Here is a 57,671-nt window from a genome sequence, read left to right as displayed (position 1 = left end):
GCGCATATCGAGCGCCTGCAGCAGCGGACGGCGTTTCTCAATGCACACGCCTTCACGGAGCTTCACTATCGCAATGGACTCGGCACGGATCTGCGCATTGCCCTGCCCGAGGGGCATATCTGGATGGGCGGTGCGGAGCGCTCGGCGGCGGGGACACTCTTTGCGGCAAACATACCGACGGAGGAAGTATATACAATGCCGAAGCGCACGGGTGTCAACGGCACTGTATTTGCATCGAAGCCGCTCCACTACAACGGCAACCTGATCGAGGATTTCAGCCTCACGTTCCGTGACGGGAAGGTTGTCGATTATCGTGCGCAACGGGGGCATGAACATCTAAAGGAGCTCTTGGAAACGGATGAGGGAGCTTCCTATCTGGGTGAAGTGGCACTGGTGCCGCATGATTCGCCGATCTCGCAGAGCGGGATTCTCTTCTACAATACGCTGTTCGATGAGAACGCCTCCTGCCACCTTGCACTTGGGAAGGCATATCCAACCTGCATTGAGAACGGCGAAAACATGACAGAAGACGAACTGCGTCAATACGATGTAAATCACTCCCTCGTGCATGAGGACTTTATGATCGGCACAGCTGATCTTACAGTCGTCGGTCGAAAACGCTCCGGTGAGACGGTCACGATCATGGAGCACGGCAACTTTGCCTTTTGATTTTGTGAGATGGAGCATATGCAGAGATATTTTCGCTACAGTACACTTTTCTTTATGAGTCTCTTCTTCGTTCTCGCGAGCCTCTCATATGGAGAGGCGGCGGGGAAAATCACGACGGAGGACTTTTCCTATCAGGGGATTGCGCTGGGGGATTCCGAGGAAGCGCTGCGCAGCAAATGGGGCGCGCCCGATGACGAGAATGTGCTCGCCGTCTGGGGGATTCCGCTCAGGACGCTCACCTACGGAGACCTTGTTGTGTCCACCTCGGCGGTGAACGGCAAGATTGTGGACATCAATTTGATCGGCGAGAAATATCGTCTGCGCAAGGATGTGCACTACGGCTCGACGAGCAGCTATCTTGTGAAGGTCTATGGAAAGGCACAGCGCCAATTTCTGGACGGCTACACCTGCTATATCTTCTCCCACCCGACACAGGCGCATACGCGTCTGATCCTGAATCTGGATGCGGAGAACAAGGCGCTGCTCTCGGCGCGCATAACCATGCTCCCCATCAGCGAGGAGGAAGCCGATGCGTTGGCGCTCTCGGATGATGAATCCCTTACGGAGTTCGATCAGAACCATGCGTTCATTGCCTCCAAGGAGATCGACGTGTCGGAGCTGCCGAACAATGATCGTGTGAAGCTCGGAGGATATGTCAAATGACACATGATCTGCACATGCGCGTACTCGGGCACCGCGTCATGCGCTATGCCGGAATTACGCTCGGCTGCCTGATCGCAAGCTGTGCAATCAACCTCTTCCTGATTCCGGCGCATCTCCTCACGGGCGGTGCGACGGGTATCGCGATGATCGTCTACTACCTCTTCGGGCTGCCGATCGGACTGCAGACCTTCCTTTATAATATCCCGCTGCTCTTCATGGCGTGGAAGCTGATGGGAAAGGCATATACGATCGACATCATCATCGGCACGGCGATCTTCTCCTTCTTTCTCGACTTTACACGGCCGCTCAATGCTTACGCGCCTGTGACCGACATGATGCTCACAACCGTCTACGGCGGTGTGTTTGCGGGGCTCGGTTACGGTCTTGTCTTCCGTATGAACGGCAGCACGGGCGGCTTCGACATCCTTGCCGCCATCGTGCGGAAATACTATGATCTGCATATGGGCGGCGTCCTATTCTCGATGAACTGCCTCATCATGCTCATTGCAGCGTTCCTGTTCGGCATGGCACCCGCGATGTTTACGCTCATCTATATGTTCATCAATGCGACGGTTGTGGATAAGATCGTCGCGGGCTTCAACCACCGCAAGGCGGTGCTCATCATCTCGGATAAGCACAGGGAGATTGCAGAGAGCATCATCGACCAAATGCATCGCGGCGTCACGTTCCTGCATGGACAGGGAGCATACACGCGCCGTGAGCGTAACGTCGTCTTCGTTGCAGTCGGTACGACGCAGGTCGGCAAGCTGAAGTTTATCGTGCACAATGTCGATCCCCATGCCTTCGTCATCATCATGTCTGCAAACGAGGTTATGGGCCGCGGCTTCGGGCGCATCAATCAGAACGATGCCTCGGCATCGGATAATAATTATGAGGACGAGAAGGAGAGGAGATGATATTTATATGGAAGTAACTTATTTGCTGAACAGCGGATTTCTTGTCCGCGTGGACGATGTGCTGCTGGTCTTCGACGCATTTGACGATCCTGCAGGCGTGCTGCCGCAGGCCTTGGAACACGAACGCTACGAGCGGCTGTACTTCTTCGCCTCTCATGCGCATTTTGACCACTTCAATCCGAATATCACACGCTTTTCTGCCAAGGCGACGCGTTATCTCTTGAGCAAGGATATTCGTGCCCACGGGGGCGCTGCACTCATGCCGCCGGAACTGACGAGCTGGATCGGCGTCTATGATACGTGGAAGGACGACCGTATTGCAGTCACATCCTTTTCCTCGACGGACGAGGGGACATCTTTCCTCGTCGAGGTGAATGGAAAGGCGCTCTTCCACGCCGGTGACTTCAACTGGTGGGATTGGACGGGGGACACGAGCGAGAACCGAAAACTCGCAGAGAATGCATTTCGCAAGCAGATGAAGCGCCTTGCAGGCCGCTCCTTCGACCTTGCCTTCTTCCCCATGGACGGGCGTCTCGGTCCCTCGATGGAGCGCGGTGCAAAGGTATTCTGCGCCGAGACGCATCCGAAGGCGCTCGTCACGATGCACTCCGTCGGCTATCCTGCGTGGCAGCCATCTGCGGATTTTTTCGAGGAGGGGCGTGGGATTCCCGTCTGGTCACCGCAGACGGCGGGCGAGCGGCATTCTTTTTGAAATATGTATTGAAATATAGGAGGGCTTTCGGTAGAATGGGGAAGAAATTTTATCTCTTGACACTCGGCATTGCCGTCGCGGTCATCGCTGTATTGTTTGCGGCGCACAGCGGGAGTGCAGGGATGTCATTCAATATGCTTTTGGATCAGAATAAAGGAGAGAACAGAGCTGTGGCAAATCGCATTGCAGAATTTACGACAAACAAGGGGACCTTCGAGGTGGAGCTCTTCGAGGACAAGGCACCCATTACAACGAAGAACTTCATCGACCTCGTGGAAAAGGGCTTCTATGACGGACTGATCTTCCACCGTGTCATTGACGGCTTTATGATTCAGGGCGGCGATCCGAAGGGCAACGGGACGGGCGGCCCCGGCTACACGATTCCCGATGAGTTCGATCCCGCGCTGAAGCATGACGACGAGGGTATTCTCTCGATGGCAAATGCAGGTCCGAATACGGGCGGCAGTCAGTTCTTCATCACGCTTGCCGCAACGCCGTGGCTCGACAACCATCATGCTGTCTTCGGCAAGGTCGTCGAGGGCATGGACGTCGTGCGCGACATCGGCCACACGCAGACCGGTTATGGCGATCGTCCCGTGCACGATGTCGTGATTGAGAAGATTACGATCAAAGACGCGAAATGAACTACGCATATCTTTTATTGTGTGCGGATGACAGCATCTATGCAGGTTGGACGAACGACCTGCAGAAGCGTCTGCACGCACACAATGAAGGGCATGGTGCGAAGTACACGCGCGGGCGCAGACCTGTCCGCCTCGCCTACGCCGAGGCATTTGCCACGAAAGAGGAAGCGCAGAGCAGGGAGTGTCAGTTCAAGAAGCTGCGCCGAACGGAGCGCCTCTCGCTCATTCGTGCAGGACAGGACGATGCGCAGACAAGAGCGCTGATCGAAGCGGTCAATACAGGAAAACTATAATAAAGGGGATTATTTCATGACAGAGAAGAAGGTCATGCTGACCGAGGACGGCTACAACAAGCTCGTTGAAAAGCTCAACTATCTCAAGAGCGTCCGTCGCATCGAGGTCGCCGAACGCCTCAAGGCGGCGATTGCCCTCGGCGATCTCTCCGAGAACTCGGAATACGATGACGCAAAGAATGAGCAGGCATTTCTCGAGGGCGAGATTCAGGAGCTCGAGACGAAGATCCGCAACTCCGACATCATCCAGGCGGGCGACGGCAAGACTGTTACGATGGGCAGCCGCGTGACTGTGAAGGATCTGGAATTCGATGAGGAGGAGACCTTCCTCATCGTCGGCTCGACGGAGGCGGATCCCGACGAGGGGAAGATCTCGAACGAGTCTCCGCTCGGCATGGCGCTGCTTGGGCAGAACATCGACCATGTGGTCAGTGTCAATGCACCGGCGGGCATCATTCAGTACAAGATCATGGACATTAAGAAGTAAGAGGGGCAAGGATGGCTGAAGAAAGAGAAAATCAGGCGACAGAGCAGGATCTCAATGAGATGATGCGCGTCCGCCGTGAAAAGATGGACGCATTCCGCGCGATGGGGGTTGCTCCATTTGGTCATCGCTTCGAGGTTACGGACTATGCTGCCGATCTCAAGGAGCGCTATGACTATCTGGCAGAGGACGAAGAGGGGAAGGAAGTTCGCATTGCGGGACGTCTGATGGCGATACGCGGACATGGCAAGGCTTCCTTCTCGACCCTCAATGACCGCACGGGGAACATACAGGTGTATTTCAAGATGGATGTCCTCGGCGAACGCAAGTACAAAGAGGAGTTCAAGCGTCTTGACATCGGCGACATCATTGGGATTCGCGGCGTGGTCTTCAAGACGCGGCGCGGTGAGATTACCGTGCGCGTCGAGGACTTTGACCTACTCTCGAAGTCGCTGCGCCCCCTGCCCGAGAAGTTCCACGGCCTCAAGGACGTGGATACGCGCTATCGTCAGCGCTATCTCGATCTCATGGTCAATCATGAGGTGCGTGAGACCTTCCGCAAGCGCACGAAGATCATCCAGTGCATCCGCCGCTATCTGGACGAGCGGGACTATCTCGAAGTTGAGACGCCCGTACTCTCAACGCTCGCGGGCGGCGCTGCGGCACGTCCCTTCATCACGCATCACAACGCTCTCGACATCGACCTCTATCTCCGCATCGCAACCGAACTGAGTCTCAAGCGGCTCATTGTCGGGGGGCTCGACCGCGTCTATGAGATGGGGCGGATCTTCCGCAACGAGGGCATGGACGTACGGCACAATCCGGAGTTCACCTCCATCGAGATCTATCAGGCATTTGCCGACCACCGCGACCTCATGGCAATCACGGAGGGGATTGTTCGTCAGGCGGCAGAGGATGTGCTCGGCACCACGCAGATCACGTATCAGGGCATCGATATCGACCTGAACAACGTCCGCACGATTAGCATGAACGATGCAGTCCGCGAGGCGACGGGGAAGGACTTCCTCTCCTGTGAGACCGTCGAGGAGGCGCGTGCAATGGCGCGTGAGATTGGCGTTCCCTTCGAGGAGCGGCACGGCATTGGCGGCATTCTCAACGCCGCATTTGAGGAAAAGGTGGAGGAGTCGCTGATGCAGCCGACCTTCATCACGGGGCATCCGACCGAGATCTCGCCGCTGGCAAAGCGCAATGCCGACGATCCGCGCATCACGGATCGCTTCGAGTTCTTTGTCTACGGCCGCGAACTCGCGAACGGCTTCACGGAGCTGAACGATCCGATCGATCAGGAGCAGCGCTTCATGGAGCAGCTCGAGCAGCGTGAGGCAGGGGATGCCGAGGCGCATGTCATGGATCGGGATTTCATCACAGCACTCGAGTACGGACTCCCGCCGACAGGCGGACTCGGCATCGGTGTCGACCGCCTCGTCATGCTTCTGACGGACAGCGCATCGATCCGCGATGTCCTGCTCTTCCCGACGATGAAGCCGCTCGCAGAATAATTTGCAAAACACCTTGACAAGCGAGCGCATCATCGCATATACTTGTCAAGGTTCATGGGTAGGTGGCCGAGTGGTTAAAGGCAACAGACTGTAAATCTGTCATCTTCGGATTACGATGGTTCGAATCCATCCCTGCCCACCACCGGCGGCATAGCTCAGTTGGCTAGAGCATGCGGTTCATACCCGCAGTGTCCGGAGTTCAAATCTCTGTGCCGCCACCATATGACAATCGAACTCAGTCGATGAAAATAATCGGCTGAGTTTTTTCGTGTGTACGAGAGAATTCGGGAGAAATGTATGCTTGGTGAAAAGAATGTCTTTTTCCACGAAAGTTTGAATAATTCTCCTAAATAAGTAATTGATTTTTCTGAACGAGAATGTTATAATGATTCCATAGTTATGAACTATTGGTATACCCTGTTCCGAATCGTGTCACTTATTGCTAGGGATGGGTGACAGGAGAGTTTTTAAGGAGGAAATACTATGAAGGTAACTGTTGTTGGTGCAGGTAACGTAGGCGCAACCGTAGCAAACGTCGTCGCGCTCAAGAAGTTTGCACAGGAAGTCGTCCTCATCGATATCAAAGAGGGCGTCTCCGAGGGCAAGGCGATGGACATGATGCAGTGCTCGCATGCCCTGAACTTTGACACAACGGTCAAGGGCGTTACGAACGACTATGCTGCTACGGCGAACTCCGACGTTGTGGTTGTTACCTCCGGTCTGCCGCGTAAGCCGGGCATGACACGCGAGGAACTCGTCGGCGTCAACGCAAAGATCGTCAAGAGCGTCGTGGAGCAGGCGCTCAAGCACTCCCCGAACGCAATCTTCATCATCATTTCCAACCCGATGGATGCGATGACCTATCTCGCGCTGAAGTCGACGGGACTGCCGCGTAACCGCGTCATCGGCATGGGCGGCATGCTCGACAGCAGCCGTTTCCGTTACTATCTCTCCGAGGCGCTCAACGCCGCAGGACATCCCGCAACCCCGAGCGATGTGGACGGCATGGTCATTGGCGGACACAATGACAAGACGATGGTTCCTCTCGTCAGCATTGCAACGCTCCGCGGTATCCCTGTGACCCAGCTCCTCTCGAAGGAAGTGCTCGCAGACGTCGTCCAGAAGACGAAGGTCGGCGGCGCAACGCTGACGGGTCTCCTCGGTACGTCCGCATGGTATGCACCGGGTGCATCGGCAGCAACGCTCGTCGAGGCGATCGCGCTGGATGCGAAGAAGGTCATCCCCTGCTGTGTCTACCTCGAGGGCGAGTACGGCGAGAAGGAACTCTGCGTCGGTGTTCCCATCGTGCTCGGCAAGGGCGGCTTTGAGAAGGTCGTCGATGTCAAGCTCGAGGGCGAGGAGAAGGCGAAGTTCGAGGAGAGCGTCCAGGCAGCACGCGAGGTCAACGCACAGCTCGGCGATGCGCTGAAGTAAATCGCTTTTGAACAAATCCATAAAAGGTCTTTGCAGCCGGTCTGCAAAGACCTTTTTCCTATGAAAGGCTTGTTTCTGCACAAATACGATATTGCCCCTTGACATTCCCTGTATATTTCCACTATAATAGCTATGCGCTCATGGAGCGTATATGACTCACTAGCTCAACTGGCAGAGCAACTGACTCTTAATCAGTAGGTTCACGGTTCGATTCCGTGGTGGGTCACCATGTGTATTTCATCCGCTTGGCGGTTTTTGGAAAAGCAGGTTGGTACGCCAACCTGCTTTTCGTGTATAGGAGGCGTTCTTGTGAATATCCTGATACTGAATGACGACGGCATTGCGGCGGAGGGGATACGGACGCTCGCGCGTCATCTGGCGCAGCGTCATACTGTGACCGTTGCCGCACCGATGCATCAGCAGAGCGGGACATCTCACGCACTGACGATCGGGCGTGCAATCGAGGTGCGCGCCGATGAGCGCTTCGATTGCACGCATGACATTCGGGCATGGGCGATCGATGGGACGCCGACGGACTGCGCAAAGCTCTATCTGGACGCGATTGCGGAGGAAACGGCGGACGTCGTGCTCTCCGGGATCAACCACGGCTCGAACCTCGGCACCGATGTGATCTACTCGGGCACGGTTGGCGCCGCTTTCGAGGGGCTTTTTCACGGCATTCCGTCCTTTGCACTCTCCTTGGTCGAGGGGAGCAGCATTTCCTATGCGGAAGCGGCGGCATATTTTGAAGGCTTTATGGAAGATGTGCTGGCAGTGATGGAGAAGCCGTTTTTGCTGAACATCAATTTTCCGAAGGAACTTGCGGACGGACAGCCTCATTTCGTCTTCTGCAGGCAGGGTGGGCGTGACTATATCAATGCGTTCGAGCGCATTGAGGAGAACGGACGCGTGCACTACCGGGTGGCAGGCGAGGTGTCCGATACGGATAAGGGCGCGGGCACGGACATCTATGCCGTGGAGCACGGGCTGATCTCCGTGACGCCCGTCGGCATGGATATGACGGACTATCCGTTGCTTGAGGAATGCGGCAGGCTTATCGAGACGCGCTGACTGCCCGTTGATAATCACTATAAAGAGAGGGGATTCCGTCTTCTCCTCTTTTTTTTTGCGCCCATTTGCGGTATAATAGCGAACGTGAATAGGATTCATATTTCGGAGGTGTCTCTTTGCTGTACCCCGTGAATCTCGATCTAAGCGGTCGGCTCATCATTGTTGTGGGCGGCGGCACAGTGGCCGAGCGCAAGGTCGCGGGGCTGCTCGCTGCGGACGCCTGCGTCTCTGTGCGCGTGATTGCACCGCAGATGACAGAGCGACTGCATGCGTTCGCAGCAGATGAGCGCATTGATTGGAGAAATGAACGATATATACGTGGTTCCTTGGAAGGGGCATTCCTCGTCTATGCGGCGACGGATTCTCCCGCGATCAATGCGGAGATTGCCGCCGAGGCAAAGGCATGCGGAAGCCTCGTGAATGTCATCGACGATCCGCATGCCTCGTCGTTCCAGGTTCCCTCAATGCTGCGGCGCGGGGATTTCCTGCTGACGGCATCGACGGGTGGTGGGAGTCCCGCGCTTGCGCGGGCGATACGGATGGAGCTTGAGCAATTCTATCCGCCCTCGTTTGGCATGTGGTTGGAGCGTGCTGCGATTCTGCGCGCAAAGTTGCAGGAGGAGCTTCCGACGAGCAGTGCGCGCACGGAGTTCTGGCGGACGGCACTGCATCCCGATATTTTGAACATGATTCGCTGTGGAGAGTTAGAGAAAGCAGAGGTTGAGTTACGGCATGCAGCTCTTGACATTGGGGCTAAATCATCGCACGGCTCCGGTAGACGTGCGTGAGCGTGTATCATTTTCCCGTGAGGAACTGCGTTCGGGACTTCTGAGTCTGGGCGAATACGACGGTCTGAGCGGACTGGTCGTCCTGTCGACGTGTAACCGAACGGAGCTCTATGCTTCCGTGGACGATCATGAGCGCGGCGGACAGGCGTTGCGGCAGTTCCTCAACGATCTGGCGCAGGGTGGGGATGATCTGGACGAGTATCTCTACAACTACGCAGATGAAGAGGCGATTCGGCATCTGTTCCGAGTCGCCTCGAGCCTTGATTCGCTCGTGCTCGGCGAGGGGCAGATCCTCTCGCAGGTCAAGGAGGCCTATGCGATTGCCCGCGAGGCAGGTGCGACGAGCACTGTGCTGAACCTGCTCTTTCACCGCGCCATTGCAGCGGGCAAGCGCGTGCGGACGGAGACGCGCATTGCGTATCGCTCCGTATCCGTGAGCTATGCGGCGGTGGAGCTGGCGGCCGCCTCTCTCGGCGGCCTTGGCGGCTGTGCCGCGCTGATCTTCGGCGCGGGCAAGATGGCGGAGCTGACGGCAGAGCATCTGCGCGCACACGGCATTGAGCTGATTTACGTTGCGAACCGCCACATTGAGCGCGCCGAAAAGCTTGCAGAGCGGATCGGTGGGGAGGCAATTCCCTTCGATCGCGCGATGGAATATGCGACCTGCGTCGACGTGGTGGTCACCTCGACGGGCGCGCCGCACTATGTCATCAAGGCGTGGGAGGCACGCCGCCTGATGGCACGGCGGCAGGGGCGCAAGATCTTTCTCATCGACATTGCCGTTCCGCGCGATGTCGATCCCGATGTTGCGGGCATCAAGGGCATCGAGCTCTATAATATCGACGCACTCGAAGCCGTGGTGGACGAACATCTCAGTGAGCGTCAGGCAGAGGCGGTCAAGGCGGAGAAAATCGTGGAGGAGGAGGTTGACTCACTTCTCGAACGCTTCAAATATCTGTCCTTCCAGCCGCTCATGGCACTCCTCTCGGGACGCTGTGAACGCATCCGTGAGCGCGAGATCAAGCGCGTGAGTGCGAAGCTGCCCGAGCTTTCGGAGGAGGAGGGGCGGCAGGTGGAGCATATGAGCCGCATGATTGTCCGAAAGATTCTGCGCATTCCCATGATGAAGCTGCGCGCGTCTGCCGGAACAGCGGATGAGGCGTTCTACATCGAGGCGATGCGCGCCCTCTTTAAATTGGATGCGATAGGAGAGACGGGAACAAGTGAACAGCGGCACAATCACTATCGGTACGCGGGCAAGTAAGCTGGCGCTGTGGCAGGCGGAATACATTGCGGAGGAGCTTGAAAAGCGGCATCCTGACTGCCGCGTCGAACTCAAAAAGATGACGACAAAGGGCGACCGCATTCTCGATGCACCGCTCGCAAAGATCGGCGGCAAGGGACTCTTTACGAAGGAGCTTGAGCAGGCAATGCTCGCGGGGGAAATCGATCTCGCGGTGCACAGCCTCAAGGATATGCCAACGGAGGTTCCAGAGGGACTCATGATCGGCGCGATTACGGCACGTCTGGATGCGGGCGACGCATTTGTCAGCGTGCGCTACAAGGCAATTGAGGAGCTGCCACAGGGGGCGCGGGTCGGCACATCGAGCCTTCGCCGGCGGGCACAGCTGCTCGCTGTGCGCCCCGATCTCACGATCCTCGATCTGCGCGGCAACGTCAATACGCGTCTGGCGAAGCTGGATGCAGGTGAGTTCGATGCCATCGTACTTGCTGCGGCAGGGCTGAAACGCCTCGGGTTGGGTGAGCGCATCCGTACGATCCTGCCGCGTGCGATGATCCTCCCTGCTGTCGGGCAGGGTGCGCTTGCAATCGAGTGCCGTGCAGATGATCTGCAGGTTCGGGAGCTCATTGACTTCCTGTGCGACCCCCATATGACGGCGGCGGCGACGGCAGAACGTGCCTTCCTGCGGCGCGTCGAGGGCGGCTGTCAGATTCCCGTTGGTGTCTACGCCGAGGTCGGTGAGGGCAATATGCTCCACGTCGAGGCGATGATTGCATCGGTGGACGGCATGCGCGTCTGCCGTTCGCGCACGATGGGGGCGACAGACGCGGCGGAGAAGCTGGGCATTGCTCTGGCGGAGGAGCTGCTCGATGTTGGCGGTCGGGATATTTTGAAAGAGATAGGTATTACGGTATGAGCGGAAAAGTATTTCTTGTCGGCGCGGGTCCGGGCGATCCGCGCCTTTTGACGGTTGGTGCAATGAACTGCCTGAGAGAAGCGGATGTTGTGGTCTATGACCATCTGGCAGATGAGAGCATTCTTGCCCATGTGCCACATGGGGCAGAGCGCATCTACGTCGGGAAGCAGTCCTGCAAGCACACGATGCGGCAGGAGGATATCAATGTCCTGCTCGCAGATAAGGCGCAGGAGGGTAAGACGGTCGTTCGTCTCAAGGGCGGTGACCCGTTTGTGTTCGGGCGCGGCGGCGAGGAGGCTCTCGTGCTTTTGGAACGCGGCGTGCCCTTTGAAGTGCTGCCGGGTGTGACCTCGGCAATCAGCGTACCTGCCTATGCGGGGATTCCCGTGACGCATCGCGGCGTTGCCGTCTCCTTTGCCGTCATCACAGGGCATGAAGATCCGACAAAATCCGAGTCGCGGATTCACTGGAAACATCTTGCAACGGGCGTTGATACACTCGTCTTTCTGATGGGGGTTGCCAATCTTCCCGTCATCACGAAGAATCTCATCGACAACGGCCGTCCTGCCGACACCCCTGCGGCAATCATTCGCTGGGGGACGCGTGCGGATCAGGAGACCTATGTTACGACGGTTGGAGAGGCCGCCGAAATGGTGCGGCGCGACGGCATCCGTCCGCCCGCTATCTTCATCGTAGGCGATGTTGTAAAACTTCGTGAACAGCTGCGCTGGTTCGATCGTGCGGATATACGCCCCCTCCACGGCAAGCGCATCCTCGTCACACGCGCGCGTGCACAGGCGTCTGCGCTGACGGAGAAGCTGACGGCGCTCGGCGCTTCCTGCATCGAGGCGCCTGTGATCCGTATTGCCGCGCCCGCCGATGACTATGCCGCGCTCGATCATGCAATCAGTGAACTGCATTCCTATCATTGGGTGATCTTTACAAGCGTCAATGGTGTGGAGCATTTCTTTGCACGGCTTGCACATGCCGAAAAGGATACGCGTGCGCTCGGCTATGCGAAGGTTGCCGCCATCGGTTCTGCGACGGCAGAGGCGCTGCGCGCCTATGGCATTCACGCAGACCTCGTGCCCCAAGAATTCCGTGCGGAGGCTGTTGTGGAGGCGCTGAAGGACATCCTGCCGCCGCGTGCCCGCATCCTTCTGCCGCGCGCGCAGGAGGCGCGCGACGTGCTGCCGGAGTCGCTGCGCACATACGGGGCGATGGTCGATGTTGTCGCTGCCTATGAGACTATACCGGAGCTGGACGGCGGGGCAGAGCTTGCCGCGCGTCTGACAAATGGAGAGATTGATTTCGTTACGTTTACCAGCTCGTCCACGGTGAAGAATCTTGTGCAGCAGCTCGGCAATATCACGCCCCTGCAGCAGGTGAAGATTGCCTGCATCGGCCCTGTTACAGCGGATACAGCGCGGAATTTTGCGCTCGAACCTGACATTGTGGCAGAGACCTATACGATTGACGGGTTGGTGAATGCGATAAAGGAGTATGTGCAATGAATCTGACTCAGCGCCCACGGCGGCTGCGCATCTCATCTGCGATGCGCGATTTGGTGCGTGAGACCGAGCTCTTGCCGCGCGATTTTGTCTATCCGATTTTTGTCGTGCCGGGGGAGCAGATCAAGGAAGAGATTCCGAGTATGCCCGGATGCTATCACTACTCTGTGGATCAGGTCGCAGGGCTCGCGCGTGAGATTGCGGCATGCGGCATTCCTGCGGTCGAGGTGTTCGGTCTGCCCGCATATAAGGATGAAATTGGATCGAGCGCATGGGATATCACGAGTCCCGTGCAGCGTGCGATTGCTGCAATCAAGGATGCGGTGCCGGAGCTGCTCGTGGTTGGAGATGTCTGTCTCTGCCAGTATACGAGTCACGGACACTGCGGTGAGCTGCACGATCACTATGTAGACAATGACGCAACTTTGCCCCACCTTGTCAAGACGGCAGTCAGTCATGCACGCGCCGGCGCGGATATCGTCGCACCCTCGGATATGATGGATGGGCGCGTCGCGGCAATCCGCGCGGGACTCGATGCCGAGGGCTATGTCAATACGAGCATCATGAGCTACGCCGTGAAATACGCCTCCGGCTACTACGGACCCTTCCGCGATGCGGCGGACAGTGCGCCCGCCTTCGGCGATCGGCGGCAGTATCAGATGGATCCCGCGAACGTGCGCGAGGCGCTGAAGGAAGCTGCGCTCGATGTGGCGGAGGGTGCAGACATCATCATGGTGAAGCCCGCGCTTGCCTATCTCGATGTCGTGCGTCAGGTGTATGAAAGTACAGACCGCCCGATTGCGGTCTACAATGTGAGCGGTGAGTATGCAATGGTGAAGGCGGCTGCTGCAAACGGATGGATTGATGAGCAGCGCATTGTCCTCGAGACGCTGACCAGCATGAAGCGCGCGGGGGCAAAGATCATCATCACCTATCATGCGATGGATGCCGCCGCGTGGCTCAGTGCATAAGGAGAAATTTATGCGGAATACGGAACAATCAAAAGCCGCCTTTGCCGAGGCGAAAGAGTATATGCCGGGCGGGGTGAACAGCCCCGTGCGCTCCTTTGCAAATGTGGGCGGGAATCCGCTCTTTATCGCACGCGCAGAGGGTTCTCATATCCACGACATCGACGGGAACGAATACATTGACTACGTTGGGTCATGGGGGCCGATGATCGTCGGTCACGCACATCCGCAGGTGGTGAGCGCCTTGCAGGAGGCTGTGACGCGCGGCACAAGCTACGGCGCGCCGACCCTCCTTGAGACGGAGCTTGCAAAGCTCGTGCAGTCGGTCTATCCCTCCATTGAGGTCATCCGCATGGTGAACTCGGGGACGGAGGCGACGATGAGCGCGCTCCGTCTCGCGCGTGGCTATACGGGACGTAGCAAGATTGTAAAATTCATCGGCTGCTATCATGGTCACAGTGACAGTCTGCTCGTCAGTGCAGGGTCGGGGATGGCGACGTTCGGCGTGCCAAGCTCGCCCGGGGTGACGGCGGGCACAGCCGCAGATACGGTTGCCGTGCCGTACAATGACGAGGATGCAATTCGCGCCGTCATGGAGCGCGAGGGCGATGCGATTGCAGCGGTCATTGTAGAGCCTGTGGCGGGTAATATGGGGCTTGTCCTGCCGCGTCAGGGCTACCTCTCCCTGCTGCGCGAACTCACGGCAAAGCACGGCGCGCTGCTCATCTTCGATGAGGTCATGTGCGGCTTCCGTGCCTCGCTCGGCGGCGCACAGGCTGCCTACGGCATCCGTCCCGATCTCACCTGCCTCGGCAAGATTATCGGCGGGGGACTGCCCGTTGCGGCATACGGCGGGCGGCGTGAGATTATGGAGCGCATTTCTCCGGCGGGTCCCGTCTATCAGGCGGGCACACTCTCGGGCAATCCGCTCGCAATGACGGCGGGCATCGAGACGCTGAAGATCCTCACGGCAGAACCGGAAGAGGGGAAGGCGGACTACAGCCGCGAGCTGACGATCAAGACGAAGGAGCTGCTGCTCGGATGGCAGCGTGCGGCGAAGGTTGCGGGCGTGCCGATCTGTGCGCATCAGGCGGGTTCGATGTTCGGCATCTTCTTCATCGACCGCGAGGTCTATGACTACGCAGACGCGGAGGCGGCAGACCAAGAGGCGTTCCGCATCTGGTTCGAGACGATGCTGGACGAGGGGATCTACCTTGCGCCCTCACAATTTGAGACACTCTTCCTCTCGGGCGCGCATACGGACGCCGATATTGCGCAGACGATCGCTGCTGCTGAGAAAGGTTTCGTGGCGGTAAAGAAAATGCGTGGATAATTTTTTGATCAGCCTTCTGTGCGTTATACACGTGCAGGAGGTTTTGTTTTGAGAAAAGTCCGATTGCTCCATGGGGTTGCATATGGTATAATTCAATCGTAGTTTATTGTTCAAAATATCGTATTGAGGCGGTGTTTCTCATTCGTGAGATAGATGTTGCTGAAGGGAAAAGCAGCAAGGGAGAATCCTTCCTCAAGGGAACCTTTGTCCTGACGATTGCAGGTTTCGTCGTCAAGGTCATCGGCTCACTCAACTGGATCTTCGTTTCCCGCATCCTCGGCGGTGAGGGAATCGGTCTGTATCAGATGGCTTTTCCCATTTATTTTTTTGCCATGACAGTTTCGCAGGCAGGTGTGCCTGTTGCCATCTCCATCATTACGGCGGAACGCGTGGCTCTGAACGATATATACGGCGCGAAGCGCGTATTTCGCATCTCGATGGCGCTCATGCTCATGACGGGTCTTCTTTTTTCGATTCTGACCTATCTGGCTGCGGACTGGCTGATCGATTGGCAGCTGATTCGTGACGCGCGCGCCTATAAGGCTGTGGTGGTACTCGCACCAACGGTCTTTTTCGTGACTCTGCTCGCGAGCTCACGCGGCTATCTACAAGGCTGGCAGCGCATGACACCGACAGCGGTGTCGCAGATCGTGGAGCAGATCTTCCGCGTGGTAACGATGATTGTCCTCGCGAGTCTTCTCATGCCGTGGGGTCTTGACTACGCAGCGGCGGGTGCATCGCTTGGTGCACTTGCAGGAGCCGTGACGGGGCTCATTGTACTCGTCTACTTCCACATCAAGCTCGAGCGCGATATTGCGCGTGACTACGGCACGGAGCTGAAGCCCCTGCCGGGGGCAGCATACGAGTCGCGCATCTCCATCATCAAGCGGATCTTCAAGCTGTCCCTGCCCGTTTCGGCGGCGAGCATCATGCTGCCCGTCGTATCGAATCTCGACCTCATGATCGTCCCACAGCGTCTCGAAGCAGCGGGCTACAGCATCAGCGAGGCAACGGAGCTCTTCGGCTATCTGAACGGCATGGCTGTGCCGCTCGTCAATCTCGCAACCATCCTGACCGCCTCCATGGCGATGAGCATTGTACCCGCGATCTCCGAGTCACGCGTGCTCGGCGATCGGGCGCGCGTCTACGATCAGACGGCGGCATCTGTGCGCATTTCGAACTTTGTCTGTTTCCCGGCATTTGTCATCGTCTTCGTACTCGCAACACCGATTTCCAGCCTGATCTACAATGCGCCCGGTGCAGGTCCCGCCGTCATGATCTCGGCGGTGAGCATCATCCTGCTCGGGCTGCATCAGGTGTCAACGGGCATCCTACAGGGGCTCGGACACCCGACCATTCCAATGGTGAATATGCTGCTTGCAGCTGCGGCAAAGGTCTTTCTGAACTGGCATCTCACGGCGATCCCGTGGCTTGGCATCATGGGTGCGGCGTGGGCGACGGCGGCGGATATGGGCGTTGCAGCGCTCATCAACCTCTACTTCATCTATCGTTTCATTGGCTATCAAATTGAGTTGCTGCAACTCATCAAGACCATCTGTGCCGCTGCTATCATGGCGGGCGCAGTCTATCTGTTCTACACATGGACGCTTGAATGGTGGGGGATTGCTGCCATCTCTACGTTTGGCGCAGTCTTCTTCGGCTGCGCGGTTTATATCGCGGCAATGCTGCTCCTGCGTGCACTGATTGAGGATGATCTGCGCCGTCTGCCGATGATCGGCACGGTCGGGATTCGTTTCCTGCAGCGGATAGGAGTTTTTAAGGCATGAAAAAACTTGGGCTGATTTACAACCCCGTTTCGGGTCATGCGCTTTTCAAAGGGAAGATTGACTTCCTCATCGACCTGTTCCAACGTCATGGAATCGTCCTTACGCCCTACCGCACGCGCGGAGGCGGGAAGGACGACCTCGGGCGCTTCCTTCGTGATATCCGTCCGGAAGGTGTGCTTGCTGCGGGCGGGGATGGTACGGTGCACGCCGTGGTGAACGCGATGCTCGAATCGGATACGGATGTGCCGCTTGGCATTCTCGGCAGCGGTACATCGAACGATTTTGCCACACATCTCGGCATTCACGGAGACTGGGAGTCCTATGTCGAGCGCATTGCTGCGGACGAATCCCGCCGCGTCGATCTGGGGCTGCTCGAAGGGCACGGGCAGTATTTCATCAATGTCGTGAGTGCCGGCATGCTCACAGGGATCGCCCACGAGGTGAAGTCGACCTACAAGAACGCACTGGGCAAGGTGGCATACTATCTCAAGGGAATCGGCGAGATTCCGCGGCTGCGCTCGTTCAGTCTGCGCATTGCAGCAGATGGCGTCCAATACGAAGAGGAGGCATTTCTCTTCGTCATTGCCAACAGTCCCGTGGTTGCAGGCATGAAGCAGATTGGGCACGACATTGCCATCGATGACGGGATGCTCGACCTTCTCGCCGTCAAAAAAACAGGTCTGCCGCAGTTTATGTCTGTTGCGGCAGACCTGTTTTCCGGAAAGTCGGTAACGGAACGCGAGAACATCCTGCACGTTCGGGCAAAATCCTTTGAAATTCATACAGAGGAAGAGCTCTGCAGTGATATCGATGGGGAGTACGGACCGCTGCTTCCGCTGCGCGTGCGGACGTTGCCGCTTGCACTGTCGGTCTATTGCTGATTCCTTAGTGAATGCCGAGATAGTGGGCAACGAACTGCTGTGCCGTGCGCCCGCTGCGTCCGCTGTGCGTCATCTCCCAGCGCAGACCTGCAATACGGAGTTCTTCAGGCGAAAGATGAATTCCCTTTTGTGAAAGCATATGGTCGATGATCGCCAGATACTCGTCCTGATCTGGCGTGTGGTAGTGGATGACGAGACCGAAGCGATCCGAGAGCGAGATCGTCTCGTTGATGCTGTCATCGCGATAGAGTTCTTCCTGCTCGCGGTCACGCCATGTCTCATGCACGAGATGGCGGCGGTTGGAGGTCGCATAGAGACGCACATTCGGCGGGCAGGAAGAGACACCGCCTTCGATGGCCGACTTGACCGCCTTGAATTCTGCATCGGAGTCCTCAAATGAAATATCGTCGAGAAAGAGGATGAACTTGCGTCCCGCATAGTTCCGCAGCGCCGTCATAATCTCGGGCAGCTTGCGTAGCTGCTCCTTTGTGACCTGCACGAGGCGAAGGCCGCTCTCCTCGTATTCACTGACGAGTGCCTTGACCGCAGAGGATTTGCCCGTGCCGCGCGCACCCACGAGAAGGACGTGATTGGCGGGCTTCCCTTGAACAAAGGCACGCGTATTTTGGAGCAGCTGCTCTTTCTGATGCTCGTAGCCGATGAGATTCTTCATCTGTGTACGCTCAAAATGCGCAATGCCGCGGATCTTATTCGCCTTGTCATCCCAATGAAAGACGACATGTCCCGCCAGCTCGCCATATCCGTATCGTGCATAGTAGGTGAGCAGTGCCTCGGCATAGTCGATCGGGCTCTGTGCTGCCTCGATCCACGGGAGGAGGAAGTCCTCGCTCTTGTCGTATACGTTCTGGGTCGGCTCATAATGATCCAACAACGGCGCACCGAGGAAGCTGCTCGTCGGCTGTGTGAGCAGGGGATAGAGGCGCTCGATGTCCTGATAGAATGCCTGACGCAGACTGCTTCCCGGCGGCAGTCCTGTCCGCTCCATGGTCTCTGAGACAAGATTCGCCTCATGGGTGAATACATGAAGCAGATACTGCGGCAGCAGATTGCCGCTGAGCCCGCGCGTTTCAGCGGCGCGGATGAGATGGGCGGCACATTCTGCCTGAACTTCCACATCATCGGCATCCCACTCAAGGAAGCTGAGAATCGGATCCTGATCCAGGGTGTTTAGTACGAGCAGCGTTGAAAGTTTCACATTCTGGCTCATAATACATTCCTTTCTTTATGTAAGAAATTGTGGTGACATGATAAAATCTGTGCGCCGTCTGCCGTTCATAGGAGTCGGGCAGGTCAGCAGACGTAGCTCGGTCGCGCGGGTATCAAAGGCGAGCATGCGCTGCAGCGGTGAGAGCGTTCTTTGCGGCTGACCGCGCTCCGCGGACGACAGGAACTCCGCCGTACGCGTGATAATGGGGAGCTGCCCCTGCTGTTTCATCATGCGCAGCAGTTCGCGCCCGCGTGTATTGAACGCAAGGGGGTGGATGTTTGCGGCACCGCTCGTATCAAAATCCTCCGCCTGCGCTTTGGTGAGATGCAGGAGCAGATGGACGATCAGGCGTGCAATGCGGCTCTGCGGATAGCGCTTTGTTGCAGCATTTCTGAGGAAATCGCTGTAATCCTGCGCTGTTCTGCTCTGTATGAGGCGATTCTCAATGCCCTCGGCAATGCCATAGACCTCGGTCAGTGCGGAGCTGTCTGTCACGAGGAGGAGGTAACGCAGAAGGTCAAGGAGTGTATTTTCCTGCGGCAGTCCTCGCGCATGTGCCGCACGGAGATCGTCCAGTACCGAGGGCATGAGGCTCTCGCTGAGCTCTGCCCACGGCGGCGATGATGAGGCGAGCACCCGACGGATGGAAGAGGCGCTTGTAATGCCGGCATGAAGATGTGTGTCGCGATGCTGCGCCGTTCTCCGCCGAATGACGATGGGAACAATCTGCGGTGCCAGAAGCCGCAAGGCACGCAGATATTCGATGGCGAGGATGTTGTTCGGCGCACGCAGCATTTCTTCGGAGAGTATCGCATCTGCCGTCAGTGCGCGCGTGAGTGCTCCTGCGTACGAGTGACCCTCGTCCATATGCTTGCGCAGGCATCTCTGAACGGGCTCTGCATCAATTCGTGCCGCCGCATTGACGAGTGGCGCGAGTTCCGCTGCCTCCATGCCAAAGGCAAGGTGACTGACAATGCCGAGGCGGGAGAGGAGTGAGATGCCGCCTCGTGCAAAGTCCTGTGCACTGCGGCAAGCAAAGACAAAGGGAAGCTCGAGCACGAGATCTGCGCCTCCCTCTACAGCATGACGCGCGCGCGTCCATTTATCGAGGACAGAAGGCGTACCGCGCTGTGTGAAGCTGCCGCTCATCACAGCGACAACTGCGGCGGAGGGATATTGCTTCCGTATCGTTTCGATCTGGAAGCGATGCCCGTGATGGAAGGGATTGTATTCGGCAATGATGCCTATGATCTGCATGCCCATCCTCCCCGCATTTATTTTCTCTCATATTCTAACAAAAAAAACAAGATTTGGGTAGGTCTGCAATGGAAATACAATTTCTTGTATTTTCAAGGCGCGAATGCTATACTAAACGAAAATTTAAGTCATGGGAAAGCAGGGGGATATTGGATCGTAAGATGAAGCAGGAACGTGTCTTGGTTGCAATGAGCGGAGGAGTGGACAGTTCGATGACAGCAGCGCTGCTCCTTGAGCAGGGCTATGATGTGATTGGTGCGACCATGCGTCTCTCAGAGGACAGCCGTGAGGCTCTGTCGGAGGAGAATAACGGAGAGATGCCGAGCAGTATTGTCGACGCGCGGCGCGTGGCAGATGTGCTTGGCATCCCGCATTATGTGGTCGATTTTATGGCATCGTTCGAGCAGACGGTAATCGGCTATTTCCTCGATGAATATCAGCGCGGACGTACGCCGAATCCATGCGTTGTCTGCAATCGTCATATCAAATTCGGAGCACTCCTCCAAAAGGCAGCAGAACTCGGTGCCTCATATATTGCGACGGGGCATTATGCGCGCGTTGAACGCGGTGCGGATGGCATATATCGCCTGCGGAAGGCGCAGAACTATGCAAAGGATCAGTCCTATGTGCTCTATCATCTGAATCAGGAGACACTGGCGCATATCCTGTTTCCGCTCGGCAGCTTCAGCAAGGATGAGACACGACGTATGGCGGAGGAATATCATCTACCCGTTGCCCACAAGGCTGAGAGTCAGGAGATCTGCTTTGTCCCTCATGATGATTACAAGGCATATCTGCGCAAGAAGCGTCCCGCATCTGTTCAGCACGGCGAAATTGTCGATCAGTCGGGGAATGTGCTCGGCATGCATGAGGGTGTTTCGTTCTACACCATTGGACAGCGCAAGGGGCTTGGCATCGCTGCGCCTGAGCCGCTCTATGTGACTGCGCTCGATCCTGTCGAGAACCGTGTGATTGTGGGGGCGGCAGATGAGGTATATGCACAGGAGCTCATTGCATCGCATCCTCTCTGGACGATGTGGGATGTGCTTCGCGAAGAGCGTACGGTGCACGCAAAGATCCGCTACGGGAAAAGGGAGGCGACGGCAGTCGTTTCACCGTACGGGGATGACAGTATATGCGTTCGTTTTGCAGAGCCGCAGCGTGCTGTAACGCCGGGGCAGTCAGTTGTATTTTACGAGGATGATATCGTACTGGGCGGCGGCGTCATCGATGAGGTGATTGCCTGACCTTCCGGTAAAGTAAATAGGGAGAGGGGATTGTGATGATGAGCCGAACCATGAAAGCAAAGGTCGCATGTGCTGTACTGCTTGCCGTTGCAGTGCTGCTATCGGGGCTATTTTGGTATTTCCGCATCTATACGAAGACGCCGGAATATGCGCTCCGAACCATTGAATCAGCATTGGATCAGCATGACGAAGCTCTTTTCCTGCGCCATGTCCAATTGGATGCTGTGTTGGACACGGGATACGATGACTTTATGACGGGTACGATGGATGCGGAGTTCGGTCATTCGCACGAGGCATCGGCAGCGCTTGAGGATTTTTCCAAAATGCTCAAGCCCGCATTTATCAGCATGCTCAAGGATGCAGTACATACGCGTCTGACAACGGGGGAATGGCCTTCTGTCAATCCTGCGGATGAGGCTGCAGATACGGAGAACATTCTCTCGCGCATCGGCGTACGTGACTTGACATTCCGCGAGATCGCGAACCTGACGCAGAATGATGAGGCGCAGACCGCCGAGGCAGATGTCATCGCACATCAGGGAGAGGCAGACAGCGACTTCACGTTCAAAATCCTGCTCGCCCCCTCCGAAGAGGGGGATTGGCAGGTTGTATCCATTCAGAATCTGCATGAATATGCCGTCGTATTGCAGCAGGCGCGCCGTCTGCGCATTGAATCCTATCTCGAGGAGAGCAATGCCATCATCGCACGTCATGACCAGACGGTGGGCGCCGCTCAGCTCCGCCTCTACTCCGTCCTTGGTGCGGGTGCGCTCGGCAGTCAGGCAACGCGCGATATGGCGCGTCAGATCATGGAGCAGGACATCCTCGCGGACTGGCAGGAGCGGAGAGACGAGCTCTCTGCTGTCTCCGTGCCGCGCAGCATGCAGAGTCTGCAGCAGCTGCGCCTCAAGATCTGCGATCTGCATATTGCATATGCGCAGGGCTACGCAACATGGATGACGGATAAGAATGCAGCGACCATTCGTGCCGCCGAAAACAGTCTGCGTCAGGCGGAGGTACTCGAAGTGGAGGCGTCGTTCCTCGTACAACGCGCGAAGCGATCATTCGGAGATAAAATGGAGTAAGGGGAGAGAGTATGCTCGACTCGAGCAATGATACGGTGGCAATTCTCTACGATATTGAGAACGCACCGATTGAAATGCTTCAATATACAATCGATCAGGCACAGCGCTATCAGCCCTGCCGCATGATCGTTGTCTCGGACTGGGAGGCGCATCCCGAGCAGAAGCGATGGGATCGGCTCATGGAATACCCGGATCTGACCTTTCGGCAGATCAGCCGCACCTTCTATGGAAAGAACTCTCTGGATTCCGCGCTCTATGATGCGGCACAGATGCTCTATCAGGAAGGTGTGCGCAAATACTTTATCATTACAACGGACTCGGATTTTGTGGACATTGCACAGTCCCTGAATGCGGAGGATCCGTCCTATATCGTTGGCGTTGGAACGAAGCAGGCAAGCGAGGATCTACGCAATGCCTACAATGAATTTTTCGTCTATCCGCCAGAACCGAAAACGATGGGAAAGACAAAGAAAAAGGATGTGCAGAGTGCAGAGGTGAAGAACGTGGCAAAGAAGAAATCATCAGAGGATAAGAACGCAAAGCAGAAGCCGACGGCTGAGCAGACGGCAAAAACAGCAGAAGTGAAAAAAAATACAGGAAATTCTCCAAAGAAGAAAGCAGTGGCCGAAAAGCCCGCAGAAGAGTCGACGAAATCCGCATCCAAGGCAAAGAAAAAGCAGGCGCAGAAGACGGCGCCTCCTTCTGACGCTGTGCCGACGCCGGCGATGAACGGCTTTTTGACGGTACGTCTGCCGAAGACGTTGCGTAGCTCGCTCGAGCAGAAGATGTTGGAGGAGGAAGTCTCTCTCGATGAACTCGTGACCTATCTCCTTATGCGTGGGCTTGCGTCAAAGTAACAGGAACTGTAATGATGAAAAAAGAAGAGCGTGTCCTGCTCTATCAGTTCCCTGAGGAGCAGATTGTGACAGCGCACGATGCGCTTCGTGCGCTTGGTATTCGCGTGCAGATTCTTCCCGCAGATGCGTGGCGTGAGAAGGTCGGCTATCTGCTCGGATATAAGGGCTATAAAGCCGCATTGCCTCAGGAGGACACGTATTTTGACTTTTCGCACCGCCTGCTTCTGCTCGAGCATATTCAGGGGAAGCGTCTGACGAAGGTTCTCCTGGCACTTGAGGAGGCCGGCATCCCACGCATTACGTATAAATCGGCGATCACGCCCTACAATACGCTGTGGACACTGCGCTATCTGTGTGAGCATATGGCGAAGGAGCACGCGGCGACCGGAGGAGACCGGGAGGGAGATATATGATGAAGAGATTTCTTGCAGCAGCACTTTCCTGCTTGCTGCTCCTTATGGCGGGCTGCGGAAGTCAGCCGCAGGAGAAGGAGAAAAACCTCTCAAAGCTGACCATCGGGCTCATGCCCGATACAGACTCCATTCCGTTCATCATCGCCGCAGAACATGGCTATTTTGCGGAAGAGGGCGTCGAGGTGGAGCTCGTGCCGTTTAAGAGTGCAATGGAGCGCGATGCGGCACTGCAGAGTGGGAATCTTGATGGTGCAATCTCCGATCTGCTGGCCGTCATCTTTGCTCGCTCGGGTGGCTTTGCCGTTCATGCGACATCCTACACGGACGGGAATTATAATCTCGTTGCCGGCGGGAACTCCGGGATTGCTGCATCTGCTAATCTGCGCGGCAAGGAGATCGCCATTTCCCGCAATACCATCATCGAGTATGTGACGGATGAGATCCTTGCGGTCAACGGCATTGAGGAGCAGGATGTCTCGAAGGTTGTCATCCCGCAGATTCCCGTGCGCCTCGAGATGCTCCAGAGCGGAAATCTCGCAGCCGCAGTCCTGCCCGAGCCGATGGCGAGCGTTGCTGTTGCGTCCGGAAGCCGTTATGTGACGGGGTCGGGTGAGCTTGGTATCAATCCAGGCATAATTGTGTTTTCGGATACCTCCATTCGGGAAAAGGAGGCGTCCATACGTGCGATGTACCGTGCCTATAACAAGGCTGTCAACTATCTCAATAATACGCCGCGTACAGAGTATATTGATCTCGTGATGGAAAAGAGTGGCTTTCCCGCGCCCGCCCGCGATGCACTTGAACTCAAGCCCTATCGCTCTGCTGGTATGCCTGCACAGAAGGATGTGGAGGAGGCTGTGCACTGGGTCAAGAGCAAGGATCTGGCAGAAGACTACAGCTACGATGACCTTGTATCGAAACTGCTCGCGGAGGAGAAGTAATGCCATATCTCTCCCAGACGAGTGCCCCCATTCAGGAAGCATTGGAGCGCATGAAGCGCGCGCGCCTTGTCCCGTTCGACGTGCCAGGGCATAAGCGCGGGCGTGGGAATCCGGAGCTTGCGGCATTCCTTGGCTCAGCTTGTCTCGATGTCGATGTGAACTCCATGAAAATGCTGGACAATCTCTGTCATCCCGTCTCTGTGATTCGGGATGCAGAGATTCTTGCCGCAGAGGCATTTCGCGCTGCGCACGCATTCTTCATGGTGAGCGGTACGACGGGCTCGGTACAGGCGATGGTGCTCTCGGCGGTGGGGCGGGGTGATAAGATCATCATGCCGCGCAATGTGCATCGCAGCGCAATCAACGCACTCATCCTCTGCGGCGCCATTCCGATCTATGTCAACCCTGGGATCGATGATACGCTTGGTATCGCACTCGGTATGCGCGTCGAGGATGTGGCGGCTGCGATTGCATGCCATCCCGATGCCAAGGCGGTATTTGTCAACAATCCGACGTATTACGGCATCTGCTCCGATCTGCGCGCGATTACAAAGCTTGCACACGATCACGGAATGAAAGTGCTCGTAGATGAGGCGCATGGAACGCATCTCTATTTCAGCGATCGACTTCCAACAGCAGCCATGGATGCGGGTGCAGACATGGCTGCGATCAGCATGCATAAATCCGGTGGCTCTCTCACGCAGAGTTCGATTCTGCTCTGTGCCGATAGTATGCCGCTCGGCTATGTTCATCAGATCATCAACATCACACAGACGACGAGTGCGTCCTATCTGCTCCTGGCGAGTCTTGACATCAGTCGGCGGAATCTTGCCCTGCGCGGTCGGGAGGTGATCGACAAGATCATCGATCTCGTCGCTTATGCGCGCGATGAGATCAATGCCATTGGCGACTATTATGCCTACGGGCATGAGCTGATCAACGGGTCTGCCGTATACGATTTCGACATGACAAAGCTCTCCATCTTTACACGCTCGACGGGGCTTGCCGGCATTGAGGTCTATGACATCCTGCGCGATGACTATGACATTCAGACGGAGTTCGGCGATATTGCAAATCTGCTTGCATATGTCTCCGTCGGGGATCGTCCGAAGGATGTGGAACGCCTTGTGGCGGCGCTCGCTGAGATTCGGCGCAACTACCGCAAGGATTCGTCCAAGACCCTCAGGATGGAGTATATCGATCCCACCGTTGTCTGCGGACCACAGGATGCCTTCTATGCGGAAAAAGAGTCACTTCCGATTGCAGAAACCTGCGGGCGTATATGCAGTGAATTTGTCATGTGTTATCCACCCGGTATTCCGATTCTCGCACCGGGGGAGCAGATTACGGAAGAAATCCTGACCTATATTCGCTACGCGAAGAAAAAGGGCTGCCAGATCACGGGGCCCGAGGATATGAGCATACAGAGGCTCAATGTGATGACGGAGCGTTAGACTATGGAATTTTGGTATACGGAACAACATACGCCCGATGTGCGCTTTTCGATTCGTGTGAACCGCCAGCTTTACAGCGGCCAGAGCGAGTTTCAGCGCATTGATGTGTTTGAGTCACCCGAGTTCGGGCGATTTTTGACGCTCGACGGCTATATGATGCTGACGGAGAAGGACGAGTTCATCTATCACGAGATGATTACGCATGTGCCCATGTGCGTACATCCAGAGGCTGCGGATATCCTCGTCATTGGCGGCGGGGACGGCGGGACTGTGCGTGAGCTTCTGCGCTATCCGTCCATACGTCATATTGACCTTGTAGAGATCGATGAAATGGTCGTCGATGTCTGTCGGGAATATTTGCCGTCTACAGCTTCGGGACTTTCTGACCCGCGTGTCAGCATTCACTATGAGGATGGTCTGCGCTTCGTACGCAAGCCGATCGATGCCTATGATCTTATCATCGTGGACTCGACCGATCCGTTCGGGCCGGGGGAGGGGCTTTTCACGAAGGAGTTCTACGGGAACTGCTTCAAGGCGCTGCGCGCGGACGGCATTATGATCAATCAGCATGAGAGCCCATTCTACGAGCAGGATGCCTATGCAATGCAGCGGATGCATCAGCGCATTGTCCATTCATTCCCATTCAGTCGTGTGTATCAGGTGCATATACCGACCTATCCATCAGGGCACTGGCTCTTTGGTTTCTCATCCAAGAGCCGCCGTCCCGTGGAGGGCGTGGACTTTGCACGCTGGAAGGCACTTGGCATCAAGACGCGTTACTATAATACCCAGCTACATGCGGCTTCCTTTGCCCTGCCGAACTATGTGGAGGAGATACTCGAAGATGTGGAACCGGAACATTGAAACCTTTCTCGGCTGCGATGGCACATACGAGGAGAGCCATATCGTGATCTTCGGCGCGCCGTTTGATTCGACGACATCCTATCGCCCCGGAACGCGGTTCGCCGCGCGTACGATGCGCGCAGAGTCGTATGGGCTCGAGACGTACAGCCCCTATCAGGATCTCGATCTCGAGGATGCGCGCGTCTTTGACGGCGGCGATTTGGAGCTGCCCTTCGGCGACACCGCGCGTGCACTCGATATGATACACAGCTATGCCGCGAATGTGCTTGCGGACGGCAGACTTCCTCTGCTCATCGGCGGCGAGCATCTTGTCAGCCTTCCTGCGATCCGGGCTGCGGCGGAGAAGCATCCCGATCTCGCCGTGATCCACTTTGACGCGCATACGGATCTGCGCGACGAATACCTCGGCAACCATCTCTCCCACGCAACTGTGATTCGCCGCGTCTGGGATATTCTGGGAGACGGACGAATTCATCAGTTTGGCATCCGCAGCGGAGAGCGTGCGGAGTGGGAGTGGGCGCGCGAGGGACATACGAATCTTCGCCCTTTCACCTTTGACGGACTTGCAGGGGCAATCGAAGCGGTCAAGGATCGCCCCGTCTATCTCACCATTGATCTGGACGTACTCGATCCCTCCGCGTTCCCGGGAACGGGGACACCGGAGGCGGGCGGCGTGACCTTTGTCGATCTCATGAAGGCGACGCTGCGCGTTATCCACGGCTGCAATATTGTCGCCTGTGATATGGTGGAACTCTCGCCGCCGCTCGATCCGAGCGGCACGTCGACGGCAACGGCGCTCAAACTCCTGCGTGAGATGCTGCTCGCGCTCGAGGAGGATTTTATACGACCGCCAACGGCATGATGATTTCCATTTGATACCTGCGGGGCGATTTGGTATAATAATGCGGATATTGCTAAGAAAGATGGTGTAGGTAATGAATGTAACGGAACAGGATCTCACGACTACGGCGCATCTCTCTCGCCTTGCGATTCCTGCGGAGGAAAAGGAAGAGGCGCTGAAATCGTTGGGAGACTTTCTCTCGTATGTGGATAATCTCTCAAGTGTAGATACAGACGATGTGCAGCCGACGACGTATGCTCTGCCCATCGAGAATGTCTTCCGTGCGGACGAGGTGCGCCCGTCCCTTTCCAATGAGGCGGCGCTCTCGAACGCCCCGCTGCAGGAGGACGGCTATTTCAAGGTGCCGAAGGTACTCGAAGGCTAAGGAGGATCTGTTTTGAGTCTATATGAAAAACCGGCGCATATCCTTCACGATATGCTGACGCGCAAGGAGATCTCTGCGCGTGAACTGATCGAGGATGTATGTGCACGCATGGATGCCGTTGAGGGCGAGGTCTGTGCATATCTCTTGGAGACGCGCGAAGCAGCCCTTGCCGAAGCGAATCGCGTGGATACCAAGATTGCGGCGGGAGAGGAGATCTCTTTCCTCGCAGGAATTCCGGGCGCAATTAAGGACAATATCTGTACGAAGTCTGTACGGACGACGGCAGGATCGAAAATATTGGAGAGCTTCATTCCGCCCTACGATGCAACGGTCATGACGAAGCTCCATGCGGAGGATGCCGTCATTCTCGGCAAGGTGAATCTCGATGAGTTTGCAATGGGCGGCTCAACGGAGAACTCGGCATTCCAGCCGACGCACAATCCGTGGGATACGTCGCGCGTTCCCGGCGGCTCCTCGGGCGGCAGTGCGGCGGCGGTCGCGGCGGGCACGGCAATCTGGGCACTCGGCAGCGATACGGGCGGCTCGATCCGTCAGCCGGCATCGTTCTGCGGCATCGTCGGACTCAAGCCGACCTATGGGCGTGTCTCCCGCTATGGGCTCATGGCATATGCCTCCTCGCTCGATCAGATCGGGCCTCTCACGCGCGATGTCACGGATGCGGCACATATCATGAATGTGATTGCAGGGCATGATGTGATGGATTCGACCGCAAGCAAGGCGGCGGTTCCTGACTATACAGAAGCACTTCGTGCAGATGTGAAGGGGCTGAAGATCGGTCTGCCCAAGGAGTATTTTGTTGCAGGCATGGACAGCGAGGTAGAGGCGTCCGTCCGCAAGGCGATTTCCGACTTTGAAGCGATGGGTGCGGAGGTCAGAGAGATCGCCCTGCCGCATACAGACTATGCCGTATCGACCTACTATCTGATTGCGCCTGCCGAGGCTGCGACGAATCTCGAACGCTACGACGGCGTCAGCTACGGCGCCCGCGTGGACGGTGAAGATCTCGTCGACATGATGACACGCACGCGCACGGAGAAATTCGGCGCAGAGGTCAAGCGCCGCATTCTTATCGGCAACTATGCACTTTCTGCAGGCTATTACGACGCCTACTATCTCAAGGCGCTCAAGGTGCGGACGCTCATTCAGCAGGACTTCACGCACGCCTTTGAGGAGGTCGATGTTATCATGACGCCGCCCGCACCGACCCCAGCCTATAAAATCGGCGAGATGTCGAATCCGCTCCAGATGTACTTGCAGGATATTTCGACCGTTCCGGTCAACCTCGCGGGGCTCCCGGGCATCTCCGTACCCTGCGGCTTCACTGCTGCCGGACTTCCCATCGGAATGCAGATCATCGGGCGTCCGCTTGCCGAGGAGACGATCCTGCGCGCGGCATACGCCTATGAGCAGGGACATGACTTTCATACGAAAATGGCGCCGATTGGAGGAAGGGCATGAAATACGAAACCGTCATCGGCCTTGAGATTCACTGCGAGCTCAAGACAAAGACCAAGATTTTCTGCGGCTGTGCCACGGGATTCGGCGCAGATCAGAATACGCATGTCTGTCCCGTCTGCCTCGGACTGCCCGGCGTTCTGCCCGTTGTCAATCGCCATGTCGTGAACTATGCCATCAAGGCGGGGCTTGCGACAAACTGCACGATCAACGGGTACAGCAAGTTTGATCGCAAGAACTACTACTATCCCGACCTGCCGAAGAACTTTCAGACCTCACAGTTCGATCTTCCGATTGCCGAGCATGGTTGGGTGGACATCGACACGGAGGCGGGGAAGAAGCGCATCCGCCTGACGCGCATCCACATGGAGGAGGATGCGGGCAAACTCGTGCACTCCGGCACGACGATCAAGGACTCCGCCTCGTCCAATGTGGACTACAATCGCACGGGTGTCCCCCTGCTCGAGATCGTCTCCGAGCCGGATATGTCCTCGGCAGAAGAGGCGCGCGCCTACATGGAGAAGATCAAGACGATCATGGAGTACATCGACGTCTCCAACTGCCGTATGGAGGAGGGCAACCTCCGTGCAGACATCAACGTCTCCCTGCGTCCCGTCGGCTCGGATGTACTTGGCACGCGCACGGAGGTGAAGAACATCAACTCCTTCAAGGCGCTCGAAGATGCAATCAACTACGAAATCGAGCGTCAGACTGAGGTGCTCGAGGACGGAGGTCATATCATACAGGAAACCCGCACATGGGATCCCGAGCGCGGCATTACCCTCTCCATGCGCAGCAAAGAAGAGGCGCACGACTACCGCTATATGCCAGAGCCTGACCTGCCGCCGATCGTGACGAGCGCAGAGGAGATCGAGGCAATCCGTAAGGAGCTGCCCGAGCTGCCCGACGCGAGACGTGTACGGCTGATGGACGAGGCGGGGCTCTCTGCCTATGACGCAGGGATCATTACGAGTTCGCGCGCAATGGCGGAGTACTACGATGCCATCACTGCGACAGGAGCGGACGCAAAGCTCGCGGCAAATTGGCTGATGGGCGATCTCGCGAAAAACCTTAACGCAGAGGGCAAGACCATCGAGGAATCTCCTGTCGATGCAAAGCGCCTCGGCGAAATGATTCTCCTCATTTCAAAGGGTACAATCTCCTCGAAAATAGGCAAGACCGTGTTCAAGGAGATGTGGACATCGCCCGATGTGCCCGAAAAAATCGTGAAGGACAAGGGGCTTGTCCAGATCACGGATACAAAGGAAATCGAGGATATTGTCGATCAGGTCATCACCGCAAATGCGAAGGCGGTCGAGGACTACAAGGGGGGCAATAAGAAGGCAATCGGGGCACTTGTCGGACAGGTCATGAAGCAGTCCAAGGGCAAGGCAAACCCGCAGATGGTCAACGAACTCTTGGCAAAAAAACTCGGCTGACAGCATGAAAACAGCCTTTCCGCAGGGGAAAGGCTGTTTTTTCAAAGGAGGGTATTTCCATGCAGTATAAAGCAGCTATATTCGATCTGGACGGCACATTAGTAGATTCACTGAATGATCTTGCGGACAGCGCGAACGCTGTTCTCCATGCGCATGGATTTCCCGTGTATGATGTGGAGGCATACCGCTACTTTGTTGGCAATGGATCGCGCAGACTTATCGAGCGGATTCTGCCCAAAGACCGTGCATCGGATGCAGCATTTGTGCGTAATTTTATCGCGGAGTACAAGGAATGCTATGCAGCGCATCTGCTCGATCAGACGAAACCGTATGAGGGCATTATGGACATGTTGGAGGAACTGCAGCGACGCGGCATTCCGATGGCAGTCTGCACCAATAAGCATCAGTCTGCGGCAGAGGCAATCATGGAGGAGCTGTTTCCACGCGAGATGTTCTGCGAAATCATCGGAGATCAGGACGGTCTGCCGCGCAAACCCGACCCGAGCAAGGTGCTTCATATCATGAAGAATATGGGCGTTACAGGGGATAAGACTCTGTATTTCGGTGACACGAGCGTGGATATGGATACGGCACGCAATGCAGGCGCGTTTTCTGTCGGCGTCCTCTGGGGCTTTCGTCCGGCTGAGGAACTGACCGAGCACGGCGCAGACATCCTCCTGAAACATCCAATGGAATTATTTGAAAAGGTGACATTTGCAGAGCGATGAAATCAAAAGAGAAGACGAAGCGATCCGCAGAGATGATTCCCGTCCGCAGAGGACAGAGCTATGAAATCCGCATCGAGCGGCTTGGAACGAGTGGCGAGGGCGTCGGGCGATACGAAAACTTCACCGTATTTATCCCTCAGGCATTGCCGAATGAACGCGTTCTTACTGTAATTGAAGAGGTTAAAAAGACCTATGCACGTGGACGCATCCAGAAAATCCTGCAAGAGAGCCCTGCACGCGTCACACCGCTCTGTGAAATCTACGACGAATGCGGCGGCTGTCAGCTTCAGCACCTTTCCTATGAGGAGCAGCTGCACGCCAAGCGCGCGCAGGTCGTGGACGCGTTGACGCATATCGGCAAACTGCCGCAGATTCTCGTGAACGAAACCCTGCGCGCAGACGCCCCATGGAACTATCGGAACAAGATGCAGTTTCCCATCGGCCTGCATAAGGGGCGGCTCATCGTCGGCTGCTTCGCGCAGGGCAGCCATCGTATCATCAACACGGAGAACTGCCACATCCAGCGCAGTGCGAACAACGAACTCGCAAACACCGTGCGCGAGGTTGCCGAAAAACTGCACATCTCCGTCTACAACGAGGACACGCACAAGGGTATCCTGCGCCACATCGTCGGACGCGTCGGACGTGGCAACGAGCTGATGGCAGTCATTGTCACAGCGACCAAGCAGCTGCCGCATGCCAAAGATTTTGTCCGTCTTCTGCGCGAACGGCTACCGCATCTCGTCAGCGTGCATCAGAACATCCAGACCTATCGGAACAACGTCATTATGGGGCGTGATACCGAGTTGCTGTGGGGCAGACCAACCATTTTGGATACCTTGGGACGGCTGAACTTTCACATCTCCCCGCGCTCCTTTTTTCAGGTCAATACGAGGCAGGCGGAGCGTCTCTACGAGCAGGCACTCGCCTATGCCGATCTGCACGGCACGGAGACCGTCATCGACGCCTACTGTGGAACGGGTACGATCACCCTCTTCCTTGCACAGAAGGCGCGTAAGGTCTACGGCATCGAGATCGTGCAGCCCGCCATCCTCGATGCGCGGAAAAATGCACGCGACAATCACGTGAAGAACGCCGAGTTCATCGTGGGGGACGCCACTGCCGTTATGCCGGCACTCTACAAGCAGGGTATTCGTCCCGATGTCGTCGTCGTCGATCCGCCGCGTGCCGGCTGCACCGAAATCGTCCTCCGCACCTTCGCCAACATGAAACCGCAGCGCATCGTCTACGTCTCATGCAATCCCGCCACACTCGCGCGTGACCTCGCCATATTAAAAGACCTCGGCTATATCACGCAGGAAGTCCAGCCCGTAGATTTATTTCCGCAGACTTCGCATGTTGAAAATGTGGCGCTTCTTATGCGAAAATCCATTTGAATGGACATCGTGAGAAAATGATTTTCGATGGAAACACGTGGAAGACAAGTATTTTACAGTACATTCTTCACTTTGCCGGAGAGATAATCTACAAAGGTACAGCCTATATCCCCGGACGGTTTTTATCTTAATCACTAACCATCTATCATTATCTGTATAAATCTGATATAATAGGGATAAACATAGGAGGTGGACGCAATGCGAGACTTTCAGAAATTCATGGAGAAGCATCGCCGTGAAATGTATGCAGTGGCGTATGACAACTGCAAGCATGATGCGCAAGGGCATTGTATCTTCCCAAAGGATGATCCTTGGATGAATGATACGGTGTGGGATGCCGATCAGCACGAGAGCGATCATCAGGAGGCTCGGTACGTTGCAGCGGCGAATTAAAGAGCGCGAAGTATGGTCTGCTTGAGTTCGGTATGAGGATCACCCCGATGAGGGGAAGTATCGTCCTGTTCTGGTTATTGATGTTGATGGCGATAGAGCCGTCGTAATGTCAATTCCGTTCACTTCGACAGTGCCGCGAGACGAATATGACATCGAGGTGTTTGACTGGGCAGAAATTCCCTTGAAGCATATTTCGACAGCGCGGATCAGCAAAACGATCGTCATTCCCGTATCTGACTTTCTGAAGAAGCTCGGGAAGGTATCTGATGATGATTGGGACAACATAACTGATCTGCTCATGCGGTATATGGAGCGTCATGGAATCGAATAGAAAAATTTCGTTTTGACCGTCCGGAGGTGATGCTCCGGGCGGTTTTATGGTATAGTATAGATAATGATGAATTATGATTTTCTTGCACCATATATATTCGCATGATGATGAACGCCAGTAAAATCAAAGTCTGAGAGGAATATATAATGATTGATAATGACCACGTAATCGACATCCCGAGCCTGCAATGGTACCCGGGGCACATGCGCAAGGCAGAGCGGCTCGTCAAGGAGAATCTGAAGCTTGTGGATGTGGTCTTAGAGCTGCTGGATGCGCGGATTCCGCTGAGTTCGGCGAATCCCGTTCTGCGTGAGATCGTGGGGGAGAAGCCGCGCCTTATCGTGCTCAACAAGGCAGATCTTGCGGATGAGGCGGCAACGCGCACATGGGTAAAATATTTTGCGGCGCAGGGGATCACGGCAGTGCCTGTGGATGCGGTGAAGGGGCACGGCGTGAAGGAGCTCGTACAGGCGATTGCAAAATGTGCAAAGCCGAAGACGGATAAACTCGTTCAGTATGGTGCAAAGGCGCGTGCGGCGCGCTGCATGATCCTCGGCATCCCGAATGTGGGCAAGTCCTCCCTCATCAACCGTCTGTCGGGCGGAACGAAGACGAAGGTGGAGAACCGCCCCGGCGTGACGCGTGCAAAGCAGTGGATCAGACTCGGAGCGCAGTTGGAACTGCTCGATATGCCGGGGATTCTCTGGCCGAAATTCGAGGATCAGCAGGCGGCGCTTCACCTCGCATTTACGGGCGCAATCAACGACAATGTCTACGACGTGGCGAGCGTCGTCCTCCTGCTGCTCAATACGCTGCGGGAAGCATACCCCGCCGATTTGGCGGCGCGCTATCGCATGGAAGGAGACCTGCCGTCCGGCACAGAGCTGCTTGAGAAAATCGGACGAAGACGCGGCTGTCTGCGGGCGGGCGGAAAGATCGACTACGAAAAGGCGGAACAGATCGTGCTGACGGATTTTCGCAGCGGACGCCTCGGTCGCGTCACATTGGATTCCTTGCCTGACATGTCATTCGACGGAGATGTGCGGTAAAGGAAATGGAGAAAATGACGATAAAAGAAATAGAGAACGTATTTCTCCAAGGCGATGCCCCAGCAGAGTTCATCGAACTCTGTCGGCATGACTCAAGAAAATCGGTTCAGACAATTCTATGTCGCTACGAAAGGGCACAGAAGGAACGTGAGCGGTTGCATGCGATGTATGCATATGAGCGCGCTGCAGCAGAGGCGGGACGCACGATTGTTGCGGGCGTAGACGAGGCTGGACGCGGCCCTCTCGCAGGTCCCGTTGCCGTTGCCGCCGTCATTTTGCCGCAGGAATGCCATCTACCGCGCCTCAACGACTCAAAGAAGCTCTCTGCTACCGTGCGCGAGGCGCTGTACGACGAGATTGTCAATGCTGCGATTTCCTATCACGTCACTCTGATTGATGCAGAGACGATTGATCGCATGAATATATTGCAGGCAACGCGGATGGGGATGTACGAGGCGATTGCCGCATTGTCGCCTGCGCCGGACGAGGTCCTGATCGACGCGGTAGAGCTTCCGAAGCTCACAATGCCTTCAAAGTCCATCATCAAGGGGGATGCCAAGTCTGCGTCGATTGCGGCGGCATCCATCATGGCGAAGGTAACGCGTGACCGCCTGATGAAGGAATACGACAGAGAATATCCGCACTATGGCTTTGCAAAACATAAGGGCTACGGAACGCGCGAACACATTGATGCCATCTGCACGCACGGTGTATGCCCCTTGCATCGCAAATCCTTTGAGCCGATCCGCTCTATATTAAATGAATAGAAAAGGCTGTGAATACCGTGTCGATGGAAGCAAATACAACAACTGCATCTGCCGCAATTACCTCCACTCCGCGGATTACGCCCGGGCGTACGCCCGAGGGAGTGCAGAGCCGCGGTGATCAAGGGGATTCGTCTGCTGCGTTCAGTCAGCGGACGAATGTCTCGATTGAGACAGCCATCGACCATATATCGGATGTTCTCTCGAAGATCAGCGGACGCCAACAGACGAATGTGCAGCAGATGCCCGCCGAACTCAAGGAAGTCATCCAGAATATGATACGGCAGTCCTTTTCCATCGAGACGACGCTCGGACAGGGACTCGGCAGCACAGCCGCGAGTCAGCGCTTTTCGACCGATCAGCTGACGACGCTTGCGCGCATGCTCAACCAGCTCGGATCGATGGCGGAGACAGAGGGGAGTATCCCGCGTGTCGGAGACGATCTCGCGGCGCTTCTGACGGGTCTGAAATCCGCGCTTGCAAAGGAATCTGGCGCAACATTCGAGCCGATCATGCTGACAAAGGCAGCGTTCCAGCTCCTCGACACAGGAAACTCAGAGCTGCTGCCGAAGGAATTGCAGACATTTCTTGCCCAGCTGAACGCGCAGGGCTCTGCCGCCACATCTGGTGGAGCAGGTTCAACCTCGCTTTCCTTTTTGAATCAACTCGTTCAGCTACTCATGCCACGCAATCCGTCAGGCACAGCCACAGCTCCGCAGCCGACGAATGCGAATATGCAGGGCGACGATGCACAAAATACTCTTGCGCCATCAGCAGGCGGGCAGGAGACGCGGACTGCTTCGTCTGCGCAAAATACAAATGCGCCACTCTCAGAGGACGGACTGCCCGAGCAGCAGATGACACGCACGCAGACGGGGACGGCACCCGAGGCGATGGCAAAGGACAATACGTCTGCTGCTGTCCGACAGGTGGCGAATATGCCGCAGGAGGCCGTCGGAAAGGCGGCAGATATGATGCCGCAAAATGTCGTAAAGGGCGCGGGCGAAGCCCCTGCACAGTCCAATACTTCTCCTACGCAGCATGCACAGGCATCCTCCAATGAGGCGGGCAGCGCACAGAAAGCGATGACGAACGAGCTGCCCCAAACGGGGACGACACCCGCCGAGCGTGGACAGAATACTGCATCACCGACAGGGAATACCAATACGCCCTTGCAGACGGGCAAAGAGCCGACAAATACAGTGCCACGTCAGGGCGACCCTGCCACCACTCCTGAAAACAAACCTTCCGCAGATGTGGGCACACGAGCATCAACCAACACGGAAACACAGATGCAATCCGCAAAATCCGCTCCGCAGGGAGAGGGGGCGGCGCAGTCCGCACGTCCACAGACGGGCGCTGAGGCGGAACTTGCTAATGCAGCAAAATCTCCGTCACAAGCCGCTGCACAGATGAAGTCCCCCGAGATGCAGACTGCGATTCCGCGCTTCTTCACACAGACGATGGAGAACACGCCGCAGACGATGAATGTCCTGCGCAATCTCGCACAGACTCTCCTGCAAAACGAGAACATTAGCCAACGCGAGGCACTTCTGCTGCAAAATTTTGTAAATGGCCGCAGTCAGACGATGAGCGAGGGAGATGCGAAGCAGCTGCAGCAACTCATCCAGCTGACGCAGGCGAATATCCCCGGCACGGTGCGTCAGGCGGCGTTCGAGCAGCAGCTTCCCGACCTCCCGCGTCTCTGGGCATTCATGCAGATGGCGGATATCGTAAAGACGCGCAGGATGACGGCGGAACAATACAAGCGTGCGGGCAGGGATGTCGCCGCACTCGCCCTCACCATGCGCAACGCGCTCGAGGGCGAGAATGCCGCGCCTCAGCCAGGGCAGCGCTCGATGAACTTCGTCATGCCGCTCTTTATGGGTGCATCCGAATATCCCGCCTACATCCACGTCTACGATGAGGCGCATCAGGACGAGGAAACGGATCGCATCAAAAAGGAGACGTGGCTGCGCATCTGCGTGCTCACGGACAACATCGGTACGGTGGAGCTCATCAACCGCATCTACGAGAAAAATCACGTCGATATGCGGCTCTATTTCTCCGACGCAGACGCGGCATGGGAGTTTCGCAATGCGCTCGACAGCATACGGGAGACGGCGGACGGTACATCGCTCGTCATCGAGGGCATCCAGATCGGCGCAATCGGTGAGCGCCGTTTCTTTACCAACTGACGGAGACAAGTCGCGTTCCCCGCTTGACGGAGAACGCTGCGCCTCTGTATAATATGGACGAACGATAGTAGGCACAAGGATGGGTGAGAGATGGCGGAACATTGGGATCAGGACACTTCGCCTGTCGAGGATATGCCGGAGGCAGAGGAACAGCGCGCCGTTGCAATCAAATATGATGTGAAGAACGACCGTGCCCCGCGAGTGACGGCAAAGGGGCGCTCGCTTGTCGCTGACCGCATTCTCGCAGAGGCAAAAAAGAACGGAATCCCCGTCTATCAGAACAAATCCCTCGTCAATATGCTGATGGCGCTCGAGATCGACCGCGAAATCCCGCCCGAACTCTACCGTACGATTGCGGAAGTACTTGCACACGTCTACCGCATTGACCGCCACATGGGTGATCGGAGACCCACGTCATGAGCAACAAGACGCTCGGCGATCAGGGAGAATCCTGTGCTGCAGAGTATCTGCGCCGACAGGGCTGCCGCATCCTCACGCGCAACTATCGGTGCAAAATCGGCGAGATCGACATCATCGCAGACGATCATGGAACACTTGTCTTTGTCGAGGTGAAGACGCGCCGCATTATCCGCTGCGGAACGCCTGCAGAGTCGGTTCACTACCGTAAGCGTCAAAAAATCGTACAGACGGCATATTGGTACCTGCGTGAGCGCCATATGGAGAACGCGCATTGCCGTTTTGATGTGCTTGAGGTCTACGCTGTCGGCGACACATGGACAGTACACGCAATCAAGAACGCATTTGAGGTATAGTTTTAGATGTCGGCGTATTCCTGCGAGCGCCCACATCTTTTTATTTTTGCAAAAATTGAATCACATCCGTGAGTATGCTATAATGGGAATCAAAGTGTGCGGCATGTGGAAGCCGCGATAGGGAGGTATCATCTTGAATGTTGCAAAGCCGATCTACGTCATCGGGCACCGCAATCCGGATACAGATTCCATTTGCTCTGCGGTCGGATACGCGCATCTGAAACAGGCGATGGGCGTCAATGCTGTTGCGGCACGTGCCGGTAAGGTGAATAAGGAGACGAAGTTCGCACTCGAGTATTTCCATGTCGAGCAGCCGCTCCTCATTCCCGATCTCTATCCGCGCGTCAAGGACATTGCGATGGACTGCAAGATTGTCGTTCGTCAGCACGACACCCTGCGCAATCTGGGCGAGGTGCTGCGCGAGAACGATCTGCGCTCGATCCCCGTGACGGACAGCAAGGGCATTCTCGTCGGCATCGTCTCGGTCAGCGATCTTGCAAAGCGCTATTTCCAAGAGCTCGGCATGACGAATCTCTCGGATATGCGCGTGCGCTATCGCGACATCATCCGTGCAACGGACAGCAATGTGCTCGTCGCCGGGGAAGAGGGCGAGACGATCAAGGGACAGATTCGCATTGCCGCCGGCAGCGTAGAGACTATCCATAAGCTCATCAAGGAAAACGACATTGTGCTCGTCGGCGACCGTCGGACAGAGACGATTCTCGCCTGCATTCAGCAGGGCATCGCCTGCTTGATTGTGACGGGAGATGGGCGCGTGCCCGCAGAGGCACTTGAGGAGGCAGAGGCACGCGGGATCTTCGTGCTCTCGACGCCGTATGATACCTATACTGTGGCGCGTCTCATCAACCAGTGCGTCCCAATTCGGCGGATCATGCACGACAATCCCGTCTGCTTCAAGCCGCTCGACCTCCTCTCGGATATCAAGGGGACGATGGAGGAGACGAATTTCCGCAATTACCCCGTGCTGGAAAACGGGCGCATCGTAGGCCTTGTCAGCCGCGACCGCCTCGTTGTCTCGGAGCCGGCGCAGGTCATCCTCGTGGATCACAACGAGCGCAATCAAGCGGTCGAGGGGATCGAGGAGGCGAAGATCATCGAGATCATCGACCATCATCGCTTCGGCGGCATCAGCACGAGCGAGCCGATCTACACACACGCGGAGCCGGTCGGCTGCACGGCGACGATTGTCTCGAATATGCACTGGCAGAACGACATCGACATCCCGCCGTCGATCGCAGGACTTCTGCTCTCGGCGATCATCTCGGATACCGTGCTCTTCAAGTCCCCGACCTGCACGCCGAAGGACAAGAAGGCGGCAGAACGACTCGCGGACATTGCAAACGTCGATCTGAACACCTACGGACTCGAGATGCTCAAGGCAGGCTCCAGCATCGGCAATATGTCTCCGATGGAGATTGTACGCAACGATCTCAAGGAATTCACCATCGGTGCATATCGCGTCATTGTCAGTCAGACCTCCGTCATGGATACGAAGGAAATCATGGCGAAGGAGGACGAGCTCCTCGCTGCGATGAAGAGCATCTGCGACTCCGAAGGGTTTGACCTGAGCCTCGTCATGATTACGGACATCCTCGAGGAGGCGACCTATCTGCTCTTCACGGGATCGCCGCGCACGCTGATCGGCGAGGCTTTCCGCAAGGATACGAGCGGGACGCATCTCTATCTGCCCGGGGTCATGTCGCGCAAGAAGCAGATCATCCCGCCGCTCTCGGAGGCGGTCAAGCGGATCAAGACGTAACGGTAAATATTTCTATGACGGCAGGGGCGGAGTTGGCCAGATGTGGCGGCCCCGCCTTTCTTATTGCAGGAAAATTATTGCAGGAAAAGGAGTTTCCATGGATCTATTTCAGGGGCTGAACGAGCCACAGCAAAAGGCCGTTGCCTGCCTTGAGGGACCTCTCCTCATCGTGGCGGGCGCCGGCTCCGGCAAGACGCGTGTACTGACCTTCCGCATTGCAAACCTCTTGGAGCAGGGGGTTCCGCCGTACCGTATTCTTGCCATCACCTTCACGAACAAGGCGGCGCGCGAAATGCGCGACCGTGTGGACACGCTGATCGGGGATGCTGCGCACGATGTCTGGCTGAGCACGTTCCACTCCTTCTGTGCCCGTTTCCTGCGCATGGAGATCGAGCAGCTCGGCACCTATGCGAAGAACTTTGTCATCTATGATGCCTCGGACTCAAAGGCGCTGATCCGCGAATGCCTGAAGGAATTGAATATCGACGAGAAGCATACGGCACCGGGCGCCGTCCAGTCTCATATTTCGGATGCGAAGAACCGCCTGCTTGATGTCAAGGCATTCACGGCACAGGCGACGGATTTCTTTGCGGAGCAGGTGGCAAAGATCTACGAGCTCTACCAGTCGAAGCTGCGCGCAAACAATGCACTGGATTTCGACGATCTGCTCATGCTGACGGTGGAGCTGCTCACAAATAACGCTGGGGTGCGTGAAAAGTACCAGAAGAAATTTCACTACATCCTCGTGGATGAGTACCAGGACACAAACGGCGCACAGTATGCGATTACGAAGCTGCTTGCCGAGGGACACCGCAATATCTGCGTTGTGGGTGATGCGGATCAGTCGATCTACGGCTGGCGCGGTGCGGACATGAGGAACATTCTGAACTTCGAGCGCGACTATCCCGAAGCGACGGTGATCCTGCTCGAGCAGAACTACCGCTCGACTAAGAACATCCTCGCAGCGGCGAATGCCGTGATTGAGAACAATCTGACGCGCAAGAAGAAGGAGCTCTGGACGGACAATCCTACGGGTGATCCCATCACCGTCTATGAGGGCGGGACGGAGAAGAACGAGGCTGCCTTCATCGTGCGCGAAGTGGAGCGTCTGCACACGATGTTCAACGCGAAATATGGCGATATTGCCGTTCTCTATCGTACGAACGCACAGTCCCGCAACATCGAGGAAGCGTTCTACGCAACGGGCATTCCGTATTCCATGGTCGGCGCGGTGCGCTTCTATGACCGCCGCGAGATCAAGGACATCATTGCCTATCTGCGCGTGATCTACAATCCACGCGATACGTTGAGCCTCCTGCGCATTATCAACGTGCCGAAGCGCGGACTCGGTCAAACAACCCTCGGGCGCATGATCGAGAAGGCGGCGGAATATCGTATCTCCCTCTTTGAACTTATCACGGACGAGCAGCTCCTCAGCACGATTCCAAAGCTCTCTGCAAAGGTAAAATTCGAGCTTGAGGATTTCTCCGCCCTCGTCTTTACCTACATGGGACAGCTCGGCACGCGGCCATTGCACGAAATTGTCGAGGACATCATTGAGGAGTCGGGCTATGCCGCCGCACTCGAGGACGATCCGAAGGAGGACAATCGCGACCGTCTCGAGAATCTGCGTGAGTTTATCAGCGTGGCAAAGAATTTCGAAGACGGCGCGGAAGAGGGAGAGAACGGGCTGGAGGATTTCCTCGCACAGATCTCGCTCATCTCCGACGTGGATGAGACGGAGCAGTCGGAGGGCAGCGTAACTCTCATGACCTTCCATGCGGCAAAGGGACTGGAATTCCCGACCGTCTTCGTGGCGGGCATGGAGGAGGGGCTCTTCCCGCATTCACGCACCCTGCTCGACGATACGGAGATCGAGGAGGAGCGGCGCACCTGCTACGTCGGCATTACACGCGCCGAGCGCCGTCTCTATCTCACATATGCGCGTCAGCGCACAATCTACGGGCGGACGGAGATGTCGCGCCCCTCGCGCTTCCTCGCGGAGATTCCCGAGGAGCTTGTGGAGCATAAGACGGCGGATTTCTTTGCGGATGCGGGGAGTTCACACGGGCGTTCCGATGTATGGGGACGCGGCTGCGGCGGTGGTCGGCGCTCCTATCTGCCCCCGCCGCCGCAGCATACAGCAGAGGACGGGAGTGTCATCCGCCCCGACACAGAGACGAAATTTGCGGCAGGTGACGCCATACGCCACAGCAAATGGGGAGACGGGCGCGTTGTTGCAATCAGCGGCTCGGGCGAGGACGCAGAGCTGACGATTGCGTTCCCGGGCGAAGGAATCAAGAAATTCATACAGAAGTATGCACCAATTTTGAAGCTGTGAGGAAGATATGAGCGACATCGTAGATATCAAGAGCGAGCTCACAGAGCTGCGAAAGAAGATCCGAAAATATTCTAAGCAGTATTATGACGCGAATGCATCGGATATTTCCGACTATGACTTCGATATGCTCATGCAGCGTCTGAAAGCAATCGAGGTGGAGTATCCGGAACTCATCACGAAGAATTCGCCGACCCAGAAGGTGGGCGGCAGTGCACAGCGCGAGGTCGGCGTACTCGTTCGCCATGATGTCCCCATGCTTTCTCTGCAGGATGTATTTAGTGAAGAGGAAATACGCTCCTTTGTCGCTAGCATTCTGTCGCATTTCCCGACAGCGGAATTCGTTGTCGAGGAAAAGATTGACGGACTCTCCCTCGCACTCCGCTATGAAAACGGTGCGCTTGCGCGTGCCATCACGCGCGGCGACGGAACGGTACAGGGCGAGGATGTCACGCTGAATGCACGTGCAATCAGTGATGTTGTCGAGCAACTACATGAATATATCCCATACTTCGAGGTGCGCGGCGAGGTCTACATGGAACGCGCGGCATTTGCCGAGGTCAACGAGCGGCAGGAACTCCTCGGGCTGAAACCGTTTGCGAATCCGCGCAACTGTGCGGCAGGAACGCTGCGTCAGCTGGACGCACGCGTGACGCGCGAGCGCAGACTCTCGATGTTCGTCTTCAATTTGCAGCGTGCAGAGGGACGCACATTCTCCTCGCATACAGAGGCATACGACTTCATGCGCGCGCAGGGGATCAAGATTATTTCAAACTATCGTGTCTGTCATACAGCGGACGAAGTCTGGAACGCAATCACGGAGATCGGTGTACGGCGCGGAGATCTTCCCTATGACATCGATGGCGCGGTTGTCAAGGTCAACGATTTTGCACAGCGCACGGAGCTGGGAGCAACGGCAAAGGCGCCGCGTTGGGCGATTGCCTACAAGTATCCGCCCGAGGAAAAGGAGACCGTTCTGCGTGCGATTGAGCTGTCCGTGGGACGCACGGGGCGCATTACGCCGACGGCGGTATTCGACCCCGTGCAGCTCTGCGGTACACGCGTCGAGCGCGCGACCCTGCACAATCAGGACTATATCGACAGTCTGGACATACGGATTGGCGACACAATTCTCGTCTATAAGTCGGGTGAAATCATCCCGCGCGTCAAGGCGGTCATCAAAGAGAAACGCCCGCAGACAGCGGAGCCGTATCTGATCGGTGACCGCTGTCCCGTCTGTCATTCCCATGCTGTCCGCGAGTCCGATACGGCGGATATCAAATGTCAGAATCCCGCCTGTCCTGCACAGGTGGAGAATCACATCCTAAACTTCGTCAGCCGCAATGCAATGGACATCAAGGGCTTTGGAGAGTCTGCCGTCATTGCACTGACGCACAATGGTTATCTGCATGACATTGCAGATATATATGCTCTCCATTTACATCGTGAGGGACTGATTGCGTCCGGCATCATCGGCCGTGCAAAGAGCGTGGACAATCGTCTTGCCGCGATTGAAGCGAGCAAGGCAAATACCCCCGATCGACTGCTCACGGGACTGGGGATCTCCGGCATCGGGCGTGCGGCGGCAATCTCTCTCATGCAGGCATTTCCCTCCATTGACGCCCTGCAGGAGATCGCAATCACAGCGCCGGAGCGCATCCTCGATGTACCAGATATGGGCGAGATCAGTGTGCAGAAGCTCACGGAATTCTTCGCATCGGAATCGGGAAAAGCGTTGCTCGACAAATTCCGCGCTGCTGGCGTGAACTTTGAGAGTGCCCCCATTGTGCGCGCAGGAACGGCGCTTGCGGGAAAGAGTTTTGTCATTACGGGAACGCTGCCAACGCTCTCGCGCGAGGAATGCGCGGCGCTGATTACTGCACACGGAGGCATCGTGAAAGGATCGGTGTCGAAAAAGACCGATTATCTTGTCGCGGGAGAAGCCGCAGGAAGTAAACTCCAAAAGGCGGAAGATCTCGGCATTCCCGTATTGGATGAGGTAATGCTCAGAGAGATGATCGGCGCGGATGGAAAGGACAGCATATGAAACTCAGCAGATATATTGATTCGTCTCCTCTGAATCCCTCCATGACGAGCGAGGAGGTGCGTGCGGCAATCGAGGAGGCTGTGCGGCTGGAATGCCGTTCGGTCTGCGTCCAGCCTTCGGATATTCCTCTCGCTGTCCGTCTTTGTCGGAATACAGATACGCACGTCTGCACGGTGCTGGACTTCCCGCATGGGAAAGCACCCGCCGCAGTCAAGGAGATCGAGGCACGCTACTATATGGAGTACGGCGCCGAGGAACTGGACATGGTGATGAACTACGGTCTCGCACGCTCCGGACAGTGGGAAGAGGTCGAGGAGGAAATACGCGCCGTTGTTAATGCAGCGCATGCACGGAATGTTATTGTGAAGGTGATCTTCGAGGCAAGTCAGCTGACAGCGGAGAAGATTGCACGCGCAACAGAGGTCAGCATTGCTGCGGGTGCGGATTTTGTTAAGACAGCGACGGGCTTCTTCGGTACGGGAGCAACGGAGGAGCAGCTGCAGATCATGCTGGACACAGCACATGGGCGGTGCAAGGTCAAGGCATCCGGCGGCATTCGGGACTATGCAACGGCAAAGGCATTCTTGGAGATGGGTGTCGAGCGTCTCGGCATTGGCAGCTCTTCCGTTCCAAAGATCCTTGCCGAGGAAGCAAATTCATAGGGAAGCACCTATCAGCAATTTCATAAGCAGAGATGAGGGAATGAAATGCGGTTCATCCATACGGCAGACTGGCATTTGGGAAAACTCTTCGGGCAGCGGCATATGACGGAGGACCAGGCATATGTGCTGGAGGAACTGCTCGCATTGTGCAGAGATGTGCGTCCTGATGCGCTCGTGATTGCAGGGGATGTCTATGACCGTGCCATTCCGCCGCCCGAGGCAGTCGAACTCTTCAACAATATATTGACGCGGCTGGCAGAGCAAGGGGTCAAGGTGCTCTTCATCGCAGGGAATCACGACAGCGCTGTGCGCCTTCATTTTGGCGCACAGCTTCTTCGTGCGTCCGGCATCTATCCTGCGGGAACTGTGCGTGCCGATGAGGCCCCCGTCGTTCTCTCGGATGAATTCGGCTCTGTGTATTTCTCGCTCATTCCCTATGGAGATCCGCCCCATGTGCGCGCGGCATTCTCCGTGGAGGAGGCACTTTCGTTTGACACGGCGCTCGCCGTACAGATCGCGGCGGCACGCGCGCAGATTCCACCCTCGGCACGCAGTGTGGCGGTAGCGCACGCCTTTGTCATTGGCGGGCAGGTCTCGGAGTCGGAGCACGCACTCTCCGTCGGCGGCAGCGATCAGGTGAGCGCAGAGAATTTCTCCACATATTCCTATACGGCGCTTGGACATCTGCATGCACCACAGCGCGCAGGAGCGGAGAATATCCGATATTCCGGCTCTCTGCTGAAATACTCCTTCGATGAAGCCCGCCATAAAAAGGGAGTGGAACTCGTCGAACTGGATGCCGAAAGGATGGCGTCCCATATGTTCTATCCGCTGACGCCGCGTCACGATGTACGCATTGTCAGCGGGCTGATGGATGAACTCATGCGCGAGGACTTCGATCCGCTCCCGCATGACGACTATATCTGCGTGGAGCTCCTCGACACGGATGCCGTACTCGCTGCACATGAGAAGCTGCGCAGGATCTATCCGAATCTCTTTACCATCACGCGCCCCAACATCAACGTCAATCGCCTTTCCTCCACGGAGCGCAGCTATGAGCGCGGCAAGTCCGATCTCTACCTCTTCTCTGACTTCTTTGCCGAGGTGACCTCAGACGAGCTGACAGAAGCTGAGCGGAGGGAGCTCGTTCGTGTGATTGATTCGCTGGAACAGGGGGCGCGTGCAGAATGAGACCGCTGAAACTACGCTTGCAGGCATTCGGCTCCTATGTCGAGGAGCAGGTGCTGGATTTTGAATCTGCGCTTGCAGACGCTCCGTTTGTACTCATTCATGGAGCGACGGGAGCAGGAAAGACCACGATTCTTGACGCTATTGTATTTGCATTGTACGGAGAATCCAGCGGTAATGTCCGAGAGGGGACAACACTGCGCTCTGCCACTGCTCCGCCGGAGCGGACAACAGAGGTGGAGTACGTCTTTGCGCTCGGACGCCGCCGCTATCGCGTCCTGCGCTCACCGACATACGAGCGCATGTCACGCGGGAAGATGACGCGCCGTCCGCCGATAGGTCAGCTCTACCAACTCCCGAATGAGGGAGAGGACGGCGATGAAATTCTGCTCGATTCGAACGTGACCGAGGTATCGAAACGAATCGGTCAGCTCATCGGCTTTGACGCCGATCAATTCCGCCAGGTCGTCCTTCTCCCGCAGGGGCAGTTTCAGCGCTTCCTGCTTGCCGAGGTCAAGGATCGCAGCGCCATTATGCAGCGCATCTTTCGCACGGAGCGTTATCAACGCATCGAGGATGCTCTGCTACAGGAGTCTCTGAAGCTTGAGCGCGCGGCAAACGAGGAGCGTGCGCGCATCGATCAGATGCTGCACGGGGAGAATCTCGGCAGCCTCGATGAGCTGCGTACGCGCGTCGCCGAACTGAGTGCGGTGATTGACAACCATGCTGCAGAGATCAAGGCGTTGGAGGAGAAGCAGCGCGAGGCGCGCCGCGCACGTGAGGCGGGGACGGCAGCACAGCAAAAACTGCAGGAACTTGCCGATGCACAGAAACGATTTGAGGAAAAGCAGGCACAGGAAAAATCAGTCGCAGATTTTCGCATACTTCTGGAACGCGCGCAGCGTGCGCAGCCCGTCATCTACAAGGAGCACGCAGCCGTGCAGGCGGCGGAGCAGGAGAAGACGAGAGCAGGGGAGCTGAAGGAAGCCGCCCTGCGTCTGACTGCGGCACAGACGGCGCTCCATACGGCAAAGGAGGCGCTGAAGGCAGCTGAGGAAGCCGAGCCGGAGCGCACGAAAAAAACGGAGCGCATTCAGTTGCTCTCGAACTATGCGGAGCGTGCCCAAAAACTTCGGGACTGCCGCGCATCGGCAGAGCAGCTGCGCGCGTATGCAAAACATCTCGAAGAGGAAAAAAAGACGGCTGCAGATGCCATTGAAAAGCTGACAGCTGAATGCAAGGAGAATGAGGAGCGCATTGCCGCACTTGAAAAGATATTGGCAGGCAAGGAGGCGCTTCAGCACGAACAAGATCGCCTGAAACGCTGTCAGAGCGCCGCAGCCCGCATCACTGCGCTGACTGCACAGGAATCTAAGCTCCGCACGCAGCAGGAAGAGGCGCAACAGATTGTGAAGGACGCCTCGCAGCAGCTGGCGGAAACCAAGACAAGGCTGCGACAGATGCAGACGCTCTACGATCTCGGCAGTGCGGCGCGCCTTGCTGAGACGCTTGCAGACGGGGCACCGTGTCCTGTCTGCGGTGCGCTGTCTCACCCCAGCCCTGCGATGCACGCGGAGGACATCCCCTCCGAGCAGGAGGTGGAGTCCTGTGCAAAGGCCGTGGACGCTGCCGAACAGAACGCACAGAACGCCGCACGGAAGCTGGAAGAGGCAAAAGAGAAGTACGCGCGCGCAAATCAGAGCCGCACACAGGAGCAGGAACTTCTGGATGAACTTCTGGGTTCTGATACAATCGAAGGAATGGCGCAGCGGACAGAGCAGCACGACGCACAGTTAAGACACGCCGAAAAGGAGCATACGGAGCGGACAACGCAGCACAGCGCGCAGCAGGCGCAGCTTGAATCCATGCGCGCGGAACAGGAGAAGAAAACTGCCGATGCACAGAAGCAGCGCGACCTTATGCGTTTGCGCGAGGGAGAGCAGGCGGCGCTCGAGACAGAGCTGCCCGAGGAATATCGTGACTACGCGAAGATCGCTCCCGAAATTCAGCGGCTGACAGAGGAGGTCGCACAACAAAAGCGTGCATACGATGCGGCACAGGAAAAGGAGAAGGAGGCCGCTGCCTCCAATGCACGTGCAGAAAGCACACATGCTGCCGCAAAGCGCGCCCACACAGAGTCGATACAGACGGCACAGACGGCGCAGAGCGAATATGGCGCTGCGCGTGCACAGGCGGGATTCTCCTCCGAGGAGGAATATCATGCGGCAATCGCGGGCAACTGGGCGGACAGCAAGCATTTGGAGAAGGTACAGAAGAGGATCAACGCCTATGAGACCGACTACAAGACCGCAGCAGAGCTGCTGAATACGGCAAAAAAAGCCGCAGAGGGGCTGATGCCTCCCGATATGGCTGCGCTCATGGCGGCGGAAACCGCCGCCGATCAGGCGGTGCGCAATCAGGCGAGGGAGCAGGGCATCCGCACGGAACGGCGGGACGCGCTCACGCGTATGATGAACGAGATCGATGCGCTCGAGCGAGCGGGGGCGGCGCGTGCAGAGCGCTATCGTGTCATTGGCAGACTTGCGAATGTGGCGGCGGCAAAAGCGCCCTATCAGGTACATTTTCAGACCTACGTCCTGCGTTCGATTCTGAGCGATGTCATCGAGGCAGCAAACGCACGCCTCGTCGTCATGAGCCGCGGCCGCTATCGTCTCGTACACGGCGAGGGCGGTCACAGGAATAAATGGTGGGGGCTTGAGATCGATGTATTCGATGAGTACACGGGGCTTCCGCGCGTCTCACGCACGCTGTCCGGCGGCGAGACCTTTCTCGCATCTTTGGCGCTTGCGCTCGGGCTCTCGGATGTCGTTCAGCACTACGCGGGCGGGATGCACCTCGATATGATCTTCATCGACGAGGGCTTCGGCTCGCTCGACAGCGAGACACTCGACGTCGCCATCCGCGCCCTGCTCGAGGTGCAGCAGGAGGGGGGGCGGCTCGTTGCAATTATCTCGCACGTCGAGGAGCTGCGCGCGCGCATTCCCGTGCATCTCGAGGTCACGCGCACGGCGAGCGGCAGCAGGGCGCGCTTTACACAGGGCGGAGCGGAGGCATTATGACGGCAGGACTGGAGTTCATCATCGGGCGCGCGGGCACGGGCAAGACACATGCCTGTCTTGCTGCGATGACGGAGGCTCTGATGCGTGAGCCACTCGGCAGACAGCGCATCCTCCTCGTGCCGGAGCATATGACCTATGCCGCGGAGCGCGCTCTGGCAGAGACGCTGACGGACAGTGCGGGCTTTTTGCAGACGTATGTGTTCGGCTTTCGCCGCCTTGCGCGGCAGGTGCTCCTCGAGACCGGCGGTGCGCATCTGCCGCGCATCAGCGAGATCGGGCGCCGCATCCTGCTCAAGGACATCCTGCTGAAGCACCGGGAGGACTTCTCCGTCTTTGCGCGCTCCGTAACCAAGCGCGGCTTTACAGAGACATTGGGGCGCACCATCGCCGAGCTCAGACGCTACCGCCTGAGTCCCAAGATTCTGCGTGAGGCAGCCAATCAGAGCGAAGATGCCGCAGGGCGCCTGCCTCAGAAACTTACGGAGCTCGCGCTCATCATGGACGAACTGTCCGCGCGCATGGAGGGGCGGCTGACCGATCAGACAGATCGGATGGAGCGCCTTGCACAGCAGCTTGCGGAGGCATCCTTTCTACGCGGCGCTGAAATCTGGGTCGACGGATTCGATTTTTTCAATCCGCAGGAGCTGGCTGTCTTTCGTGCGCTCTTTCAGACAGTAGATATGATTCACGTCAGCCTGACGATGGACGGACGGCGTGAGGGTGATCGCGTACATACGAATTTACCGGAAAATACATTGGACACGGGACTATTTGCACACAGCTATCAGACCATGAACGCGCTGACGGATACTCTCAGGGAGCTCGATCCGTCCGCTGCTCCAACCATCCGACTGATGCAGGAACAACACCGCGCGCAGAGTGACGCGCTCAGAGCGGTCGAGGCGAAGCTGTTCGGTCACGAGCGCCTTGCCCCTGTCACAGACGATGCTCTGAGACTCGTGGAGGCTGCGAATCCGCGCCTTGAGGCGGAATCCGTGGCGGCAGACATCCTCCGCCTCGCACGCGAAAAAGAGTACCGCTATCGCGAGATTGCAGTACTCGTGCGCGATATAGATACCTACGGGGAACTCCTGACACAGGCATTGACGGACTGCGGTATTCCATGCTATCTGGACGCAAAACGCCCCAGTACACATCACCCGCTTGCCGAACTGCTGTGCGCTGCAGCACAGACAGCGTGGCGCGGCTGGGGATATGACAGCGTATTCCGTGCGCTGCGCACAGGATTCTTTCACGTCACCGCAGACGCAGCAGCGAGCGCAGCGGAAGAAGACGAACTCTTTGACTGCGGCGACTGGCAGGAAGCCGTGGATCGGCTCGAGAACTACTGCATTGCATTTGGCATCCGCACCGAGCGTCAGTGGACGATGACGGATGAGTGGAACTTCGTCCGCCGCGCAATTCCAGACGAGGAGATGGGGGCGGAACAGAACGCCCTGCGTATTGCCGAGGAGATTGCCCTCGATGCAATGCGCAGACGCATCGCCGCACCGCTCTCCATCCTGACGCAGCATCTTTCGAGTGAGCAGAGCACGGCATATGAGCGCACGCGCGCCCTCTACGACTTCCTCGATCAGCTGGGGGCGCAGCAGACGCTCGATGCGTGGCGGACAGCGGCAGATGCGGAGGGGCGTCTCGCGGATGCGGCGGCGCATCGTCAGATCTGGGCTTCCTGCATGACGCTCTTCGAGCAGCTTGTCGAGGTCAGCGGTGAGCAGGAGATCTCCGCCCGCGACTTCGAGGAGCTGCTGGGAGACGGTCTGGATGCGCTTGAAATCGCATTGATTCCCCCGGGGCTCGATCATGTGACGCTTGCCTCCTTCGATCAGAACAGCCTCGCAGGCATCCGCGCCACCTATATCGTGGGTGCAAATGCCGGCATCATGCCGCGTGCCGTAGCACCGCAGGGCGTATTGTCGGACGCAGACCGCCTGTCCATACGTGAATCACTTGCCGATACGCCGTATATGATCTTCGGCGGCACACAGGAGCAGACGTTTCTCGAACGCTATCAGCTCTATCGCGGCTTCACGGAGGCGCGCGAATACCTGTGGGTCTCCTATGCGCTCTCCTCTGTCGACGGCACTGCACTCGCACCGTCGCCACTCGTGGCACGTCTGCGCATGATAGCGCCGGAGCTGCTCTCGATACCGCTTGCAATGGTACAGCGGCAGGACGATCTCGTCCTGTCTGCGCCGCACCCGATGCTTTCGTCGCTTTCGGGCGCATTGCTGGGGCAGAAGGAGCTGGGGGAAATGCGCCCCCTGTGGCAGGATGTCTACAACTGGATGCGCAGCGATCCCCCCATGCACCCGCTCCTTCGGCTGATGGTACGCGGTCTGTTTGCCGCACCGCGCGAGGAGGCTCTTTCTGCTTCTATCGCAGCGGAGCTGTACGCGCGCAATGGGCGGATCAGCGGCAGTACGACCAGACTCGAGACCTTCCGTCAGTGTCCGTTTCGCCACTTTGCGAGATACGGGCTTGGTCTGCGCGAGCGCGATGTCTATGAGTTCCAGAACAGCGATTTCGGAACCCTCCTGCATGAGATTCTGCACGGATACGGCGAGTGGGTACGCACAGAGTATGCAAATGACTGGGTCGCAGCAGAGGCGGGCGGCGCGGCGCAGATTGACGCGCTGCTGGAAGGTCTCATACCGAAGATACGGAGCGCCGTCCTCATGAGCAGCGCCGGCTACCGTCACCGCGTCGATCGGATACGCAGCACCGCACAGCAGGTTATCCGCCATCTCACCTCGTGGGCGAAGGAATCCTCCTTTCATCCCCACAGATTTGAACTCAGCTTCGGACGCCGAAGTGACGGGGTCAAGGTGGCAGACTTTCCGCTCTCCAACGGCATGACCCTGTCCCTGCGCGGTCAGATCGACCGATTCGACGTGACGAGGGACATGGACTACTACCTTGTCCTCGACTACAAGACGGGCGGGACATCGTTGCTCCTGCCCGAGATTCGGCACGGGCTGAAAATGCAGCTGCTCCTCTATCTTTTCGTCGTCCGTTCCCTGCTCGATGACAGCAGCATCCCTGCCGGCATGCTCTATGTGCCTGCGGTGAATCCCGTTGTGCCGAACGACAAGCGTCTGGATGATGAAAGTTTACAAAAGAAAATTGCGGCTACAATGGTGCTCACAGGCCTCCTGATCAAAGACGAAAAGATTGTGAAGCAGATTGACAAGATGGGCGAACATCTCTGCATATCGTTCAACAAGGACAGCAGCTTTTCCAAGAACTCGGAGAAGCACATTCACTCACAGGAGGAGTTCGAGCAGCTTCTCGCATATCTGCCAAAGCTCGTATGTGAGACAGCCGAGGAGATACTGCGCGGGAATATACAGGTTGCGCCCTATCGCTTCAACGAGCGCAATGCCTGTACCTTCTGTACCTATCGCGCCGTCTGCGCGTTCGAGCCGGAACTCGGGCGGGGCGATGTCTACCGTGATATTGCAGACAATGGACAGGCGGCGATGGAAGAAATCGCACAGATCGTATGTGGGGAGGTGAAATCCGATGGCACAGATGACATTTACGGCAGATCAGAAAAAGGCGATTGAAACCCACGGGAAGAATATCCTCGTGGCGGCAGCAGCAGGCTCCGGAAAGACGCGCGTCCTCGTGGAGCGCATCATCTCGCAGGTGCGCAGCGGCACGCTCTCACTAGACCGTGTCCTCGTCCTCACCTTTACCAAGGCGGCGGCATCAGAGATGCGGGAGCGCATCGAGGTGGCGCTCAACGAGGAGATTGCAGCACTTGCTGCGGGCGGTGGCTCCGCATCCGACCTTCATCAGCGCATCGGCGCACTTGAACGCCAGCGCGTCCTGCTCACGGGGGCGGACATCTCGACCTTTCACTCCTTCTGTCAGCGTCTGATCCAGTCGCATATCGACGCGACCGACATCCCGCCGAACTTCCGCATTGCGAGCGAGCAGGAGATCAGCCTCCTGAAAAACAAGGTCGTGGAAGATCTGCTCGAAGAGGAGTATCAACGTGCCGAGAACGGTGATGCGGACGGATTTCTTGCCTTTTCTGACGCCTATGGTGGGGTCAGGGGCGATGACGAGCAGCTGCAAGGGGACATTCTCTCCCTCCATGCCTTTTCTCTCAGTCAGCCCTCACCCGAGACATGGCTGCGGGCACAGGGGCAGGAGAGCGCGGATACGCCATATTGGGCGCGCAGCGGCTTTTCCATGCTTGCGGATGAACTGAAGCAAGCTCTCTCGCAGCTGTGCGCAGACTATGCCGAGGCAGCAGCGCTCCTCGTTGCAGGGGATGCGAACCTGCGCGCGGCAGCTGCAAAATGTCTCGACGCACTTGAGGGCAATCGGGAGATTTACGCAGCCCTCCGTTCCTCACTCGCTCACTTCCTGCACGCAGAGGATGAAGGCGCGTGGGAAACATTTCTGACGGAGGCAGCCGCAGCAAAGAAGCAGCGAAAAAGTATTCCGCGCAAAGCGGTCGAGGACTGCGATGCCGCAGTCGGCGCGCGTCTGAAAAAGCTGACGGAGAAAATTCACGCCGCGTGGGACGGTTCGATCGGACAGCTTCCCGCAACGGCGGCAGAACTCTGTGAGACGGAAAATCGTGCAAACGCGTCAATCCGTCAATACGCACGTCTGACAAGCGCATTTCAAAAGGCGTTTCAAAAGGAAAAACTGCAGCGCGGCATCCTTGACTTCAGCGACCTCGAACACACGGCGCTTGCGCTCCTCTGCGCGCAGCCCGCGCTCCTGCAGGAGAACCCGACCACCGCCATGCCGACGGAGATTGCGGAGGAGCTGCGCAGACATTACGACGCAATCATGGTGGACGAATATCAGGATACGAACGGCTTGCAGGAGGGCATCCTGAGTCAGATCGCACGAGACGCGAACCGCTTCATCGTCGGCGATGTGAAGCAGAGCATCTACCGATTCCGCCTTGCCGATCCCGCCCTCTTTCAGGCGACCTATCGAAAGTATCGCACGAATGGGGCGGACGGGACACTCGTCACCATGTCCGAGAACTTCCGCAGCCGTGCCGAGGTGCTTGAACCAATCAACGAGATATTCTCCCAAATCATGAGCGAGGAGTCCGTTGCCATCGCCTATGACGAGGCTGCGCGGCTGAATCCCGGCCGCCAGTTCGATGATCTGCCGCAGGGAAGATCTCTCGCGGATCCGCTTGAGATCGACCTTCTCCGTGCCGATTACTCCGCCTCGGAGGATGAGGAGGCAGAGGAGGAGCGCAAGGCATTCGAGGTCGAGACGCATTTCATCGCGCGCCGCATCGAGGAACTCAAATCGGAGGGCTATGTCCTGCAGAACGGGGAGCCTCTCCGCAACAGGGATATCGTGATCCTCCTGCGCGGGGCGAAGGGGCGCGCAGGGCTTTTACTCGACGCCCTGCGTGCGCGGAACATCCCCGCCTATGCGGATGATACAGCGGGCTACTTCGAGGCGAGCGAGATCCGCATGATCCTCTCCCTCCTCGCCGTCCTCGACAATGCGCGTCAGGACACTCCGCTTGCCGCTGTGCTCACCTCACCGATGATCGGGCTCACGATGGCGCAGATGGCGGAGCTGCGCGTACGCACGCCGAGCGGCAGCATTTACGATATGCTCACGGGCGCGGCGGGGGACGAGGCGGCGGAGAACGCATTGGAGCGCATTCGCCGCTGGCGCCGCCATGCGCTGACGCACAGCGTTCCCGAACTGCTCTGGGCACTTTATCGTGAGACGGGATACTATGACTATGTCGGCACGCTCCCCGGGGGCACGCTGCGTCAGGCGAACCTGCGCATGCTCATCGACCGTGCCGCCGATTTCGAGCGGACGAACGAGCGCGGCCTCTTCCGCTTCCTGCGTTACATCGACGCACTGAAACGCCGCAGCACGGATCTCTCCGTTGCCCGAACGCTCGGCGAGAGTGAGGATGTCGTTCGCATCATGACGATCCACAGGAGCAAGGGGCTGGAGTTCCCCGTTGTCTTCCTCGCCAATATTGCGGGCACATTCAACACACAGGACACGAGGGGCGACCTCCTCTATCACGCACATGCAGGAATCGGACTGCGCGTCTCTGAGAATACAACAGCAGGACGACAGAAATACGATACCATGGCAAGAAGGAAGGTCAAGAACATCATTCAGCGTGAGTCCATTGCGGAGGAAATGCGCATCCTCTACGTTGCCATGACGCGCGCACAGGAAAAGCTGATCTTGACTGGAACGCTCAGCATCACGCGCACAGGAAGGGATGCACTGGAACAGCTGCGTGCGTTCTGTCTGAAATACGCACAGACGCAGGAGGCGCAGTTTCCTGCATCTGCCATTCTCTCAGCGAAGTCCTATCTCGACTGGATTGCACTCGCGTTCATGCGCCACCCCGACGGCGCGCCGCTGTTCGAGGGTGAGGACGAAATTGCACATCGTCAGCCGACGCATCCGCAGGCACGTTTCCATGTGAGGATTCTGGATGAGAGCGTCCGTGCCGCTCAGACAGAGGAGCAGGAGGTGACAGATGCTGTCCTCTCCGCAGTCCGTGCGGATAAGCCTCTGCCGGACGGCGGCACAGCCGACCGCGTTGCAGCGGTGCTGGACTGGACATACGACCTGCGCGGCACGGCGCATATCCATGCCAAGACCAGTGTGACCGAGCTAAAGCGGCAGCAGGCGGTGGAGGAAGAGGTGATCGCACCATTCCTGCCCGCCGTCGGCAATGCTGAAAGTATGCAGCCGGAATGGGAAATGCCGCGCTTCCTGCGCGCGGCGGAGCGGGAGCAGCTGACTCCGATGGAGCGCGGCACGGCAATGCACACCGTCATGCAGCAGCTCGATCTCGATCATGTGGAGAATATCGCTGCCATTGCGGCGCAGGCCGACGAACTCCTGAAAAAGGGGATTCTCACGGAAGCAGAACGCAAAAGCATCGATGTCAGCAAAATCTGGAAATTTGCCTCCTCGCCGCTGGGGCGTCGTATGCGCACGGCAAAGGCGATCTACCGCGAGCTGCCGTTTGGACGGCTGCTCCCTGCGCGGCGCTACTATGAGGAGGCAACAGATACATCCGATCGGATCTTCCTGCAAGGCATCATCGACGTACTCTTTGAGGACGAGCACGGCGACTACATCCTACTCGACTACAAGACGGATCGCAGGATTTCCGCTGTCGCTGCGCGCAAGCGCTACCAGTTCCAGATCGACCTCTACTGCGACGCCGTGGAGACCATCCTGCACAAGGCGGTCAAGGAACGCTATCTCTTCCTGCTCGATACGGGCATAGAGGTAAAAATGTAGGATACGGAGGTTTTTTCTTGAACTATCGGAATCTGTATGATGAAATCATTGCCGGACTACCCGACGATGTTCGGATTGATGACTATGCTGTCGGACGACCATGGACGTATATGCGTTCAGGGGGACTAGTGGGTATTTGCATGACGATTCCGGCGTACACGCGCCCGCGTCTGCGCAAGGAGAGCTTTCTCGGCTGCTCCCTGCGCGAAGCGGGGGAGTATGTGCGGTCCTTGCAGGGACAGTAGGCGTCCATTGTCGCCGCAGCGATCAATGTATAGGAATCGCTGATAAAATGAAGTCTGTCAGATTGG

General features: G+C 57.1%; 48 protein-coding genes, 3 tRNA genes and 1 pseudogene (1 of these 52 cut by a window edge). 50 read left to right on the top strand and 2 right to left on the bottom strand.

Annotated features, from left to right (window positions below):
• The 21 genes from HMPREF9163_RS03350 to HMPREF9163_RS03250 form a co-directional block, all read left to right on the top strand.
• Positions 1–669: the 3' portion of an aminopeptidase gene (locus tag HMPREF9163_RS03350; RefSeq protein ID WP_037345828.1), read on the top strand. It extends 564 nt beyond the left edge of the window; only the last 669 of its 1,233 coding nucleotides appear in the window; its start codon lies off the left edge, out of view; the stop codon is at positions 667–669.
• An 18-nt stretch (positions 670–687) separates the two neighbouring features.
• Positions 688–1,332, top strand: coding sequence for a hypothetical protein (locus HMPREF9163_RS03345; RefSeq protein WP_037345909.1), 645 nt, complete (start codon positions 688–690; stop codon positions 1,330–1,332).
• Complete coding sequence (locus tag HMPREF9163_RS03340) at positions 1,329–2,249, top strand: YitT family protein (RefSeq protein ID WP_009440244.1); 921 nt, start codon at positions 1,329–1,331, stop codon at positions 2,247–2,249. Before HMPREF9163_RS03345 ends, HMPREF9163_RS03340 begins: the two co-directional genes overlap by 4 nt.
• Positions 2,250–2,256: 7 nt before the next feature.
• Positions 2,257–2,961, top strand: coding sequence for an MBL fold metallo-hydrolase (locus HMPREF9163_RS03335; RefSeq protein WP_009440243.1), 705 nt, complete (start codon positions 2,257–2,259; stop codon positions 2,959–2,961).
• Positions 2,962–2,996: 35 nt separating this feature from the next.
• Positions 2,997–3,605, top strand: coding sequence for a peptidylprolyl isomerase (locus HMPREF9163_RS03330; RefSeq protein ID WP_009440242.1), 609 nt, complete (start codon positions 2,997–2,999; stop codon positions 3,603–3,605).
• On the top strand, positions 3,602–3,898 hold the full coding sequence (locus HMPREF9163_RS03325) for a GIY-YIG nuclease family protein (RefSeq protein WP_009440241.1): 297 nt from the start codon (positions 3,602–3,604) through the stop codon (positions 3,896–3,898). The genes HMPREF9163_RS03330 and HMPREF9163_RS03325 overlap by 4 nt, the downstream gene beginning before the upstream one ends.
• Before the next feature lie 16 nt (positions 3,899–3,914).
• Entirely contained in the window at positions 3,915–4,385 is a 471-nt protein-coding gene (gene greA, locus HMPREF9163_RS03320) for a transcription elongation factor GreA (protein ID WP_009440240.1), read from the top strand.
• Between the two features lie 11 nt (positions 4,386–4,396).
• Entirely contained in the window at positions 4,397–5,902 is a 1,506-nt protein-coding gene (lysS, locus tag HMPREF9163_RS03315; protein WP_009440239.1) for a lysine--tRNA ligase, read from the top strand.
• Positions 5,903–5,958: 56 nt separating this feature from the next.
• Positions 5,959–6,044: transfer RNA gene (locus HMPREF9163_RS03310), tRNA-Tyr, on the top strand.
• 2 nt (positions 6,045–6,046) lie between these two features.
• A tRNA-Met gene (locus tag HMPREF9163_RS03305) sits at positions 6,047–6,123 on the top strand.
• 262 nt (positions 6,124–6,385) lie between these two features.
• On the top strand, positions 6,386–7,336 hold the full coding sequence (gene mdh, locus HMPREF9163_RS03300; protein WP_009440238.1) for a malate dehydrogenase: 951 nt from the start codon (positions 6,386–6,388) through the stop codon (positions 7,334–7,336).
• 153 nt (positions 7,337–7,489) lie between these two features.
• Positions 7,490–7,565: transfer RNA gene (locus HMPREF9163_RS03295), tRNA-Lys, on the top strand.
• Between the two features lie 80 nt (positions 7,566–7,645).
• Positions 7,646–8,407, top strand: coding sequence for a 5'/3'-nucleotidase SurE (surE, locus tag HMPREF9163_RS03290; RefSeq protein WP_009440237.1), 762 nt, complete (start codon positions 7,646–7,648; stop codon positions 8,405–8,407).
• Positions 8,408–8,523: 116 nt separating this feature from the next.
• Positions 8,524–9,195 (top strand): bifunctional precorrin-2 dehydrogenase/sirohydrochlorin ferrochelatase, encoded by a 672-nt coding sequence (locus HMPREF9163_RS03285; protein ID WP_009440236.1) that lies wholly within the window; start codon positions 8,524–8,526, stop codon positions 9,193–9,195.
• A complete protein-coding gene (gene hemA, locus HMPREF9163_RS03280; protein WP_037345826.1) occupies positions 9,140–10,459 on the top strand; it encodes a glutamyl-tRNA reductase in 1,320 nt (439 codons plus the stop codon). The genes HMPREF9163_RS03285 and hemA overlap by 56 nt, the downstream gene beginning before the upstream one ends.
• The gene (gene hemC / locus HMPREF9163_RS03275; protein WP_009440234.1) at positions 10,419–11,354 is read left to right on the top strand and encodes a hydroxymethylbilane synthase; all 936 of its coding nucleotides are present in this window, start codon (positions 10,419–10,421) and stop codon (positions 11,352–11,354) included. Before hemA ends, hemC begins: the two co-directional genes overlap by 41 nt.
• Positions 11,351–12,868, top strand: a complete 1,518-nt coding sequence (gene cobA / locus HMPREF9163_RS03270; RefSeq protein WP_009440233.1) for a uroporphyrinogen-III C-methyltransferase — start codon at positions 11,351–11,353, stop codon at positions 12,866–12,868. Before hemC ends, cobA begins: the two co-directional genes overlap by 4 nt.
• On the top strand, positions 12,865–13,836 hold the full coding sequence (gene hemB / locus HMPREF9163_RS03265) for a porphobilinogen synthase (RefSeq protein ID WP_037345824.1): 972 nt from the start codon (positions 12,865–12,867) through the stop codon (positions 13,834–13,836). The genes cobA and hemB overlap by 4 nt, the downstream gene beginning before the upstream one ends.
• A 10-nt stretch (positions 13,837–13,846) precedes the next feature.
• Complete coding sequence (hemL, locus tag HMPREF9163_RS03260) at positions 13,847–15,166, top strand: glutamate-1-semialdehyde 2,1-aminomutase (RefSeq protein ID WP_037345822.1); 1,320 nt, start codon at positions 13,847–13,849, stop codon at positions 15,164–15,166.
• Between the two features lie 131 nt (positions 15,167–15,297).
• Complete coding sequence (locus HMPREF9163_RS03255) at positions 15,298–16,953, top strand: polysaccharide biosynthesis protein (RefSeq protein WP_009440230.1); 1,656 nt, start codon at positions 15,298–15,300, stop codon at positions 16,951–16,953.
• Positions 16,950–17,834, top strand: a complete 885-nt coding sequence (locus HMPREF9163_RS03250) for a diacylglycerol kinase family protein (protein ID WP_009440229.1) — start codon at positions 16,950–16,952, stop codon at positions 17,832–17,834. The genes HMPREF9163_RS03255 and HMPREF9163_RS03250 overlap by 4 nt, the downstream gene beginning before the upstream one ends.
• 4 nt (positions 17,835–17,838) lie before the next feature.
• On the opposite strand, the gene HMPREF9163_RS03245 is transcribed toward HMPREF9163_RS03250, so the two are convergent.
• Positions 17,839–19,062, bottom strand: coding sequence for an ATP-binding protein (locus HMPREF9163_RS03245; protein WP_009440228.1), 1,224 nt, complete (start codon positions 19,060–19,062; stop codon positions 17,839–17,841).
• 15 nt (positions 19,063–19,077) lie between these two features.
• Positions 19,078–20,319, bottom strand: coding sequence for a nucleotidyltransferase family protein (locus HMPREF9163_RS03240; protein ID WP_037345819.1), 1,242 nt, complete (start codon positions 20,317–20,319; stop codon positions 19,078–19,080).
• A 161-nt stretch (positions 20,320–20,480) separates the two neighbouring features.
• Between HMPREF9163_RS03240 and mnmA the strand changes: the two genes are divergently transcribed.
• From mnmA to HMPREF9163_RS12310, 29 genes and pseudogenes are all read left to right on the top strand, one after another.
• Positions 20,481–21,566: a tRNA 2-thiouridine(34) synthase MnmA gene (gene mnmA, locus HMPREF9163_RS03235; protein ID WP_198142765.1), complete on the top strand. Its 1,086-nt coding sequence runs from the start codon at positions 20,481–20,483 to the stop codon at positions 21,564–21,566.
• Between the two features lie 35 nt (positions 21,567–21,601).
• The gene (locus tag HMPREF9163_RS03230; RefSeq protein ID WP_009440225.1) at positions 21,602–22,651 is read left to right on the top strand and encodes a hypothetical protein; all 1,050 of its coding nucleotides are present in this window, start codon (positions 21,602–21,604) and stop codon (positions 22,649–22,651) included.
• 11 nt (positions 22,652–22,662) lie between these two features.
• Positions 22,663–23,508: an NYN domain-containing protein gene (locus HMPREF9163_RS03225; protein ID WP_009440224.1), complete on the top strand. Its 846-nt coding sequence runs from the start codon at positions 22,663–22,665 to the stop codon at positions 23,506–23,508.
• Between the two features lie 11 nt (positions 23,509–23,519).
• Positions 23,520–23,921, top strand: a complete 402-nt coding sequence (locus HMPREF9163_RS03220; protein ID WP_009440223.1) for a DUF3783 domain-containing protein — start codon at positions 23,520–23,522, stop codon at positions 23,919–23,921.
• Positions 23,921–24,862 carry an ABC transporter substrate-binding protein gene (locus tag HMPREF9163_RS03215; protein ID WP_037345908.1) on the top strand — a complete coding sequence of 314 codons (942 nt, stop codon included), beginning with the start codon at positions 23,921–23,923 and terminating at the stop codon, positions 24,860–24,862. The genes HMPREF9163_RS03220 and HMPREF9163_RS03215 overlap by 1 nt, the downstream gene beginning before the upstream one ends.
• Positions 24,862–26,316, top strand: coding sequence for an aminotransferase class I/II-fold pyridoxal phosphate-dependent enzyme (locus HMPREF9163_RS03210; RefSeq protein WP_009440221.1), 1,455 nt, complete (start codon positions 24,862–24,864; stop codon positions 26,314–26,316). The genes HMPREF9163_RS03215 and HMPREF9163_RS03210 overlap by 1 nt, the downstream gene beginning before the upstream one ends.
• 3 nt (positions 26,317–26,319) lie before the next feature.
• Positions 26,320–27,180, top strand: a complete 861-nt coding sequence (gene speE, locus HMPREF9163_RS03205; RefSeq protein WP_009440220.1) for a polyamine aminopropyltransferase — start codon at positions 26,320–26,322, stop codon at positions 27,178–27,180.
• On the top strand, positions 27,161–28,042 hold the full coding sequence (gene speB / locus HMPREF9163_RS03200; RefSeq protein ID WP_009440219.1) for an agmatinase: 882 nt from the start codon (positions 27,161–27,163) through the stop codon (positions 28,040–28,042). Before speE ends, speB begins: the two co-directional genes overlap by 20 nt.
• Positions 28,043–28,115: 73 nt before the next feature.
• Positions 28,116–28,406: an Asp-tRNA(Asn)/Glu-tRNA(Gln) amidotransferase subunit GatC gene (gatC, locus tag HMPREF9163_RS03195; RefSeq protein ID WP_009440218.1), complete on the top strand. Its 291-nt coding sequence runs from the start codon at positions 28,116–28,118 to the stop codon at positions 28,404–28,406.
• A gap of 12 nt (positions 28,407–28,418) precedes the next feature.
• A complete protein-coding gene (gatA, locus tag HMPREF9163_RS03190; protein WP_037345813.1) occupies positions 28,419–29,885 on the top strand; it encodes an Asp-tRNA(Asn)/Glu-tRNA(Gln) amidotransferase subunit GatA in 1,467 nt (488 codons plus the stop codon).
• Positions 29,882–31,321 carry an Asp-tRNA(Asn)/Glu-tRNA(Gln) amidotransferase subunit GatB gene (gene gatB / locus HMPREF9163_RS03185; RefSeq protein WP_009440216.1) on the top strand — a complete coding sequence of 480 codons (1,440 nt, stop codon included), beginning with the start codon at positions 29,882–29,884 and terminating at the stop codon, positions 31,319–31,321. Before gatA ends, gatB begins: the two co-directional genes overlap by 4 nt.
• 59 nt (positions 31,322–31,380) lie before the next feature.
• A complete protein-coding gene (locus HMPREF9163_RS03180) occupies positions 31,381–32,049 on the top strand; it encodes an HAD family hydrolase (protein WP_009440215.1) in 669 nt (222 codons plus the stop codon).
• Positions 32,046–33,446 (top strand): 23S rRNA (uracil(1939)-C(5))-methyltransferase RlmD, encoded by a 1,401-nt coding sequence (gene rlmD, locus HMPREF9163_RS03175; RefSeq protein ID WP_009440214.1) that lies wholly within the window; start codon positions 32,046–32,048, stop codon positions 33,444–33,446. The genes HMPREF9163_RS03180 and rlmD overlap by 4 nt, the downstream gene beginning before the upstream one ends.
• Positions 33,447–33,644: 198 nt before the next feature.
• Positions 33,645–33,839, top strand: coding sequence for a hypothetical protein (locus HMPREF9163_RS03170; protein WP_009440212.1), 195 nt, complete (start codon positions 33,645–33,647; stop codon positions 33,837–33,839).
• A gap of 58 nt (positions 33,840–33,897) precedes the next feature.
• A pseudogene (locus HMPREF9163_RS03165) lies at positions 33,898–34,170 on the top strand (type II toxin-antitoxin system PemK/MazF family toxin); the annotation flags it as partial.
• 146 nt (positions 34,171–34,316) lie between these two features.
• On the top strand, positions 34,317–35,219 hold the full coding sequence (ylqF, locus tag HMPREF9163_RS03160) for a ribosome biogenesis GTPase YlqF (protein ID WP_009440210.1): 903 nt from the start codon (positions 34,317–34,319) through the stop codon (positions 35,217–35,219).
• A 5-nt stretch (positions 35,220–35,224) separates the two neighbouring features.
• On the top strand, positions 35,225–35,986 hold the full coding sequence (locus HMPREF9163_RS03155; protein ID WP_009440209.1) for a ribonuclease HII: 762 nt from the start codon (positions 35,225–35,227) through the stop codon (positions 35,984–35,986).
• 23 nt (positions 35,987–36,009) lie between these two features.
• Positions 36,010–38,181, top strand: a complete 2,172-nt coding sequence (locus tag HMPREF9163_RS03150) for a hypothetical protein (RefSeq protein ID WP_198142764.1) — start codon at positions 36,010–36,012, stop codon at positions 38,179–38,181.
• A gap of 90 nt (positions 38,182–38,271) precedes the next feature.
• A complete protein-coding gene (locus tag HMPREF9163_RS03145; protein WP_009440207.1) occupies positions 38,272–38,601 on the top strand; it encodes an EscU/YscU/HrcU family type III secretion system export apparatus switch protein in 330 nt (109 codons plus the stop codon).
• Positions 38,598–38,954, top strand: coding sequence for a YraN family protein (locus HMPREF9163_RS03140; RefSeq protein ID WP_009440206.1), 357 nt, complete (start codon positions 38,598–38,600; stop codon positions 38,952–38,954). The genes HMPREF9163_RS03145 and HMPREF9163_RS03140 overlap by 4 nt, the downstream gene beginning before the upstream one ends.
• Positions 38,955–39,087: 133 nt before the next feature.
• A complete protein-coding gene (locus HMPREF9163_RS03135) occupies positions 39,088–40,734 on the top strand; it encodes a putative manganese-dependent inorganic diphosphatase (protein WP_037345808.1) in 1,647 nt (548 codons plus the stop codon).
• A gap of 97 nt (positions 40,735–40,831) precedes the next feature.
• Positions 40,832–43,075: a DNA helicase PcrA gene (gene pcrA / locus HMPREF9163_RS03130; RefSeq protein ID WP_009440203.1), complete on the top strand. Its 2,244-nt coding sequence runs from the start codon at positions 40,832–40,834 to the stop codon at positions 43,073–43,075.
• 7 nt (positions 43,076–43,082) lie between these two features.
• Positions 43,083–45,119, top strand: a complete 2,037-nt coding sequence (gene ligA / locus HMPREF9163_RS03125; protein ID WP_009440202.1) for an NAD-dependent DNA ligase LigA — start codon at positions 43,083–43,085, stop codon at positions 45,117–45,119.
• On the top strand, positions 45,116–45,781 hold the full coding sequence (gene deoC, locus HMPREF9163_RS03120; protein WP_009440201.1) for a deoxyribose-phosphate aldolase: 666 nt from the start codon (positions 45,116–45,118) through the stop codon (positions 45,779–45,781). Before ligA ends, deoC begins: the two co-directional genes overlap by 4 nt.
• Positions 45,782–45,826: 45 nt before the next feature.
• Positions 45,827–46,972 (top strand): exonuclease SbcCD subunit D, encoded by a 1,146-nt coding sequence (locus HMPREF9163_RS03115; protein WP_009440200.1) that lies wholly within the window; start codon positions 45,827–45,829, stop codon positions 46,970–46,972.
• Positions 46,969–50,049, top strand: a complete 3,081-nt coding sequence (locus HMPREF9163_RS03110; RefSeq protein WP_009440199.1) for an SbcC/MukB-like Walker B domain-containing protein — start codon at positions 46,969–46,971, stop codon at positions 50,047–50,049. Before HMPREF9163_RS03115 ends, HMPREF9163_RS03110 begins: the two co-directional genes overlap by 4 nt.
• Positions 50,046–53,639 (top strand): PD-(D/E)XK nuclease family protein, encoded by a 3,594-nt coding sequence (locus HMPREF9163_RS03105; protein WP_009440198.1) that lies wholly within the window; start codon positions 50,046–50,048, stop codon positions 53,637–53,639. The genes HMPREF9163_RS03110 and HMPREF9163_RS03105 overlap by 4 nt, the downstream gene beginning before the upstream one ends.
• Positions 53,596–57,360 (top strand): helicase-exonuclease AddAB subunit AddA, encoded by a 3,765-nt coding sequence (gene addA, locus HMPREF9163_RS03100; protein ID WP_009440197.1) that lies wholly within the window; start codon positions 53,596–53,598, stop codon positions 57,358–57,360. The genes HMPREF9163_RS03105 and addA overlap by 44 nt, the downstream gene beginning before the upstream one ends.
• Positions 57,361–57,377: 17 nt before the next feature.
• Complete coding sequence (locus HMPREF9163_RS12310; protein ID WP_009440196.1) at positions 57,378–57,605, top strand: DUF4213 domain-containing protein; 228 nt, start codon at positions 57,378–57,380, stop codon at positions 57,603–57,605.
• Positions 57,606–57,671: the final 66 nt, after the last annotated feature.

This window comes from Selenomonas sp. oral taxon 138 str. F0429, from assembly GCF_000318175.2.
In the GTDB taxonomy this organism is placed as follows: domain Bacteria; phylum Bacillota; class Negativicutes; order Selenomonadales; family Selenomonadaceae; genus Centipeda; species Centipeda timonae.
This window is presented reverse-complemented; position numbering and strand designations above follow the sequence as displayed.

Bases quoted from the DNA above. Each gene is read 5' to 3' on its own strand.
- HMPREF9163_RS03335 (WP_009440243.1), top strand. From the start codon at position 2,257: ATGGAAGTAACTTATTTGCTGAACAGCGGATTTCTTGTCCGCGTGGAC.
- HMPREF9163_RS03150 (WP_198142764.1), top strand. From the start codon at position 36,010: ATGGAAGCAAATACAACAACTGCATCTGCCGCAATTACCTCCACTCCG.
- HMPREF9163_RS03180 (WP_009440215.1), top strand. From the start codon at position 31,381: ATGCAGTATAAAGCAGCTATATTCGATCTGGACGGCACATTAGTAGAT.
- HMPREF9163_RS03155 (WP_009440209.1), top strand. From the start codon at position 35,225: ATGGAGAAAATGACGATAAAAGAAATAGAGAACGTATTTCTCCAAGGC.
- HMPREF9163_RS03325 (WP_009440241.1), top strand. From the start codon at position 3,602: ATGAACTACGCATATCTTTTATTGTGTGCGGATGACAGCATCTATGCA.
- hemA (WP_037345826.1), top strand. From the start codon at position 9,140: ATGCAGCTCTTGACATTGGGGCTAAATCATCGCACGGCTCCGGTAGAC.
- hemB (WP_037345824.1), top strand. From the start codon at position 12,865: ATGAATCTGACTCAGCGCCCACGGCGGCTGCGCATCTCATCTGCGATG.
- HMPREF9163_RS03110 (WP_009440199.1), top strand. From the start codon at position 46,969: ATGAGACCGCTGAAACTACGCTTGCAGGCATTCGGCTCCTATGTCGAG.
- HMPREF9163_RS03105 (WP_009440198.1), top strand. From the start codon at position 50,046: ATGACGGCAGGACTGGAGTTCATCATCGGGCGCGCGGGCACGGGCAAG.
- HMPREF9163_RS03140 (WP_009440206.1), top strand. From the start codon at position 38,598: ATGAGCAACAAGACGCTCGGCGATCAGGGAGAATCCTGTGCTGCAGAG.
- HMPREF9163_RS03145 (WP_009440207.1), top strand. From the start codon at position 38,272: ATGGCGGAACATTGGGATCAGGACACTTCGCCTGTCGAGGATATGCCG.
- greA (WP_009440240.1), top strand. From the start codon at position 3,915: ATGACAGAGAAGAAGGTCATGCTGACCGAGGACGGCTACAACAAGCTC.
- HMPREF9163_RS03225 (WP_009440224.1), top strand. From the start codon at position 22,663: ATGCTCGACTCGAGCAATGATACGGTGGCAATTCTCTACGATATTGAG.
- rlmD (WP_009440214.1), top strand. From the start codon at position 32,046: ATGAAATCAAAAGAGAAGACGAAGCGATCCGCAGAGATGATTCCCGTC.
- HMPREF9163_RS03170 (WP_009440212.1), top strand. From the start codon at position 33,645: ATGCGAGACTTTCAGAAATTCATGGAGAAGCATCGCCGTGAAATGTAT.
- gatC (WP_009440218.1), top strand. From the start codon at position 28,116: ATGAATGTAACGGAACAGGATCTCACGACTACGGCGCATCTCTCTCGC.
- pcrA (WP_009440203.1), top strand. From the start codon at position 40,832: ATGGATCTATTTCAGGGGCTGAACGAGCCACAGCAAAAGGCCGTTGCC.
- HMPREF9163_RS03115 (WP_009440200.1), top strand. From the start codon at position 45,827: ATGCGGTTCATCCATACGGCAGACTGGCATTTGGGAAAACTCTTCGGG.
- HMPREF9163_RS03220 (WP_009440223.1), top strand. From the start codon at position 23,520: ATGATGAAAAAAGAAGAGCGTGTCCTGCTCTATCAGTTCCCTGAGGAG.
- HMPREF9163_RS03340 (WP_009440244.1), top strand. From the start codon at position 1,329: ATGACACATGATCTGCACATGCGCGTACTCGGGCACCGCGTCATGCGC.
- HMPREF9163_RS03345 (WP_037345909.1), top strand. From the start codon at position 688: ATGCAGAGATATTTTCGCTACAGTACACTTTTCTTTATGAGTCTCTTC.
- HMPREF9163_RS03210 (WP_009440221.1), top strand. From the start codon at position 24,862: ATGCCATATCTCTCCCAGACGAGTGCCCCCATTCAGGAAGCATTGGAG.
- gatB (WP_009440216.1), top strand. From the start codon at position 29,882: ATGAAATACGAAACCGTCATCGGCCTTGAGATTCACTGCGAGCTCAAG.
- hemL (WP_037345822.1), top strand. From the start codon at position 13,847: ATGCGGAATACGGAACAATCAAAAGCCGCCTTTGCCGAGGCGAAAGAG.
- HMPREF9163_RS03240 (WP_037345819.1), bottom strand. From the start codon at position 20,319: ATGCAGATCATAGGCATCATTGCCGAATACAATCCCTTCCATCACGGG.
- HMPREF9163_RS03250 (WP_009440229.1), top strand. From the start codon at position 16,950: ATGAAAAAACTTGGGCTGATTTACAACCCCGTTTCGGGTCATGCGCTT.
- mdh (WP_009440238.1), top strand. From the start codon at position 6,386: ATGAAGGTAACTGTTGTTGGTGCAGGTAACGTAGGCGCAACCGTAGCA.
- HMPREF9163_RS03230 (WP_009440225.1), top strand. From the start codon at position 21,602: ATGATGAGCCGAACCATGAAAGCAAAGGTCGCATGTGCTGTACTGCTT.
- HMPREF9163_RS03215 (WP_037345908.1), top strand. From the start codon at position 23,921: ATGAAGAGATTTCTTGCAGCAGCACTTTCCTGCTTGCTGCTCCTTATG.
- addA (WP_009440197.1), top strand. From the start codon at position 53,596: ATGGCACAGATGACATTTACGGCAGATCAGAAAAAGGCGATTGAAACC.
- ligA (WP_009440202.1), top strand. From the start codon at position 43,083: ATGAGCGACATCGTAGATATCAAGAGCGAGCTCACAGAGCTGCGAAAG.
- speE (WP_009440220.1), top strand. From the start codon at position 26,320: ATGGAATTTTGGTATACGGAACAACATACGCCCGATGTGCGCTTTTCG.
- HMPREF9163_RS03330 (WP_009440242.1), top strand. From the start codon at position 2,997: ATGGGGAAGAAATTTTATCTCTTGACACTCGGCATTGCCGTCGCGGTC.
- cobA (WP_009440233.1), top strand. From the start codon at position 11,351: ATGAGCGGAAAAGTATTTCTTGTCGGCGCGGGTCCGGGCGATCCGCGC.
- mnmA (WP_198142765.1), top strand. From the start codon at position 20,481: ATGAAGCAGGAACGTGTCTTGGTTGCAATGAGCGGAGGAGTGGACAGT.
- deoC (WP_009440201.1), top strand. From the start codon at position 45,116: ATGAAACTCAGCAGATATATTGATTCGTCTCCTCTGAATCCCTCCATG.
- HMPREF9163_RS03245 (WP_009440228.1), bottom strand. From the start codon at position 19,062: ATGAGCCAGAATGTGAAACTTTCAACGCTGCTCGTACTAAACACCCTG.
- lysS (WP_009440239.1), top strand. From the start codon at position 4,397: ATGGCTGAAGAAAGAGAAAATCAGGCGACAGAGCAGGATCTCAATGAG.
- ylqF (WP_009440210.1), top strand. From the start codon at position 34,317: ATGATTGATAATGACCACGTAATCGACATCCCGAGCCTGCAATGGTAC.
- speB (WP_009440219.1), top strand. From the start codon at position 27,161: ATGTGGAACCGGAACATTGAAACCTTTCTCGGCTGCGATGGCACATAC.